At 38.1% G+C, this 57,671-nt stretch carries 57 protein-coding genes and 1 tRNA gene (2 of these 58 cut by a window edge); 23 read left to right on the top strand and 35 right to left on the bottom strand.

What is annotated here, in order from left to right; translation table 11 throughout:
• The 11 genes from alaS to gpt form a co-directional block, all read right to left on the bottom strand.
• Positions 1-382, bottom strand: partial view of an alanine--tRNA ligase gene (alaS, locus tag DK857_RS16095; RefSeq protein ID WP_109402714.1) — the 5' end (the start) only. The gene continues 2,246 nt to the left of window position 1, outside the view; 382 of the gene's 2,628 nt are visible here — the first part of the coding sequence; it begins with the start codon at positions 380-382; its stop codon lies beyond the left edge, outside the window.
• Positions 383-1,284: 902 nt separating this feature from the next.
• On the bottom strand, positions 1,285-2,355 hold the full coding sequence (gene recA, locus DK857_RS16090; RefSeq protein WP_109395269.1) for a recombinase RecA: 1,071 nt from the start codon (positions 2,353-2,355) through the stop codon (positions 1,285-1,287).
• 107 nt (positions 2,356-2,462) lie between these two features.
• Positions 2,463-2,969: a nicotinamide-nucleotide amidase gene (pncC, locus tag DK857_RS16085; protein WP_109402713.1), complete on the bottom strand. Its 507-nt coding sequence runs from the start codon at positions 2,967-2,969 to the stop codon at positions 2,463-2,465.
• A 35-nt stretch (positions 2,970-3,004) separates the two neighbouring features.
• Positions 3,005-4,204 (bottom strand): lysophospholipid transporter LplT, encoded by a 1,200-nt coding sequence (lplT, locus tag DK857_RS16080; RefSeq protein ID WP_109395271.1) that lies wholly within the window; start codon positions 4,202-4,204, stop codon positions 3,005-3,007.
• Entirely contained in the window at positions 4,204-6,363 is a 2,160-nt protein-coding gene (aas, locus tag DK857_RS16075; protein WP_109402712.1) for a bifunctional acyl-ACP--phospholipid O-acyltransferase/long-chain-fatty-acid--ACP ligase, read from the bottom strand. Before aas ends, lplT begins: the two co-directional genes overlap by 1 nt.
• 103 nt (positions 6,364-6,466) lie before the next feature.
• Positions 6,467-6,979: a shikimate kinase AroL gene (aroL, locus tag DK857_RS16070; RefSeq protein WP_109402711.1), complete on the bottom strand. Its 513-nt coding sequence runs from the start codon at positions 6,977-6,979 to the stop codon at positions 6,467-6,469.
• A gap of 145 nt (positions 6,980-7,124) precedes the next feature.
• A complete protein-coding gene (locus DK857_RS16065) occupies positions 7,125-8,378 on the bottom strand; it encodes a glutamate-5-semialdehyde dehydrogenase (RefSeq protein WP_109402710.1) in 1,254 nt (417 codons plus the stop codon).
• 11 nt (positions 8,379-8,389) lie between these two features.
• The gene (proB, locus tag DK857_RS16060; RefSeq protein WP_109402709.1) at positions 8,390-9,493 is read right to left on the bottom strand and encodes a glutamate 5-kinase; all 1,104 of its coding nucleotides are present in this window, start codon (positions 9,491-9,493) and stop codon (positions 8,390-8,392) included.
• Between the two features lie 115 nt (positions 9,494-9,608).
• A complete protein-coding gene (crl, locus tag DK857_RS16055) occupies positions 9,609-10,010 on the bottom strand; it encodes a sigma factor-binding protein Crl (RefSeq protein ID WP_109402708.1) in 402 nt (133 codons plus the stop codon).
• A 71-nt stretch (positions 10,011-10,081) separates the two neighbouring features.
• On the bottom strand, positions 10,082-11,332 hold the full coding sequence (frsA, locus tag DK857_RS16050) for an esterase FrsA (RefSeq protein WP_109402707.1): 1,251 nt from the start codon (positions 11,330-11,332) through the stop codon (positions 10,082-10,084).
• A 202-nt stretch (positions 11,333-11,534) separates the two neighbouring features.
• Positions 11,535-11,996: a xanthine phosphoribosyltransferase gene (gpt, locus tag DK857_RS16045; RefSeq protein ID WP_006534780.1), complete on the bottom strand. Its 462-nt coding sequence runs from the start codon at positions 11,994-11,996 to the stop codon at positions 11,535-11,537.
• Between the two features lie 353 nt (positions 11,997-12,349).
• On the opposite strand from gpt, the gene pepD reads away from it, so the two are divergent.
• Together pepD and DK857_RS16035 are read left to right on the top strand one after the other, a co-directional pair.
• Positions 12,350-13,807 carry a beta-Ala-His dipeptidase gene (gene pepD / locus DK857_RS16040; protein WP_109395277.1) on the top strand — a complete coding sequence of 486 codons (1,458 nt, stop codon included), beginning with the start codon at positions 12,350-12,352 and terminating at the stop codon, positions 13,805-13,807.
• 296 nt (positions 13,808-14,103) lie between these two features.
• Positions 14,104-16,266 (top strand): TonB-dependent siderophore receptor, encoded by a 2,163-nt coding sequence (locus DK857_RS16035; protein WP_109402718.1) that lies wholly within the window; start codon positions 14,104-14,106, stop codon positions 16,264-16,266.
• Between the two features lie 64 nt (positions 16,267-16,330).
• Here DK857_RS16035 and dinB read toward each other — a convergent pair whose 3' ends face one another.
• On the bottom strand, positions 16,331-17,386 hold the full coding sequence (gene dinB / locus DK857_RS16030) for a DNA polymerase IV (RefSeq protein ID WP_109402706.1): 1,056 nt from the start codon (positions 17,384-17,386) through the stop codon (positions 16,331-16,333).
• Between the two features lie 233 nt (positions 17,387-17,619).
• On the opposite strand from dinB, the gene DK857_RS16025 reads away from it, so the two are divergent.
• Positions 17,620-18,492: a glycerophosphodiester phosphodiesterase family protein gene (locus tag DK857_RS16025; RefSeq protein WP_109402705.1), complete on the top strand. Its 873-nt coding sequence runs from the start codon at positions 17,620-17,622 to the stop codon at positions 18,490-18,492.
• Between the two features lie 92 nt (positions 18,493-18,584).
• Complete coding sequence (locus DK857_RS16020) at positions 18,585-18,797, top strand: CsbD family protein (RefSeq protein WP_109402704.1); 213 nt, start codon at positions 18,585-18,587, stop codon at positions 18,795-18,797.
• Positions 18,798-18,927: 130 nt separating this feature from the next.
• Here the strand turns inward: DK857_RS16020 and nqrM are convergent, their stop codons facing one another.
• The 8 genes from nqrM to DK857_RS15980 form a co-directional block, all read right to left on the bottom strand.
• The gene (nqrM, locus tag DK857_RS16015; protein ID WP_036932601.1) at positions 18,928-19,155 is read right to left on the bottom strand and encodes a (Na+)-NQR maturation NqrM; all 228 of its coding nucleotides are present in this window, start codon (positions 19,153-19,155) and stop codon (positions 18,928-18,930) included.
• A 19-nt stretch (positions 19,156-19,174) separates the two neighbouring features.
• Positions 19,175-20,197: an FAD:protein FMN transferase gene (locus DK857_RS16010; protein WP_109402703.1), complete on the bottom strand. Its 1,023-nt coding sequence runs from the start codon at positions 20,195-20,197 to the stop codon at positions 19,175-19,177.
• An 80-nt stretch (positions 20,198-20,277) separates the two neighbouring features.
• Positions 20,278-21,504 (bottom strand): NADH:ubiquinone reductase (Na(+)-transporting) subunit F, encoded by a 1,227-nt coding sequence (gene nqrF / locus DK857_RS16005; RefSeq protein WP_075672385.1) that lies wholly within the window; start codon positions 21,502-21,504, stop codon positions 20,278-20,280.
• A gap of 16 nt (positions 21,505-21,520) precedes the next feature.
• Positions 21,521-22,117, bottom strand: a complete 597-nt coding sequence (nqrE, locus tag DK857_RS16000; RefSeq protein ID WP_036932604.1) for an NADH:ubiquinone reductase (Na(+)-transporting) subunit E — start codon at positions 22,115-22,117, stop codon at positions 21,521-21,523.
• A gap of 5 nt (positions 22,118-22,122) precedes the next feature.
• Entirely contained in the window at positions 22,123-22,752 is a 630-nt protein-coding gene (locus DK857_RS15995; RefSeq protein WP_036932605.1) for an NADH:ubiquinone reductase (Na(+)-transporting) subunit D, read from the bottom strand.
• A complete protein-coding gene (locus tag DK857_RS15990) occupies positions 22,745-23,530 on the bottom strand; it encodes a Na(+)-translocating NADH-quinone reductase subunit C (RefSeq protein ID WP_075672381.1) in 786 nt (261 codons plus the stop codon). The genes DK857_RS15995 and DK857_RS15990 overlap by 8 nt, the downstream gene beginning before the upstream one ends.
• Positions 23,523-24,761, bottom strand: a complete 1,239-nt coding sequence (locus tag DK857_RS15985) for an NADH:ubiquinone reductase (Na(+)-transporting) subunit B (RefSeq protein ID WP_075672379.1) — start codon at positions 24,759-24,761, stop codon at positions 23,523-23,525. The genes DK857_RS15990 and DK857_RS15985 overlap by 8 nt, the downstream gene beginning before the upstream one ends.
• A gap of 3 nt (positions 24,762-24,764) precedes the next feature.
• Positions 24,765-26,105 (bottom strand): Na(+)-translocating NADH-quinone reductase subunit A, encoded by a 1,341-nt coding sequence (locus tag DK857_RS15980; RefSeq protein ID WP_109395282.1) that lies wholly within the window; start codon positions 26,103-26,105, stop codon positions 24,765-24,767.
• Between the two features lie 415 nt (positions 26,106-26,520).
• On the opposite strand from DK857_RS15980, the gene DK857_RS15975 reads away from it, so the two are divergent.
• Entirely contained in the window at positions 26,521-27,288 is a 768-nt protein-coding gene (locus DK857_RS15975; protein WP_109395283.1) for a L,D-transpeptidase family protein, read from the top strand.
• On the opposite strand, the gene DK857_RS15970 is transcribed toward DK857_RS15975, so the two are convergent.
• Positions 27,259-28,026 (bottom strand): class II glutamine amidotransferase, encoded by a 768-nt coding sequence (locus DK857_RS15970; RefSeq protein WP_109395284.1) that lies wholly within the window; start codon positions 28,024-28,026, stop codon positions 27,259-27,261. The genes DK857_RS15975 and DK857_RS15970 overlap by 30 nt on opposite strands.
• Before the next feature lie 53 nt (positions 28,027-28,079).
• Positions 28,080-28,658 (bottom strand): D-sedoheptulose 7-phosphate isomerase, encoded by a 579-nt coding sequence (lpcA, locus tag DK857_RS15965; RefSeq protein ID WP_006534804.1) that lies wholly within the window; start codon positions 28,656-28,658, stop codon positions 28,080-28,082.
• A gap of 238 nt (positions 28,659-28,896) precedes the next feature.
• Between lpcA and fadE the strand changes: the two genes are divergently transcribed.
• Positions 28,897-31,344: an acyl-CoA dehydrogenase FadE gene (fadE, locus tag DK857_RS15960; RefSeq protein WP_109402702.1), complete on the top strand. Its 2,448-nt coding sequence runs from the start codon at positions 28,897-28,899 to the stop codon at positions 31,342-31,344.
• A gap of 109 nt (positions 31,345-31,453) precedes the next feature.
• Here the strand turns inward: fadE and lysA are convergent, their stop codons facing one another.
• Positions 31,454-32,695 (bottom strand): diaminopimelate decarboxylase, encoded by a 1,242-nt coding sequence (gene lysA / locus DK857_RS15955; protein ID WP_109402701.1) that lies wholly within the window; start codon positions 32,693-32,695, stop codon positions 31,454-31,456.
• A 112-nt stretch (positions 32,696-32,807) separates the two neighbouring features.
• Here lysA and DK857_RS15950 point away from each other — a divergent pair, with 112 nt between their 5' ends.
• Complete coding sequence (locus DK857_RS15950) at positions 32,808-33,734, top strand: LysR family transcriptional regulator (RefSeq protein WP_109395287.1); 927 nt, start codon at positions 32,808-32,810, stop codon at positions 33,732-33,734.
• On the opposite strand, the gene DK857_RS15945 is transcribed toward DK857_RS15950, so the two are convergent.
• A complete protein-coding gene (locus tag DK857_RS15945; protein ID WP_109395288.1) occupies positions 33,711-34,631 on the bottom strand; it encodes a LysR family transcriptional regulator in 921 nt (306 codons plus the stop codon). The genes DK857_RS15950 and DK857_RS15945 overlap by 24 nt on opposite strands.
• A 105-nt stretch (positions 34,632-34,736) precedes the next feature.
• On the opposite strand from DK857_RS15945, the gene DK857_RS15940 reads away from it, so the two are divergent.
• The gene (locus DK857_RS15940) at positions 34,737-35,609 is read left to right on the top strand and encodes an MBL fold metallo-hydrolase (RefSeq protein ID WP_109395289.1); all 873 of its coding nucleotides are present in this window, start codon (positions 34,737-34,739) and stop codon (positions 35,607-35,609) included.
• Entirely contained in the window at positions 35,597-36,265 is a 669-nt protein-coding gene (locus DK857_RS15935; RefSeq protein WP_109402700.1) for a DsbA family protein, read from the top strand. Before DK857_RS15940 ends, DK857_RS15935 begins: the two co-directional genes overlap by 13 nt.
• Positions 36,266-36,375: 110 nt before the next feature.
• On the opposite strand, the gene DK857_RS15930 is transcribed toward DK857_RS15935, so the two are convergent.
• On the bottom strand, positions 36,376-37,029 hold the full coding sequence (locus DK857_RS15930; RefSeq protein WP_109402699.1) for a prepilin peptidase: 654 nt from the start codon (positions 37,027-37,029) through the stop codon (positions 36,376-36,378).
• Positions 37,030-37,279: 250 nt separating this feature from the next.
• Here DK857_RS15930 and rsmE point away from each other — a divergent pair, with 250 nt between their 5' ends.
• From rsmE to ruvX, 4 genes are all read left to right on the top strand, one after another.
• Complete coding sequence (gene rsmE, locus DK857_RS15925) at positions 37,280-38,011, top strand: 16S rRNA (uracil(1498)-N(3))-methyltransferase (RefSeq protein WP_109395292.1); 732 nt, start codon at positions 37,280-37,282, stop codon at positions 38,009-38,011.
• 10 nt (positions 38,012-38,021) lie between these two features.
• Complete coding sequence (gene gshB, locus DK857_RS15920) at positions 38,022-38,978, top strand: glutathione synthase (RefSeq protein ID WP_109402698.1); 957 nt, start codon at positions 38,022-38,024, stop codon at positions 38,976-38,978.
• 143 nt (positions 38,979-39,121) lie between these two features.
• On the top strand, positions 39,122-39,685 hold the full coding sequence (locus DK857_RS15915; protein ID WP_109395293.1) for a YqgE/AlgH family protein: 564 nt from the start codon (positions 39,122-39,124) through the stop codon (positions 39,683-39,685).
• Positions 39,685-40,098 (top strand): Holliday junction resolvase RuvX, encoded by a 414-nt coding sequence (ruvX, locus tag DK857_RS15910; RefSeq protein ID WP_109402697.1) that lies wholly within the window; start codon positions 39,685-39,687, stop codon positions 40,096-40,098. The genes DK857_RS15915 and ruvX overlap by 1 nt, the downstream gene beginning before the upstream one ends.
• A 54-nt stretch (positions 40,099-40,152) precedes the next feature.
• Here the strand turns inward: ruvX and DK857_RS15905 are convergent, their stop codons facing one another.
• On the bottom strand, positions 40,153-41,157 hold the full coding sequence (locus tag DK857_RS15905; protein WP_109402696.1) for a type IV pilus twitching motility protein PilT: 1,005 nt from the start codon (positions 41,155-41,157) through the stop codon (positions 40,153-40,155).
• A gap of 21 nt (positions 41,158-41,178) precedes the next feature.
• On the opposite strand from DK857_RS15905, the gene DK857_RS15900 reads away from it, so the two are divergent.
• Genes DK857_RS15900 through hemW form a run of 5 tightly spaced genes read left to right on the top strand, consistent with a single transcriptional unit; the run spans position 41,179 to position 45,014 of the window.
• Complete coding sequence (locus DK857_RS15900) at positions 41,179-41,877, top strand: YggS family pyridoxal phosphate-dependent enzyme (protein WP_075672347.1); 699 nt, start codon at positions 41,179-41,181, stop codon at positions 41,875-41,877.
• 14 nt (positions 41,878-41,891) lie between these two features.
• On the top strand, positions 41,892-42,710 hold the full coding sequence (gene proC, locus DK857_RS15895; protein WP_109402695.1) for a pyrroline-5-carboxylate reductase: 819 nt from the start codon (positions 41,892-41,894) through the stop codon (positions 42,708-42,710).
• Positions 42,711-42,728: 18 nt separating this feature from the next.
• Complete coding sequence (locus DK857_RS15890) at positions 42,729-43,286, top strand: YggT family protein (protein WP_109395297.1); 558 nt, start codon at positions 42,729-42,731, stop codon at positions 43,284-43,286.
• A gap of 11 nt (positions 43,287-43,297) precedes the next feature.
• Complete coding sequence (locus DK857_RS15885) at positions 43,298-43,891, top strand: XTP/dITP diphosphatase (RefSeq protein ID WP_109395298.1); 594 nt, start codon at positions 43,298-43,300, stop codon at positions 43,889-43,891.
• Entirely contained in the window at positions 43,884-45,014 is a 1,131-nt protein-coding gene (gene hemW / locus DK857_RS15880; RefSeq protein ID WP_109402694.1) for a radical SAM family heme chaperone HemW, read from the top strand. The genes DK857_RS15885 and hemW overlap by 8 nt, the downstream gene beginning before the upstream one ends.
• 115 nt (positions 45,015-45,129) lie before the next feature.
• Here the strand turns inward: hemW and DK857_RS15875 are convergent, their stop codons facing one another.
• From DK857_RS15875 to trmB, 5 genes are all read right to left on the bottom strand, one after another.
• Positions 45,130-46,080: a siderophore ABC transporter substrate-binding protein gene (locus tag DK857_RS15875; RefSeq protein WP_109395300.1), complete on the bottom strand. Its 951-nt coding sequence runs from the start codon at positions 46,078-46,080 to the stop codon at positions 45,130-45,132.
• Between the two features lie 165 nt (positions 46,081-46,245).
• Positions 46,246-46,983 carry a DUF2884 family protein gene (locus tag DK857_RS15870; RefSeq protein ID WP_109395301.1) on the bottom strand — a complete coding sequence of 246 codons (738 nt, stop codon included), beginning with the start codon at positions 46,981-46,983 and terminating at the stop codon, positions 46,246-46,248.
• A gap of 22 nt (positions 46,984-47,005) precedes the next feature.
• Entirely contained in the window at positions 47,006-47,932 is a 927-nt protein-coding gene (glsB, locus tag DK857_RS15865) for a glutaminase B (RefSeq protein WP_109395302.1), read from the bottom strand.
• 74 nt (positions 47,933-48,006) lie between these two features.
• Positions 48,007-48,333, bottom strand: coding sequence for a YggL family protein (locus tag DK857_RS15860; protein ID WP_023581025.1), 327 nt, complete (start codon positions 48,331-48,333; stop codon positions 48,007-48,009).
• On the bottom strand, positions 48,333-49,052 hold the full coding sequence (gene trmB, locus DK857_RS15855) for a tRNA (guanosine(46)-N7)-methyltransferase TrmB (RefSeq protein WP_088493525.1): 720 nt from the start codon (positions 49,050-49,052) through the stop codon (positions 48,333-48,335). Before trmB ends, DK857_RS15860 begins: the two co-directional genes overlap by 1 nt.
• A 216-nt stretch (positions 49,053-49,268) precedes the next feature.
• Here trmB and mutY point away from each other — a divergent pair, with 216 nt between their 5' ends.
• The 4 genes from mutY (at position 49,269) to DK857_RS15835 (ending at position 52,072) form a co-directional block, all read left to right on the top strand.
• Complete coding sequence (mutY, locus tag DK857_RS15850) at positions 49,269-50,309, top strand: A/G-specific adenine glycosylase (protein WP_109402693.1); 1,041 nt, start codon at positions 49,269-49,271, stop codon at positions 50,307-50,309.
• A 29-nt stretch (positions 50,310-50,338) separates the two neighbouring features.
• Positions 50,339-50,611 (top strand): oxidative damage protection protein, encoded by a 273-nt coding sequence (locus tag DK857_RS15845; protein WP_098943971.1) that lies wholly within the window; start codon positions 50,339-50,341, stop codon positions 50,609-50,611.
• 63 nt (positions 50,612-50,674) lie between these two features.
• Positions 50,675-51,745, top strand: a complete 1,071-nt coding sequence (gene mltC / locus DK857_RS15840; RefSeq protein WP_109402717.1) for a membrane-bound lytic murein transglycosylase MltC — start codon at positions 50,675-50,677, stop codon at positions 51,743-51,745.
• A 251-nt stretch (positions 51,746-51,996) separates the two neighbouring features.
• Positions 51,997-52,072, top strand: a tRNA-Phe gene (locus tag DK857_RS15835).
• A 196-nt stretch (positions 52,073-52,268) separates the two neighbouring features.
• On the opposite strand, the gene DK857_RS15830 is transcribed toward DK857_RS15835, so the two are convergent.
• The 4 genes from DK857_RS15830 to DK857_RS15815 form a co-directional block, all read right to left on the bottom strand.
• Positions 52,269-53,231 carry a tyrosine-type recombinase/integrase gene (locus DK857_RS15830; RefSeq protein WP_109402716.1) on the bottom strand — a complete coding sequence of 321 codons (963 nt, stop codon included), beginning with the start codon at positions 53,229-53,231 and terminating at the stop codon, positions 52,269-52,271.
• Positions 53,232-53,362: 131 nt separating this feature from the next.
• Positions 53,363-53,824, bottom strand: coding sequence for a hypothetical protein (locus tag DK857_RS15825; RefSeq protein WP_109402692.1), 462 nt, complete (start codon positions 53,822-53,824; stop codon positions 53,363-53,365).
• A gap of 377 nt (positions 53,825-54,201) precedes the next feature.
• Positions 54,202-55,410 (bottom strand): TraI domain-containing protein, encoded by a 1,209-nt coding sequence (locus DK857_RS15820; protein ID WP_109402691.1) that lies wholly within the window; start codon positions 55,408-55,410, stop codon positions 54,202-54,204.
• 282 nt (positions 55,411-55,692) lie between these two features.
• Positions 55,693-56,607, bottom strand: coding sequence for an ArdC family protein (locus DK857_RS15815; protein WP_109402690.1), 915 nt, complete (start codon positions 56,605-56,607; stop codon positions 55,693-55,695).
• 566 nt (positions 56,608-57,173) lie between these two features.
• Between DK857_RS15815 and DK857_RS15810 the strand changes: the two genes are divergently transcribed.
• Positions 57,174-57,671, top strand: partial view of an Abi family protein gene (locus DK857_RS15810; protein ID WP_109402689.1) — the 5' portion only. It continues 537 nt past the right edge of the window; only the first 498 of its 1,035 coding nucleotides appear in the window; it begins with the start codon at positions 57,174-57,176; its stop codon lies off the right edge, out of view.

Below are 57,671 nucleotides of genomic sequence, written 5' to 3'. Positions count from 1 at the left end.
GTCTTTCTTTAGGTAAGTTGAACCACTCTTTGCTTGTTAATAATTCCCAAGCAAAATTGATCGCATCATGTTTAAAGTAGTCACCGAAACTGAAATTACCTAGCATTTCAAAGAAGGTATGGTGACGAGCGGTATAACCCACATTTTCTAAATCGTTATGTTTACCACCTGCGCGCACACAGCGTTGCGCGGTTGTCGCTCGGGAATAAGGTCTATTATCCAATCCAAGAAACACATCTTTGAATTGGTTCATCCCTGCGTTTGTAAACAGCAATGTTGGATCGTTATTTGGAACCAAAGAACTGCTAGGTACTATTTGATGTCCTTTAGTATGAAAAAAGTCGAGAAACGCCTGACGGATCTCAGCGGTGCTTTTGCTCATAATTATCCCGAAATCAAGCTGGAAAAACAGAAATTAGAAATCTAGTTAGAGGAGGTTTATTGTTACCTCTACTTAGCCAACGAATACATAAGTAGGGATAAGATAGAATTTCTTCAGTCAGAAGTAAAACCCCCGATAAACTTATTCGTGTTGACATTGTAAATCGTCTAGTTTTTTTCTGAAAGTGGGATTGTTATCTGAGAATGGGACTTTTCTCTATTTAAGAGCAATTATCTTGGGAAATGTTAACAACTGAAAGTATTTTCATTTTGTAATTATTAAAAACTATTTGTTATTACTGATTTTTTATGGGACTACTCTCTATACGTTTCTTTTCTCCAAATAATCTCTTTTTCTCATGGCAATTAGTCACAAACACGTAAACACTATTACTTAAATAAGATATTAAAGCACGATAACTTACTAAAATAAAAGCACTTGTCAGTATAAAATTCACCTTACATCTCAACAAGCCTTTAAATACAATTTAAATTAGATCCAAATATCTTGAATATATTTATCTTTATATGTCAATTATTTACTATCAGGTGCAACCAGATTATCGTAATAATTCTTATTTAGATTAATTATCTATGAAGATATATCACCAAAATTTCACTATATAAAATTTCATACAACTATAAAAAATAGATTAGTAAAAAATATCGTTATATTAAATAAAGTAGTGTTAAAGGCTGTTTTTTACAGGAAGAAAATAAAATAAGACTAATTTGAACCCTATTTTGAATAAAAAATACGACATATAGCAAAAAGGAAGCCTTTTTAGAGCTTCCTTTTTAAGTGAGTTAAATCACATTAATTGACTAGTGTTTTACAACTACGATAATCGTAATATGTTTTAATACGTATTCAATTTAGCAATTTGGGTATTGGCAAAAGAACTATTCTTCTGTTTCTTCAATATCTGCTGCATCATCGCTTTTGTTAGTAAAATCAGCTGCGCTAGTAAATTCGCCAGCATGATTTAATAACATTTCACGTAATTTGGTGTTTAACTCATCGTACATTTCAGGGTGTTCTTTTAGGTAAGTTGTTGCATTGGCTTTACCTTGACCAATTTTCTCACCATTGTAGCTGTACCATGCACCAGCTTTCTCTACCAATTTATGTTTAACACCTAAATCAATCAATTCACCAAAAGTGTTGATACCTTCGCCATACATAATTTGGAATTCAGCTTGTTTAAATGGTGCTGCAATTTTATTTTTCACCACTTTAACACGAGTTTCACTACCAACAACTTCATCACCGTTTTTAACAGAACCGATACGACGAATATCTAAACGAACAGAAGCATAGAATTTAAGTGCATTACCGCCTGTTGTGGTTTCTGGGTTGCCGAACATAACACCGATTTTCATACGAATTTGGTTGATGAAAATAAGTAATGTATTGGAATTTTTCAGGTTACCCGCTAATTTACGCATAGCTTGGCTCATCATACGAGCTGCTAGACCAACGTGCGAATCACCAATTTCGCCTTCAATTTCTGCTTTTGGTGTCAACGCGGCAACGGAGTCAACAACGATAACATCAACAGCACCAGAACGAGATAATGCATCACAAATTTCTAAGGCTTGCTCACCAGTATCAGGCTGAGAACACAGAAGGTTATCAATATCTACGCCCAGTTTTTTAGCATAAATAGGATCTAAAGCGTGCTCAGCATCGATAAATGCACAAATTTTACCTTCGCGTTGAGCTGCAGCAATAACTTGTAGTGTTAGCGTAGTTTTACCAGAAGATTCTGGGCCATAGATTTCAACAATACGACCACGTGGTAAACCACCAGCACCCAAAGCAACGTCTAATGATAAAGAACCGGTAGAGATGGTTTCAACATTCATGGAACGATCTTCACCCAGACGCATGATAGACCCTTTACCAAATTGCTTTTCAATTTGACCAAGTGCTGCGGCCAATGCTTTTTGTTTGTTTTCATCAATAGCCATGTTATCTCCCTCTGGGCAGTGAAGCATAAATATGGGTCACTACCATTAAAACGTATATGATTTTGCTTGTTGAAATTCATTATACTGTATAATCATACAGTATCAAGTTAATTATTAATAATTTCTTTAAATATTGATTTTAAAGAAAAAATAACAGATTCAGCTCTTACTTGCTCTCGTGAACCACTGAATATACAGTGTTTTGCCGTAGCTTGAATACCTGTTGGTGTTTTCATTGCAAAGCCGAACCAAACTAAACCAACAGGTTTTTCTTCACTCCCACCACCAGGGCCTGCAATACCACTAACTGATACTGCAAAATCTGCATTAGCTGTTATCAGCGCCCCTTTAGCCATTTGAAGAACAACTTCTTCACTCACCGCTCCGTATTTAAGCAAGGTTTGCTCATCAACGCCTATCATTTCATGCTTTGCTTCATTGCTATATGTTACAAAGCCACGATGATAATATTCAGAACTTCCTGCAATATCCGTGATAACTTTCGCAATCCATCCGCCAGTGCAAGATTCAGCCGTTGTTATCGTACTCTTCTTTTCAATTAACACTTTACCCACCTCAATACTTAAGCGGGTCATTTCATCGTAATTTATCATTAAGGTTCATCTAACCTCTATTCTAAATCCATTATTTAAGATTTCTTTCTGGTGCAATCCCATAACCATAAACCACCAATTGCTAAGGCAAAAATAGCACCAAAGCCAATCCCAATAGCAACGACAGATACGCCAATGCTCGTAACCAGTGAGAATAATCCAAGCATTAATAGCATTGCTGTATTTTCACCAAGATTCTGTACAGCGATAGCATTACCAGCACCCACACTGTGCTTTCCTTTGTCTTGTAATAACGCATTCAGAGGAACGACAAAGAACCCCCCAAAAACACCGATGATGATAAGGATTAGATAGGATGGAATAATTGAAGTCTGCAATGAGAAGTAAACAACACCAAGGCCAATTAAAATACCGGCAGGCATGCAACGACGTACTGTTTTCAGTGTCACAAATTTAGCAGCTAATCCAGCACCGACCACAATCCCGATAGCAACCATCGCATTTAATACAGTAGGAGTCGTATTATCAGTCATACCTAAAGCAATCGGTACCCATTGAACAAGTAAAAAGCGCAATGTGACTCCTGCGCCCCAAAACATGCTGGTTCCCACTAAAGAAAAGCGACTTTCTTTGTCAGCCCATAAAGTACGTGTAGCCTCAAGAAATTGAATGAACATTTTTTTAATGTTCCAACCACGGCCAATTTGAGCTGCTGATAATTTAGGTATACTAAAGTTAACAAATACAGCTAAGGCATACATTGCCGCACAAACACCTAATGCAAAAACAATGCTCCAGTCTGAGAGTAAACCACCAATAACTGATCCCAGTAAAATAGCGGCAATGGTAGATGCTTCCATTAAGCCATTTGCTTTAACTAAACGCTCACCATCAGTTAATTCACCCAAAATGCCATATTTAGCTGGAGAATAAACAGCGGCACCAATTCCGACTAAGGCATAACCAAGGAAAGGATCTGAGCCTACACAGATAAGAAATGCGCCTACGAATTTTAGAAGGTTGCCACTGAGCATAACCCTACCTTTAGGATTACGATCAGCAAACTGCCCTACAAAAGGTGCTAAGAGAATAAAAGCCAGCACAAAGACCATTTGTAAAACAGGCTGGCTCCACTCTGGGTAAAGTGCCGATTTAAACTGAGCAAGGATCGCGAACAATAATGCATTGTCAGCAAAAGCAGAAAGAAATTGCGATATCAATACCGCTTTCATTCCTCTACTCATTAAAGGAGGCTGGCTAATATTCTCTGACATTAGTTATTTTCCTGTTCAGCAAGTTTTTTCAATGAGACAAAATCCGTTTTCCCACTTCCTAAAACAGGAATTTCTTTGATAAAACGAATATCCTTTGGTACAGCAATTTCAGCAACACCTTCCGATTTTGCCAATGCTGACAGCGTACTACGATCTAATTGTTTATCAGTTGTGAACAGTACTAATGATTCACCTCTGCGTTTATCACTTATTGTCACAACGGCGTGCTCACCTTTAGATGCTTTACGTGCAAGTTGCTCAACCCCCTCAAGAGAAACCATTTCACCCGCAATTTTTGCAAAGCGTTTTACACGCCCTTTAATAGTACAAAAACCTTCACTATCAATAGCAACGATATCACCAGTGTCGTACCAACCTTCTTCATCAATACCTTCAGCATTCGTTGCGACAGGGACTTCCAATTTTTCAGGTGATTCTACACGTAAGTATCCCATCATTACGTTAGGGCCACGTAATTGTAGTCTACCGCCTTCAGAAATCCCCTTCATTGGAATTAAACGCCCTTCCATACCCGGTAATAAACGCCCCACCGTATGGGCTTTAGCACTCATAGGCACATTGATTGAAACAACAGGTGCGCATTCAGTTACGCCATAGCCTTCTAAAATACGAATACCGAATTTCTCTTGCCATAAAACACGAGTCGATTCAGAGAGCTTTTCAGCTCCAGCAACCACATATCTGACTCTGGCAAAATCATAAGGATGAGCAAATTTTCCGTAGTTTCCTAAAAAGGTTGATGTACCGAATAACACCGTACAGTTTTGGTCATAGACCAATTCAGGTACAACTCGGTAGTGTAATGGACTTGGATAAAGAAAAACGCGTGCACCTAAGCAAATTGGAGTCAGCAAACAAGCAGTTAAACCAAATGCATGAAATAACGGCAATGCTGACATAAATTTGTCTTTCGGTGAAAAGTCAGCAATTGCACGAATTTGATCAACGTTAGCCAATAAACTTGAATGGCTGTGAACAACACCTTTAGGCGTTCCTTCAGAGCCTGATGTAAATAAAATAACGGCAGCATCATTTGCCTCTTGCGGTAACATCGCTTTTTTAGGCGTAATGAGATGTTTGAGGATCCAGCGTTTATCTTCACTGGTGACAGTATCTTTTAGATCCTCAAGATAAATCCAATTTGCTTCAGGTGTTTGCTCAGGAATATGTAACAAATTCCCTTTTTCTAAAAATTGGCGTGATGTAAAGATAGTCTTGATTGATGCGGCTTTCATCGCATTTTGTACACCTAAACTACCCGCAGTGTAGTTAAGCATTGCCACAACACGTTGACGCATTGTTGCACCTAATAGTGTAGCTGCAGTGACGGTTGTATTTGGAAGCAGTAAGCCGATTCGCTCTTTGGGCTCTGTATAGCGCTCAATCAATCGACTGATCCCTAACGTTTTTTTTAGTAACCCTTGATAAGAATCTTCTTTTAGACTGATATCAGAAATTAGTGGACTGAATCGACCATATTGAGACATTGCCTGTAAAAATGCTTCATACAGCGTGATATTAGGTCGCGTTTGCATGATGGCTTCCATCATGATGTCACGCATGGCTTCACCTGCTAATCGGCGACGTTCAGAAGATTTTTCAGCTTTTGGCATCGGCAAATCAACAGCAGGGAGTACCTTGATGGTAATTCTAGGAAAGAATTGAGACTTTACTCGTAAGCTTTTGCGTATTCGTGAAAAATAGCTGAATTCAGCGCCTTCAATTCTAACAGGAACAACTTTAGCGCCTGATTTTGCTGCAATAAAAGCAGCACCTTCATAAATTTTCATCAAACCATTTGTTACAGTGATCCTTCCTTCTGGGAAAATCACAACAGGACGACCTTTATCCACTTCTTTAACTAATTGACGAACAGCCATTGGGTTTGCGGGATCTAAAGGTACGATATCAGCATAACGACCTAACCATTTTGTCGTTTTTGCAGAAGCAACAGAGGTATAAACAGCAAATACCGGATTAATAGGCAGGAATAAACGTAATAATATACCATCAATAAAAGAAGTATGATTTGGTGTAATTATACATTTTTCATATTGTGAAAACTGATTAACAAGTCCTTCAATTCTTATTCTAAATAAGAATTTAAATAGTGTTTTAAAAAACGCTATCAACATCATATCCATATCTCATTTTGCTATAATTAGCCTTACTATAAATAGGATGTGATGAAAATAAAATAGATGTTCCCTGTTTTATCCTTTATATCAGACGACTTCTTAATTATTTCGTGAGTTTTGCAAGAATTGCCTCAATGATCTCATTAATAGGCAATCCAGCATCGACAATAATATCAGCACATTGCAAATATAAAGGTTCACGTTTAGCCAAAACGTCATTCATTTCTGAAACTAACGTTTTACCCGTCAAACTTGGTCTTTGTGCTTCATTCGGATCTTGAGATAAACGCTCAACTAAAGTTTCAAGAGATGCTTGTAAATAAATAATAACACCTGAAGATTTCATATAAGCACGATTTTGATCTGCCAAAATCATACCGCCACCTGTTGAGATAACTTGATTAGGCTGGCTAACTTGGATGAGCGCTTCTGATTCAGTTTGTCGAAAAAACTCCCAACCTTTATCTTGAACCATAGAAGATATAGTTTGTTGATATTTTTGAGTTATCCAATCATCTGTATCAATGAGTCTATAATTTAACGCGAGGGAAAGTGCTTTACCTACTGTTGTTTTTCCTGCACCTCTAGGTCCGATAAGGTAAATTGTACTATCCATAAAATGCACTATCTCCATAGTGTGTTCCCTTTTAGGGGTGTAATTAAAAATTTACATACTGTAAAGTATAAAATATCATACCTGATGTAACAAAAAAATAAAGCCACACTTTAGAAAAGTATGGCTTATTTATTCATATTAACAATTAGCTACGAATTGTATTATCGCCGTAGCCAATCCATTTATAGGTTGTTAGGGCATCTAATCCCATCGGGCCTCTAGCATGTAATTTCTGTGTACTAACAGCAACTTCGGCACCTAAACCGAATTGTCCGCCATCAGTAAAACGCGTACTTGCATTAACATACACAGCAGCTGAATCAACTTGACGAACAAAGCGATCAGCATTAGCGATAGATTGCGTTAAAATAGCATCAGAATGTGCCGTTCCATAACGGCGAATATGGCTAATTGCCTCAGTTAAACCACTCACTACTTCCACGTTTAAATCAAGTGATAACCATTCATCGCAATAATCAGCCTCTTTCACATCAACAACAGTAGCTCCGCCTTTTTTCAGCCCTGCCAATGCCTTTTCACTTGAATGCAAAGTCACTTTTTGAGCCGCCATTGCATCACTTAACTGCGGTAAAAATAGCGCTGCGATATTCTCATGTACTAAAAGCGTTTCTAAAGAGTTACACGCACTTGGACGTTGTACTTTTGCATTTACGATAACCGTTAATGCTTTTTCTAAATCTGCGCTTTCATCCACAAAAGTATGGCAAACACCGATACCACCAGTAATAACTGGAATGGTTGATTGTTCACGGCAAAGTTTATGCAAACCAGCTCCGCCTCGTGGAATAAGCATATCAATGTACTCATCCATTTTTAGCATTTTAGCGACTAACTCACGATCAGGCTTATCAATTGCCTGAATAGCACCAGCTGGGATACCACATTTTTCTAATGCTTGTTGAATTACCGCAACAACCGCTTGGTTAGTATGATGGGTTTCTTTTCCACCACGAAGAATAGCCGCATTACCTGTTTTCAAACATAAAGAAGCGACATCAATCGTGACATTGGGACGAGCTTCATAAATAACACCCACAACACCCAGCGGCACACGGCGACGCTCTAAACGTAAACCACTATCTAGCATACGACCATCGATAACTTGACCCACTGGATCTTCTAAGCGACACACTTGTCGTACATCATCGGCAATTGCTTTTAAACGTGCAGAATTAAGTAATAAACGATCAAGCATAGCGGCATTGATATTGGCTTCACGAGCCGCTTGCATATCTTTTTCATTTGCTGCAAGAATTGAAGCTTCTTGTTGTTCTAATAAATCAGCCATAACTAATAATGCCTGATTTTTTTGCTCTGTTGATAGTTGAGCTAAATGCCAAGATGCCTCTCTTGCAGATTTACCCATTTGTTCTAACATCAGAAGGCTCCTTAGCTAACAATCATATCATCACGATGCACAGCAACACTGCCATACTCGTAACCTAAAATTTGACTAATTTCTTGTGAATGGTGTCCTGCTATTAAACGCAATGCATCACTATTATAGTGTGCAACACCATGAGCGAGATCTTTACCTTGTAAACTTTGAATGCGGATAACACATCCACGAGAGAAATCGCCTTTAATTTCTTTGATACCTTTTGGTAAAAGGGAACTACCTTTTTCTTTAATTGCGTTTTCAGCCCCTTCATCAACCACTATCACACCAGCAATTGGCGCACCAAAGATCCACCGCTTACGCGCTTCTAATGGGCTTTGTAAGCCATGAAATAATGTTCCAACAGGCTCATCATTAATTACTCTGGCAATAACTTCAGGTTGTACGCCTGCGGCGATAACAACATCAATGCCTGCTCGTCCTGCAACGGTTGCAGCTTGCAATTTTGTTGCCATACCGCCCGTACCTAACCCTGATACGCTATCACCCGCCATTTGACGTAACTCATCGTTGATATCAAAAACTTCAGGGATCAGTTTAGCATCTGGATTACTACGGGGATCAGCCGTGTAAAGCCCTTCAATATCCGTTAGTAATAACAGTTTATCAGCACCACCTAAAATAGCGGCTAATGCTGACAAGTTATCGTTATCACCCACTTTAATTTCCGCGGTGGCAACAGCATCATTTTCATTGATAACGGGAATAATATGGTTATCTAACAGCGCATGTAATGTATCACGCGCATTCAGGAAACGTTCTCTATCTTCAATATCGGCACGCGTTAATAGCATTTGACCAATATGAATACCATAGATAGCAAATAACTGTTTCCATACTTGAATTAAGGCACTTTGCCCCACAGCGGCAAGCAACTGTTTTGACGCAATAGTTGCGGGCAAATCAGGATAATTTAAATACTCACGTCCTGCTGCAATTGCACCAGAAGTGACAATAATAATCCGGTGCCCTTTTTCGTGTTGTTTAGCACATTGGCGAACCAGCTCAACAATATGAGACTGATCCAGACGTCGTGAACCACCAGTAAGTACACTTGTCCCTAATTTAACAACCAGCGTTTGGCTGCTACTCATAACATTTACCATTCTTGTTGATTATTTAAAAAGATAATACACAGTTTTATCAGGAGAGAAGCGTTATGCCAACTGACATAACGCAAAATCTATGAAAAGTTGCCCTAACACAAAATTAGGGCTGAATGGGAAGAGAAAATTTGTTCATTTTTTCATCTGGGATGAGTGTCATTTCTAATTCACTCACCGCAAGTTGAAGAAATTCATGAAAACGAATAAGTGTTTCATTGATTGACTCAACAACATCATTCTTACTTATGTTCTGATGAAGCCAATCACCATTTTTATCGAATAGCCCAATTTGATAATGATAAATAAGCTGTTCATTATTACGTTCTAATTCCATCCACCAGCCCCAAAACTCTCGTTTTTCCGGCGCGACTTTTTTATTTACACACACAGCTAAACAGTCAAAAAAGAACTGGCTCTCTTGGCATTGTTGCTCTCGGATATAAGGACCGATTTGAGCAAAACGCTTTAATAACTTACCTTGGGTAGGGTTCAAAGATGAAGTCATAAATTCAGTCTCCTTAGAAACTCTACTGTTATATAATCTAATATAATTAGCAAGTTATTGTTCAAAATTAATTATATTAATTTATCATAGATCCAATCTGCACTTTTTTGTAACGCGAGCTCTAAACCTTCATAAAGCGGTTTATCATTAATAGCAAGAATGTCACCATCCATAGAGGAGCGTGCAATTAATTGCGAATCCTCTTTAGGGCTCATTTCATCCCCTTTCCAATAAACCCCCATCATGGGAACAGGCATGCGTCGACCAATCAAACCTTGGTTTTTCAGGGAATAACTGCTCAACGATAATCGAAGATTATTCTCGTCAATATTCCATAACCCTAAGCGACTTGCTAATACATCAAGATACATCACAGGAATTTTTTTCTGTAACTCAGCTTGGGTAAAGAAAGTGTGGATCAACGGGCCTAAGGCAACAACACCTTTAATCAATTTTGGGTAGATATAAGCTAAACGCACGGCAATATTACCGCCAAAGCGAAAGCCCATCACACCAACACGAGTATGATCAATCCAAGGTACTTCAGAAAGTTGCTTTAGAACTTCACCTTGTAAATGGCATGTATCTTCCGTTAGTTTTTGTTTTACTGAATAACCAATTGCAGGCATATCCAGCGTTAACATTGCAATACCTTTAGGGGAAAGATAATCACGGAAGAAACTAACATAATCGCTTTGTAAGCCGTCTAATCCACCACAAAATAACACCGTAGGATAAGGGCCTCTGCAATCTTTTGGTAAATGCAGAAAACCTGTTGTCGTCCCTTTTCCTTCTAATTTAAATGTCAGTTTCTTGACTTCAAAAGAAGAAAATTTCGTCGCATTCTCAAAGGCTTTCATCGACAAAATAACGGCTTGCTCCGCTAAAAAATCACCATTAATAAAGGGATATGCGGCAATACTATAAAGATGTGCGGCTTTTAACCAACAATCTGCTGCGACATCACCGGACTCTTCACGTAATGCTTTTTGTTGCCAGATCATCGCTTGATGCGACCACTCAAATGACCAACCACCTTTACGATACCCGATAACGGTATCAATAAATTTATCATCACTACGAGGGGCATCCTGCACAGCAATTCGACTTAACACCTCTTCTATCTCAATAGGAGAAATTCCACGCCAAATCCAAAGTAAACGTTGAATAGTTCGATACCAATTTTGCTGGCTCGCACCATTAAGCACGGTATAGGTATTAATATTCGATTTTGGATGGGTGTACTGAATTAGCGTTGAGGTTTCAGCGTGTTTTGCTCGTGGTTTAAATAAAGTTTCAGAAAGATTCGTATTGTTTGCCATATCACTCTTCAAATCAGTGGATATCGTATAAAAGGGGCTAAAAAGTCTGGCTTTATCATAGCATGAAATTAACTGGAACAATGTGTATCACGACAAGCAATCGCACGAAGACATCATTAAGAGGAAGAGAAAAAAGCTTAAAAACAAAAATCCCCGCCTAAGCGAGGATCTCAATTAAAACAGCAAAGCGAATGCTATCAACTTATTTTTGATCGCAAACTGGTGGAATAAAGGCAACCCCCATATCCCAAGGTTGTTCAATCCATGTATTTTGCGGAATATCAACCACAAAATCATCCACTAAAGGACGCCCTTCTGGTTTTGCAAAGATAGTGACGAAATGGGCTTTTGGATACATTTCACGAATAACTTTAGCAGTACCACCAGTATCAACTAAATCATCAACAACGATAAAGCCTTCACCATCACCTTCTGCTTTTTTTAAGATTTTGAGGTCACGCTGATGATCGTGGTCATAGCTAGAAATGCAGACTGTATCCACATGACGGATACCTAATTCACGAGCAAGTAATGCAGCAGGGACTAATCCCCCACGGCTGACAGCAATAATGCCTGTCCACTGTTCGACTGGTAATAAACGTTGCGCCAATTGACGGGCATGTATTTGCAACATATCCCACGTTACAACATATTTTTCGCTCATAATATTGTGATCCTAGCTACTTGAATTTCGAGAGAAGCTTTTTTGCGGAAAAAAAGGTTGCGCGAGATTATAGTGATTTGAGCGCCTAAAAACCAGAGAAAACGTGAAAACAGGTGAGATTATCCTTATTTTTTTCTGTAATGTCTTTTTATGATTAAAAAACAAACTATATAAAAAAATGAATACAAATAGAGATCTAATTTCTTAGATAGAGATGTGAATAGGATGACGCATTCATCAGAAGAAAGTGATATTCTCAACTACATTGGCGTATAACGCTCAGAATAATAAAGCTAGCCCTTAAAAAAGCGGTAGGCTATCAATAACACAGATGCTGTTAGAGGAGATCCATCGTGTCTGAACTATCTACTCTATCCCCACAACCACTATGGGATATTTTTGCAAAAATTTGTTCGATTCCACATCCATCACATCATGAAGAAGCCTTAGCTTCCCATATTCTTTCTTGGGCAAGTGAAAAAGGTCTTTTTGCACAGCGCGATGCAGTTGGCAATATTTTAATTCGTAAACCAGCAACTAAAGGCATGGAAGATCGTAAAGCCGTTGTTTTACAAGCACACTTAGATATGGTGCCACAAAAAAACAACGACACCGTTCACGACTTCACTAAAGATCCGATTCAACCTTACATTGACGGTGAGTGGATCAAAGCTAAAGGCACTACATTAGGTGCTGATAATGGTGTAGGTATGGCATCTGCATTAGCTGTTTTAGCTGACGATACTGTTAAACACGGCCCATTAGAAGTCCTGTTAACCATGACTGAAGAAACAGGCATGGACGGAGCATTTGGTTTACAACCAGGTTGGTTACAAGCTGATATTCTTATCAACACAGACTCTGAAGAAGAAGGTGAAATCTACATGGGCTGTGCGGGTGGTATTGATGTTAAAACCACAGTAAGCCTTTCTTACGATGCAATTCCAGCAGGCCACGTTGTTAAACAACTGGTTCTGAAAGGATTAAATGGCGGTCACTCAGGTGGTGATATCCATTTAGGTTTAGGTAACGCAAATAAATTATTAGCGCGTTTCTTAGCAGGTCATGCCGAAGAATTATCACTGAAATTAATTGATTTTCACGGTGGTACACTGCGTAATGCTATTCCTCGTGAAGCAAACATTGTTTTTGCAATTCCAGCGGATAAAGCAAGCCAGCTAGACGAAGTAAAAGCGAAATTTGAAGCTCTATTAAAAACAGAATTAGCTATTGCTGAAAAAAATCTGAAAATTGAATTAATTGATACAACAACAGATAAAAAAGTTTTCACAGCAGATTGCCAAGAACGCTTAATCAACCTACTTAATGCTATGCCAAATGGTGTTATTCGTATGAGTGACGATGTTGAAGGTGTTGTTGAAACTTCATTAAACGTAGGTGTTGTTAGCATTGTTGACGATAAAGTAGAGATCCTGTGCTTAATTCGTTCTCTGATTGATAGCGGTAAAACTTATGTTGTTAGTATGCTGACAGCATTGGCAAAACTAGCTAAAGCGGATATCGAAACCAAAGGCGGTTACCCTGGTTGGAAACCAGATGCGGACTCTCCTGTTATGCATTTAGTGCGTGACACTTACCAACAACTGTTTGATAAAGTGCCAAACATCATGGTTATCCACGCTGGTCTTGAGTGTGGTCTGTTCAAAAAACCTTACCCAGATATGGATATGGTTTCTATTGGACCAACAATCCGTGGTGCTCACTCACCAGATGAACGTGTTCACGTTAAAAGCGTCGGTCAATACTGGCAATTATTAACTGCGATTTTAAAAGCGATCCCAGCTAAATAATTTCGCTTTAATGTTAATAATGGAACCCGCTTAATTGGCGGGTTTTTTGTGCCTATAACTATCACCAAGAAATAAATTATCCCCTCAATTTACACGCTATTTCCCTTAAAGATCATAATTTATTCCTTATGTAGCCAATTACATAATCACTTATTCCATTATGGAATAAAAAATAAATCTTAATAAATTAAACATATAGAATGCTAATCATTATCATTAGCATTAATATTTTCAGAGTGATATTTTCATGGCTTCCATATTTAAAGTTAAAAAATAAAAAACTAAAGGGTTCTATTGTGTCTAATAAAAATTACGTTGCTAGCGTCTTTCTCGCCTTACCTCTAAGTTTTCTCTCTGTTCAAATTCATGCTGCCGTCAATCAAAATATACCTGAAAAGATAATTGTTACGGCATCTCCATCGCAAGATCCTCAAGCGCCTGTTTCCGGTTTTGTAGCAACAAAAACGCTATCAACAAATAAAACACCAAGTGAAATTGAAAAAACACCACAATCCATTAGTGTGATCACGCGTGATCAAATGGATGCTCAAGATGTCAGTTCAGTTTCTCAAGCATTACGTTATACGCCCGGAGTTTTCACAGAATATCGTGGAAGTTCTAATCGTAATGATGAGGTTTTTATTCGTGGATACAGTTATGCCCCTCGTTTTCTTGACGGCCTAAGTTATGGAATGGGAGCTTCATCATCAACTGGTGCAATTGATCCCTGGTTATTAGAGCGTGTTGAAGTGGTCAGAGGGCCTGCATCCGTTCTTTATGGCCAAGTCAATCCGGGTGGCCTTGTGGCAATGACAAGCAAAAGACCAACTGCATCCCCTATTCGCCATATTCAAGTACGAGCAGGCAATGATAAATTAGCAGAAACTGCTTTTGATTTTTCAGGTGCATTAAGTGATGACAATCGTGTGCTTTATCGCCTAAACGGTGTTGCAAAAACACAACACACGCAAATAAAAAACTATAAAGAAGAACGTGTTGCACTTGCTCCAGCTATTACTTTCTTACCTAATGAACAAACTCGCTTAACGCTACTAAGCTTTATTCAGCAAGATCCTGAAGCTGGATATCGTAATTTTTTACCTGCTTATGGTACGGTTAAAAGCACTCCGGCGGGTACTATTCCCTTTGATTTTGATGTTAACAATCCCGATTACCATAAATCATGGCGTCAACAATATGGTATAGGCTATGAATTTGAACATGAATTTAGTGATTCACTAAAAATTGTACAAAATGCTCGATATAGCCATATTAATCAAAAATATAAATATCTTGTATTTGGCTCTTTAAGAAAAGATAACCCTTATATTCTTGAACGCCGAGCGCAACAAGAGCAGCGTGAAACAGATACTTTAGGAATAGATACTCGTTTGCAAGCCGACTTTACCACTGCAAAACTTAATCATACTGTGATTGCTGGTATTGATTATCAATGGAGCAAAGATCAAGATAATTTGCTTCGAGCAATGGGACCAGAGTACGATCTTGATTGGCGTGATCCTAACTACCACTATCCAATCGATATGAGTTTACAAAAACCTGCGACCGATCAGCTACAAAAGCGTGACCAAATTGGGTTATATCTACAAGATCAGATCGAATGGAAAAATTGGATCTTACTTGCAGGATTACGCCAAGATTGGGCTCAAGTTCGTACTCATGATTTCTTAGCTAAAAGCTATGATCAGCAAGATGATCATAAATTAACGGGTCGTGCAGGGCTTTTATATGCTTTTGATAATGGTATTTCGCCATATATTAGTTATAGCACTTCGTTTGAACCTAATTTACAAACTCGCCGAGCACCAGGAAGTGCCCCTTTTGAGCCTAGCGAAGGTCGTCAATTAGAGGCTGGAATAAAATACCTGACACCAAATGAGCAAACATTGGCAACACTCTCTATTTATCAATTACAACAACGTAATGTTACCAACTACAATGCTGAAAAAGCATATTTTGAACCAGTAGGTGAAATTAGAAGCCGTGGTGTTGAAGCACAAATTAATAGCCAATTAACTGAAAATATTTCATTTATCAGCAGTTATGCTTATACCGATACTGAAGTAAGAAAAACCATTATTGCAGGAACACAAGGAAAAGAACTCCCTAGAGTTCCTAAGCATATGGCATCACTTTGGGGTCAATATGATGAAACCTCTGGGCTATTTAATGGCGCTAAAGCGGGTGTTGGTGTCAGATATGTAGGTGTGTCTCAAGGCGATACCAAAAATACAGTTAGTGTACCTGCAGTGACTCTTTACGATGCAATGATTGGTTATTCATTAGGTGAGCTATCACCTTCTTTAAAAGGTGCTGAAATTCAGCTTAATATGAATAATATTGCGAATAAACATTATGTTGCATCTTGTGCTGGTGATACTGCATGTTTTTATGGCATTGGCAGAACGATGACGGCAACGATGAATTATCGCTGGTAATACTATATAGATTAACTGAATTAACCATAGTCTATCTGTTGTTCGACTATGGTTTTTTTAATTTTTATAGCGCTAAAAGAAGTTGTCGTTCTATTTGTGGATCTTGCAATGTGACATGAAATCCGATCAAGCGCACACCTCTGCCATTTCGACGCTCATGCCATGCTTGATAGGCAATATTGATTAAATCAGCTTTTTCTAAAATAGGATGAGTATGCTCTTGTGTCGTTAATTGAAAATCATCAAATTTTAATTTAACGCCTTGCCTTGCTATCCTTAGGTCAGGTTTAACTTTTGTTAATCGCCTTTCTAATTCGCTATACAATCCATCAAGTAATGCCAAGCAATCATCCCAAGAATTAATATCTGAGGCAAAAGTGCGTTCAACTCCGACTGATTTCCTGAGTCTATCTGGGTTAATTTCACGTTCATCGATACCATGACTGCGTTCCCATAAATTTTGACCAAATTTTCCAAACACTTTTACTAAAGAAATGATATCGGTGCGACGAATATCGGCACAAGTTTCTAACCCCATTTCTTGCAAACGAGCAAATGTCACCTTACCTACGCCGGGTATTTTATTAAGTGGTAATTTTAAAATAAAATCATCGACTTGCTCTGGTGTAATAACAAATTGCCCATTTGGTTTATTCATATCAGAGGCAATTTTTGCAAGAAATTTAATCGGTGCAATACCTGCGGATGCCGTGAGATTTAACTCATCAAAAATTTGTTGGCGGATTTCTTGAGCCATCAACGTTGCAGAGCCATGACAATGCTTACTGTCAGATACATCAAGATAAGCTTCATCGAGTGAAAGAGGTTCAATAAGATGAGTATAACGAGAAAAGATCTGGCGTATTTTTGCTGATGTTTCTTTATAGAAAGCCATCCTACCGGGTAGCACTTTTAAGTGAGGACATAACTTCAACGCTGTTGCCGTTGACATAGCACTACGGACACCAAAACGACGGGCGGGATAATTCGCCGTGCAGATCACACCTCGACTAGAAGCATGGCCTCCAACCGCAATTGGGATCTCTTTTAGTGCTGGATTATCTCGCATTTCAATCGCAGCATAAAAACAATCCATATCAACATGAATAATTTTACGCATACAATCACCTCACTTTATGTACTGTTTAAATATACAGTAAATAAATATTAACTACAATTTTTATTCGCTCTTATCTCCCTCTATTGAGGTGTATTTCTCATAAAAATCTGAATTAGTCTGTTTATTTATAGAATTGTCACAAAGTGATGATAGATTGTTTTTGCTCGTTGATTAATTACATTAATTTTAAATATTGTTTTGTAACTATATATAAAACAAGGAAATAATTTTTCATGATTAAATTATTTATCGCTGTTTCTCTCTTTTTTTATTCTGTAACCCTTATGGCATCTCCTAAAATTATCGCACATCGTGGTGGCACAGCTGATGCTCCTGAAAATACTGAAATTGCTATAAAAACAGCGCTCTCTAATCAAGCTGATGCAATTTGGATCACTATTCAATTATCAAAAGATAATATTCCTGTCCTTTATCGCCCTAGTGATTTAAAAAGCTTAACGAATGGGCAAGGCAGTGTTTCTGAATTTACTGCACAGCAACTGAAGCAATGGGATGCCGGCTATAAATTTGGCGAAGCCCAGCAATTTCCTTATCGAAATAAAGGTGTCACCATTCCGACATTAGATGAAATCTTAACTCAATTCCCCACAACACAGTTTTATCTTGATTTAAAATCACCAGATGCTGATCCTGCAACTCAAGGTGAAGCATTAGTAACTGTACTTCGTAATCATAACGCACTGGATAGAACTCGCGTTTATTCTACAAACGCGGCATTTCTTGATGCTTTGCCGACTAATGTGCAACGTTTTGAAAGCCGTGATATCACTCGTGATATTCTAGCCAATATCACTATGAGCCATGTTTGCCTGTTACCTGAAAATTTAGAGATTACTCGTTGGTATGGGCTAGAGCTTCACCGAAAAGTCGAAGTTGTTGAGAAGTACACATTAGGTGAAGCGCGTTCCGCTTCAGTTCTGAGTTGGGATAAAGATGCAATGTCTTGTTTTCGTGCTGGTGGCAATGCTCATATTGTTCTTTTTGGGATCAACACAGAGAAAGACTATATTCAGGCTACTGAATTAGGTGCTGATGCAGTTATGGTCGATTCACCCGCAAATATGAAAGCATTTAGAAAAGAGTAAATAAGTCGATTTAGGCATTCATTTTTATCTTCACTTCATTCTCTTCTACACTTAATCATGTTATCTGATGGAAATAAGTAAGGAGGAATAAAATGTTAAACAATAAAATTTCGGGTGATTGGAATTTATTCAAAGGAAAAGTAAAAGAAAAATGGGGAAAAATCACCCATGATGAACTTGATGTTATCGAAGGCACTCGAGAGCAATTGATTGGTAAACTTCAAGAGCATTATGACTATTCCTACGAAGAAGCCCAAAAAGAAGTTTTAGAGTGGGAGGGACAAAACCCTTATCCATGGAAGTAATCCTTTGACAAAAAGTTTTGCTTTTTATGATCTTACTTTAGTTCTATTAAATTTTTTTAGAATGAAATAAAAAAGAGTGATGGCAACTAAAATCCATCACTCTTTTTTTATTGAAGAATATTTCTTATTGTTAAAGAATTCGATTCTTTTTTAGTAGCTCTTCTCGTGCGGACTCTTTCGCCATACGTTTTTTACGTGCATCACATGGCTCAGGGCAATCGCACTCTTTTTCTATCCCCATAGCTCCTAAACCACCACAACTACCTTGAAGGCTCTTACGCTTTACAATATATCCTAACGCCATTCCAAAGAAGGCAATTAAGAATAAGATGAAGGCAAAAAGAAATATTTTTAACATAACCTTCTCTCCTTAAATTCTATTTTTTCAAGAATGGGGCGAACGCTTTACTATAACGCTCTTCAAACCCATTTTCAGTTTTCACTATCATAAAGACAGGAATATTTAGCTCGTTTGCTACTGCTAACCCTTTTTCAGGCCCTAAAACATTCAATCCTGTTGAAAGACCATCAGCACTCATGCAAGTTGGCACAATAACAGTGATAGAAACAAGGTTATGTTTAATAGGGTGACCAGTGGTTGGGTCAATAGTATGAGAAAAACGGACACCATTTTCTTCAAAATAGTTACGATAATCACCAGACGTGGCAATTGAATTATCACCCGGTTCAATAATTAACTGAACACTCTGTTTTGTGCCGTCATTTGCCGGTTTTTCAATCGCTATACGCCAAAGCTTATCATTGCCATTCACGCCTTGGGTTCTTACTTCACCACCAATATCAACCATATAGTTAGTGATATTCTGTGAAATTAAATATTCAGCTACAGCATCAACACCATAGCCTTTGGCAATTGAAGAAAGATCGACATAAAGCTCAGGGATCTTCTTAATTAACGTATTACCTTCAACAGCTAGGTAATCAATACCAATCCACTTTTTACGTTTTTCTAATTCATCTTCAGAAGGTTGATGCGTAAATCGGCCTTCTGGGCCAAATCCCCATAAATTAACTAACGGCCCCACTGTCACATCTAAAGCACCATCAGTCATTTTATTAATGCGAATAGCTTCACTTACCACTTTGGCTGTCGCAGGTGAAACAGGAAATGGGGTATTAATTTCACGGCTTTGATTGAAACGACTGAGTTCAGAATGAGGGCGGTATGTTGACATTTGATCGTTCACTTCTTCAAGAATACGATCAATTTCTGTTTGTAAGACGTTTTGTGGAGGTGAATTACTATCAGGAACATATTTAATCGAGTAATAAGTTCCCATGGTTTCGCCTTCTAATACCTGCTGTTTTTCACCGCATGCAGATAATAGGACTAATGCAGACAGCATCACTATCCAATTTATCATCTTTCTTTTTAACATAACTCTCTCTTCTGATCATGAGCGCCCACATAAGTGGGCGCTTGTCATTTCATTCATTTATGCTTTATCGGAAGTTAGGATCAACCTCCAAAGTCATCCAGCATAATGTTTTCATCTTCAACGCCTAAATCTTTGAGCATTTTAATAACTGCTGCATTCATCACTGGCGGTCCACACATATAGAATTCACAATCTTCTGGTGCAGGATGATTTTTGAGGTAATTCTCAAACAACACGTTGTGAATAAATCCAGTATAGCCAGTCCAATTATCTTCAGGCAATGCATCTGAAAGTGCGACATTCCATGTGAAGTTTTCGTTTTCTTTTGCAAGCATATCGAAATCTTCAGTGTAGAACATTTCACGAACAGAACGTGCACCATACCAAAAGCTGATTTTACGTTTAGAATGTAAGCGTTTTAATTGGTCAAAGATATGTGAACGCATTGGCGCCATACCCGCACCACCACCAATAAAGATCATCTCAGCATCAGTTTCTTTGGCGAAGAATTCACCAAATGGGCCTGAAATTGTCACTTTATCACCTGGTTTTAGTGACCAAATATACGATGACATAATACCTGGTGGCACATCAGGATTTCGTGGCGGAGGTGTTGCAATACGTACGTTTAACATGATGATGCCATGCTCTTCAGGATAGTTCGCCATTGAATAAGCACGTACAGTGGTTTCTTTAACCTCAGAAACATAACGGAACAAATTAAATTTATCCCAATCTTCACGATACTCCTCAGGTACATCAAAATCTTCATAACGTACCGTATGAGGAGGACATTCAATTTGAATAAATCCACCAGCACGGAAAGGTACAACTTCACCTTCAGGAATTTTTAACACTAATTCTTTAATGAAAGTTGCTTTGTTATCGTTTGAGATAACTTCACATTCCCATTTCTTAACACCGAAAATTTCTTCAGGTAATTCTAATTTCAGATTATTTTTTACGTTTACCTGACAGGCTAAACGACAACCTTCTTTAGCTTCACGCTTGTTAATATGTGAAAGTTCTGTTGGTAAAATATCACCGCCACCTTCAAGCACTTTAACGCGGCACTGGCCACAAGAGCCACCACCACCGCAAGCAGATGAAATAAAAATACCTTCGTTTGATAATACGTTAAGTAATTTATCACCCGCTGGTGCATCAAAACTTTTTTCTGGGTCTCCATTGACCTCAACTGAAATATCCCCTGTATTGACCAGTTTTGATTTTGCGAACAAAATCAATGCTGTTAACACCAATACAATCAGGGTAAACATCACGACACCTAGAATAATTATATCCATGAGTTCTTCTCACCCTTTATAGCTGAACACCAGAGAAGGACATGAAACCTAATGCCATCAACCCTGTGGTGACAAAAGTAACGCCTAATCCTTTCATACCTGCCGGTACATCCGCGTACTTCATTTTCTCACGGATAGAAGCCAGTAATACGATGGCTAACATCCAACCAACTCCAGAGCCAAAACCATAAACAATAGACTCACTAAAGTTATAGTCACGTTGTGCCATAAATGACACACCACCGAAGATGGCGCAGTTAACGGTAATAAGAGGCAAGAAGATCCCTAATGCATTATAAAGTGCAGGGAAATAACGGTCTAAAATCATCTCAAGGATTTGTACCAGTGCTGCGATCACACCAATGAAAGTGATAAAGTTTAAGAAACTTAAATCAACTCCTTCCATCAATGCATTATCACGTAACACATAGTTGTAAACTAAGTTATTCAACGGTACAGAAAGACCAAGAACAACGGTAACAGCGATACCTAATCCAAAAGCTGTTTTTACGTTTTTAGAAACGGCGAGAAATGTACACATCCCTAAGAAGAATGCGAGCGCCATATTCTCAATAAAAACAGCACGAACAAACAGGCTTATATAATGTTCCATGGCGATTAGTCCTCTTCAACCTGAGCAGGTTTTAATGTACGTAATCCCCAAATTAGCAAGCCAATAATAAAGAATGCGCTTGGTGCTAACAGGAATAAACCATTTGGCTGATACCAGCCACCATTTTGGATAGATTCCATGACGGTAATACCAAATAATTTACCAGATCCGAAAAGCTCACGTAAAAATCCGACAAGGATCAAGATAACGCCATACCCTAAACCATTACCAATACCATCCATAAAGCTTTCAATAGGCGGTGATTTCATCGCATACGCTTCAGCACGTCCCATTACAATACAGTTAGTAATGATAAGACCGACGAAAACAGAAAGTTGTTTAGAGATTTCATATGCATAAGCTTGCAGTATTTGGTCAACAACGATAACTAATGAAGCAATAATCGCCATTTGAACAATAATACGAACACTACTTGGTATGTAATTGCGAATGAGTGAAATAAAAAAGTTTGAGAACGCAGTAACCAGCGTTACAGCAATTGTCATCACTAATGCAGTTTCAAGTTTTGTTGTCACCGCCAATGCAGAACACACACCTAATACCTGTAAGGCAATTGGGTTGTTATCTAACAATGGTCCAAGTAAAACTCGTTTAATTTCTTTTGTATCAGCCATTGATTTCTCCTTCACGAACTTTTTTCAGGAATGGGCCGAAACCTTTTTCACCTAACCAGAAATCGAACATATGCTGGATACCATTCGAAGTCAGTGTCGCACCTGAAAGTCCATCAATACCATAAGGGCTGCCAGATGCACCACCACGTACTATTTTTATGGCTGGCACACCTTGCTCATTGATTAAGTGCTTACCTTTCCATTGTGCTTTCCATTGTGGATTATCGACTTCACCACCGAGTCCCGGCGTTTCACCATGAGAATAATAGGTAATACCTTTTGAAGTGACTCCATCAATATCTACGGCGACAAAAGCATACATTACAGACCATAAACCAGAGCCATAAACAGGTAATACAACTTCCGTCGTTTTACCTTGTTCATCGAGTACAAAATAAACCTCTGCTGTGTTAGCACGACGGCGAATTTTAGCAATATCTTCCTCTGGGGATAAAGCGATTGACGTCTCATCACTGCGTAACTCTGTGTTTAAATCAAAATTGCCTTTACTATCAGTCAGTTCACCTGTCTGAAAATTAACAATTTTTGCTTTAATACGCGTGTCATACACTTTCAATACATCTGTCGCACTCATTTTAGGTACGAGTAGCCCCGCAACATCAAGAATATTACGTTGTTTATCAAGAAGTTTTTGTTCTTCTTGTTTAGACTTCAGCCCAACAGCCGCTCCTGCTACTACCACAGAACACACAAGACATAGAATAAATACAACGAGGAACGTTCTTGCGACGCTATCTTTGTTTTTCTCTTTAGCCACGAGCTTTTCTCCGCTTAATATTCGCCTGAACAACCACATAATCGAACAGTGGTGCAAATAAGTTTGCGAATAAGATTGCCAGCATCATACCTTCAGGGTAAGCCGGATTGACGACACGAATAAGCACAGCCATTACGCCAATCAAAATACCGTAAGCCCATTTACCTTTATCAGTAAACGATGCGGATACTGGATCTGTTGCCATAAACATCATACCGAAAGCAAAACCACCTAATACTAAGTGCCAGTGCCAAGGCATTGAGAAGAGAGGATTGGTATCTGAGCCGATGAAATTAAACAGGTATGACATTGCAATCATGCCTACCATTACCCCAGCAACAATACGCCATGAAGCAATACGAGCAAAAAGAATGACTGCACCACCGATTAAAATCATCAGTGTTGATACTTCACCGATCGACCCTGGAATATATCCAAGGAAAGCATCCATCCAAGAGATAGGCTGTTGAGTGACGGTATTTACTAATGCACTTTCACCCGATACAGACCATTGTGATAATGGTGTCGCACCAGAGAAGCCGTCAGCTGCAGTCCAAACCAAATCACCTGAAATTTGAGCAGGATAAGCAAAGAACAGAAATGCACGACCAGCTAATGCTGGGTTTAAGAAGTTACGCCCTGTCCCACCAAAGATTTCTTTCGCGATAACAACACCAAACGTAATACCTAATGCAGCCTGCCAAAGTGGTAATGTAGGCGGTACTATTAAGGCAAATAAGATTGATGTAACAAAGAATCCTTCGTTAATTTCATGGCCACGAATAAAGGCAAAAAGAACTTCCCAAAATCCGCCAACCGCAAAAACAACTAGATAAATAGGTAGGAAGTAAGTTGCACCAAGTAGCATCTTACTTGCCCAACCCGCATCTGTTGTTAATGATGCGCCGAGGTATTCAGCAAGGCGATAGTGCCAATCTGAAGCAATGATTTGCTGTAATTCAGCACCACTATATAACTGATTAAGTGCAGGGATCGCTTGATGACCAACGTTATACATTCCCCAAAACATTGCTGGGAAAACGGATAACCAAACTAAAATCATCATGCGTTTTAGGTCAATGGTGTCACGAACATGACCACCATTACGAGTGACAGTACCTGGCGTATAAAATACCGTGGTCACTGCCTCATAAAGTACGTACCATTTTGCTAATTTGCCACCGGGCTCAAAATGGTGCTCTACTTTTTCAAATAAATTTTTCAAACCCATGAGTTACCCTTCCTGCTCAATTTTGGTCAATACTTGGCGCAGTGCTGGGCCATACTCATATTTGCTTGGGCAAACATAAGTACATAATCCCAAATCTTCTTCATCCAATTCCAAACAACCTAATGCTTGAGAACTGTCAGTATCACCTACAACTAAATCACGTAATAAATGCGTTGCCATAATGTCTAACGGCATCACACGCTCATAGTTACCAATTGGTACCATTGAACGTTCGCCACCATTCATTGTGGTTGTAAATGCAAAGCGTTTATTTTTTAAGAAGTGACCGATAGTGGTACGAGTGATCGAAAATTTATCGCTACCCGGCATACCCCAACCAAATAACTCTTTATCACGGCCTTCACGTAATACAGAAACTTGGTTATGGAAACGACCTAAATAGTGATGAGCCTCATCAGATTTCCATCCCCATAATACAGAGCCAGAAATAATGCGGTTTTCACCGTCAACTAATTGATCTTTAGTTAACTCATAGAGATCAGCCCCTAAACAAGTACGCACTAAACGAGGTGCTTTTACTTGAGGGCCTGCTAATGCAACAACACGCTCTGTATATAAAGAACCTGTTGTAAACAAATAACCAATAGCAATGACATCTTGATAATTTAAATGCCAAACCACTTTCTTAGCACTAACAGGTTCTAAGAAATGGATATGTGTACCAACTAATCCTGCTGGGTGTGGACCTGCAAATTGGTTATAGCTAATCTGTCCGTCATTTAATTTTGTCGGTGATTTTTCACCATGACAAACATAGACTTTACCTTCGGTTAAACGAGTTAAAACAACAAGACCATCATTAAATGCCTTCTCATTTTGCTCAATAATAACTATAGGATCTGCTGCAAGTGGATTTGTATCCATTGCAGAGACAAAAATGGCAACAGGTGTTGTGCCTAAATGTGGAGTCCGGCTATAAGGACGAGTCCTTAGCGCAGTCCACATTCCCGAATTAACAAGGTTAGTTTCAACTTGTTCGCGGGTCAGGTCTGAGAGCGTTGAGCTATCATAACGGTTAAAGGTAATTTCTTCGTCACCATCAATTTCGATAACGATAGATTGGAACACACGACGTTCGCCGCGGTTAATTGCAACGACTTTACCACAAGCTGGGCTGGTGAAAACAACACCGGCATTCTTTTTATCTTCAAAAAGAATTTGCCCTTTCTTTACATGCTCACCTTCCGAAACCATCATAGAAGGACGCATACCGACATATTCTTCACCTAGCAATGCTATGCGTCGAATCGCGGGTCCGTCTTCTATCACTTGGGCAGGCGCTCCTGCAATTGGGAGGTCGAGTCCTTTTTTAATTTTAATCATAAGATTTGCACAAGTTTATCAGTTAAACCCTAAGCTACAAATTCACCCCGAAAATGTAGCGACTCTGTAATAAAAACATCTTAAGGTGTTTTTGAACCCTAAGTTATTTATCTCCGATAATTGTTACTATTTTCTCTTATTCTGCCGAACTGAATTTTATCATCTCAGCCTAAACCTGTCTGACTATTCGAGTGATTTAGCTCAAGCAAATGGGAATATTATTTTGACTGAAACGTTAATAACTCGTATAAACCGAATTAAAATATCATTTTTTTCGACTAGCGATTAAATTTCATACGGAATATTTTGTAAAAGAAAAGAAACTATATCAGATTTTAATTTACAAATTTATTGCTTCATAGCAATCTACGATCTACTTTATCAACAAATTTTAAGCTATTTTTCTGATAAAACTATGACCAATCACGCAAAACAACTAATCAGTTTTTTAACATTAATGTTAATTTCTTTATTAGTTAACGCTGAAAATAGTTCAAATTTCCTAATGAAACCTGTTAAAAAAAGTACAGGACAACCTATCTATATTCAAATTTTCAAAGAAGAAAGCTTACTTGAACTTTATACGGAAAAATTAGATGGGCAATTAGAAAAAGTACGTACTTACCCTATTTGTAGCTATTCTGGAGGTCTTGGACCTAAAAAGTTTCAAGGTGATTTAAAAAGCCCTGAAGGTTTTTATCAGATCAATTTCTCGCAATTAAATCCGAACAGTCGATTTTACCGAGCTATTAACCTAGGATTTCCTAATCAATATGATAAATCAAAAGGGTATACAGGCGACTTTTTAATGATCCATGGGGCATGCAAATCGGTGGGTTGCTATGCAATGACAGATTCGGTAATGGACGAAATTTATCAGTATGCTGAATTGGCGCTACAAGGAGGTCAATCTACGATTAATATTCATATTTTTCCATTTAAGATGACCGCTGAAAATATGAAAAAACACCAGTATTCAAAAGATATGGATTTCTGGCAACAGCTTATGCCTGCCTACCAATATGTTGAAGAACGCAAAAAAATCCCATCTGTTACTGTTCAGGATGGGCGTTATTACGTTAATAGCACTTTGACTTCATCTAATAGTGTAAATTCTGTCCTTAACTTATCGAAAAATAGTGACAGCAAATGGTTACAGAATACGCACACCACGATCAAATAAGACAAACTCGCCAGCAGGAATACGTTGCCAAGATTCATTTCCAGTCAATGGTAATGTTGAAATAACAGAAACCACATCATTTGATTGGGTATGTTGCTGGAAATCAATTTCTACATCTTGATCAAGCAATTTGGCTTTGCCGAAAGGCGCCTTACGCGTGATCCAGTGTAAGTTTGTTGAGCAATATGCCATGACAAATCGACCATCTGACAACAGCATATTAAATACCCCTTTTTGCTTTAATTGAGAGGCTAAAATAGCGATAAAACGAAATACAGCAGGCCAATTCACAGGGGTTCGTTTATAACGATTTTCAAGTTGATTTAAGATCCAGCAAAACGCTTTCTCACTATCCGTCTGCCCTATCGCCCGAAAACGCCCTGTTTCAAGAGATTGATAGCCTTTTAGTTGACCATTATGCGCATAAGTCCAGTTTTTTCCCCATAACTCACGGGTAAAAGGATGGGTGTTTTCTAAAGAGACATTACCTCTATTCGCTTGACGAATATGAGCAATTACAGCCTCTGATTTAATTGGGTACTCTTGAACAAAGCGAGCGACTGGCGATATTGCGCTGGCTTGAGGATCTTTAAATGTACGACATCCCAATCCTTCGTAGAAAGTAATTCCCCAACCATCTTTATGAGGCCCTGTCTTACCACCTCTTGGAATTAGCCCACTTAGACTGAAATTAATATCTGTCGGTACATTTGCACTCATGCCTAACAACTCACACATCGCTCACTCCTTCTTGCCGATGTTTATCGCTAACTTATAGCAATATCAACCAATTATTTTTCCATTTCTTTTTCAATTAATTGGATCAGAATATGGATAACTTTGATATGGATTTCTTGAATACGATCAGCGTAACCGAAATGAGGTACACGAATTTCAATATCTGCTGTACCATCCATTTTTCCGCCATCTTTACCCGTTAGCGTAATGACTTTCATGCCTTTCTCACGCGCAGCACTAATTGCTTTGATGATATTGCCTGAATTGCCTGAGGTTGAAATACCCAGCAGAACATCACCTTCTTTACCTACAGCTTCAACATAACGAGAGAAGATGTATTCATAGCCAAAATCATTACTCACGCATGAGATATGACTTACATCTGAAATAGCAATGGCAGGATAACCTGGGCGATTTTCACGATAGCGTCCGGTTAACTCTTCTGCAAAATGCATTGCATCACAATGAGAGCCACCATTACCGCAAGATAATACTTTACCACCTGCTTTAAAAGAATCAGCTAATAACACGGCAGCTTTTTGGATAGCTTCAATATTTGCATCATCTTGAAGAAAGCGAGAGAGTGTATCTGCTGCTTCTGTTAATTCACCACGGATAAGATCTTGGTACATAGGATTTTTACTCCAGAAAGGGTAATCGAAATTTTCTGTTTCTCAGTGTAACGGATTAAATGTCATGAAAGAAGATACCTATTATCGACAAATGCTAACTTCTCTCATTTACGAATAATTTGTGAGCTATATTGTAATTAGAATGTAAATATATTGATAAAAGTTAGTGACTGGATTAGATCTAAATAACAAACAACAGGTCTGACCTCTGATCTCTTGCTAAATACAGGAGTTTATTATGACACTACTCAGTATCGTACTTTTTATTATTCTTATTGGCGTGCTTAGCTATCGCAAATTCGGTATTGCGGTAAGTAGCCTTGCACTTATTGCTTATACATTAGTAATGGGTATCGCCAATATTTGGAGTTACTGGTTACTTCTCCCCATTGCATTGGTTTTATTACCCTTTACTATTCCTTCTATTCGTAGAGCCTATATCTCAGTACCTGCACTTAAAGCATTTCAAAAAGTCATGCCCTCTATGTCTAAAACAGAACAAGAAGCCATTGATGCAGGTACAACATGGTGGGAAGGCGAGCTTTTCCGTGGTGCTCCCGATTGGAAACAACTTCATAATTACCCTAAGCCACAGTTAACAGCTGAAGAGCAAGCTTTCCTTGATGGACCTGTCGAAGAAGTTTGCCGTATGACAAATGACTTTGAGATCACTCATGAATTAGCTGATCTACCTCCTGAAATCTGGCAATACCTTAAAGACAATCGCTTCTTTGCGATGATTATTAAAAAAGAGTACGGCGGGTTAGAGTTTTCAGCCTACGCTCAATCACGCGTATTGCAAAAACTGTCGGGAGTATCTGGTATTTTAGCCATCACCGTGGGTGTACCTAACTCTTTAGGCCCCGGCGAACTACTGCAACACTATGGTACTGATGAACAGAAAAAGCGCTATTTACCTGGTTTAGCCAAAGGAGATGAAATTCCTTGTTTCGCATTAACAAGCCCAGAAGCGGGCTCCGATGCAGGTGCTATTCCTGACAGTGGCGTAGTCTGTATGGGCGAATGGCAAGGCGAGCAAGTACTTGGTCTTCGTTTAACATGGAATAAACGCTATATCACTCTTGCCCCTATCGCAACCGTATTAGGATTAGCATTTAAATTACGCGATCCTGACCATCTATTAAGTGATGACGAAAACCCGGGCATTACCTGTGCGTTAATTCCAACTGATGTCAAAGGTGTTGAAATCGGTCATCGTCATTTCCCACTGAACGTGCCATTTATGAATGGACCGACTCGTGGTAAAGATGTTTTTGTTCCTATCGATTACATCATTGGCGGACCAAAAATGGCAGGACAAGGCTGGAGAATGCTGGTGGAATGTCTCTCTGTTGGTCGAGGGATCACTCTACCTTCAAACTCTACCGGCGGTTTAAAAAGTGTGGCTATGGCAACAGGCGCTTATTCTCGTGTCCGTCGTCAGTTCAAAATTCCAATTGGTAAAATGGAAGGTATTGAAGAGCCATTAGCTCGTCTGGCTGGTAACGCCTATCTTTTAGATTCTGCGGCAACCTTAATTACTACGGGTATTATGCTAGGTGAAAAACCTGCCGTATTATCCGCTATCGTAAAATATCATTGTACTCATCGAGCACAGCGGGGCGTTATTGATGCAATGGATATCGTTGGTGGTAAAGGGATCAGTCTTGGGCCATCAAACTTTGTCGCACGTTCTTACCAAGGTTCTCCAATTGCCATCACGGTTGAAGGTGCCAATATTTTAACTCGTAGCATGATCATTTATGGTCAAGGTGCTATCCGTTGCCATCCTTATGTATTAGATGAAATTGCAGCAGCACGAGATAACAACCTACACGATTTTGACCGTGCTTTATTTGGTCATATCGGTCACGTAGCAAGTAATACCTTACGCAGTCTGTGGTTGGGTATCACAAATGGTCGATTAAGTAATTCGCCAACTAATGATGAAACTCGTCGTTATTATCAACAAATTAACCGCTTGAGTGCCAATATGGCGCTGTTGTCTGATGTTTCAATGGGTGTTTTAGGCGGAAGCTTAAAACGTCGTGAGCGTATTTCAGCACGCTTAGGTGACATATTAAGTCACATCTTCCTCGCTTCTGCTGCGCTTAAGCGTTATGAAGATGAAGGTCGCCATACCGCAGATTTACCTCTCGTACATTGGAGCGTAAAAGAGTGTTTATACCAAGCTGAAAATGCAATTGATGAACTACTACGCAATTTCCCAAGCCGTGTTGTTGCAGGTACTATGCGAGCAATTATTTTCCCGCTGGGTAAAGCTCAAAAATTACCATCAGATAAATTAGATAGCAAAGTGGCACAACTTATCCAACAACCTTCTGAAACCCGTGATCGCATTGGTAGAGGTCAATACTTAACACCGAGCGAGCATAATCCACATGGTTTAATGGAAGAAGCACTACTGGATATTTTAGCGGCTGAACCTATTTTCGACCGTATTTGTCGCCTCTATGAGAAGAAGTTTAACTTTACTCAATTAGATAAATTAGCGGACAAAGCACTGGCTGATAAACGAGTAACTCAAGAAGAAGCCGATATCTTACGTAAAGCAGAACAGAGTCGCTTACGGAGTATCAATGTTGATGAGTTTGACTTTGATGCATTGGCGGTGCCTGCAAAAAAGCCGAAAGCTGACAAAGTCAAAACAGACAAAGCAGCCTAACAATCGAGATAAAAGGAAATATTTCCCTTTATAAAACAAAAACACCTCATCACTTTTAGTGATGAGGTGTTTTTTATTAAGAGCGAATTATTAAAATCCCAAAAATTAATTAAAGATCTAACTCCAATGCTAATAACTCTTCTATTGTTTGGCGACGACGAATTAATTGAGAAACACCGCCTGTTATCAACACTTCAGGAATAAGTGGTCGGCTATTATAATTCGATGACATTGACGCACCATACGCCCCTGTATCATGGATCACTAAATAATCGCCTACCTGTGCTTGGGGCAATAAACGAGGAACAACAGTGCCTCCCTCTTGCTGAGTAAAAACATCACCCGATTCACACAGCGGGCCTGCCACAATCGTCTCTTGTAATTCAGTCATTGGTTTTATTTGACCATGTCTATCTAAAACTGAAATATAATGATAACTGCCATACATTGCAGGACGCATTAAATCACTAAATCCAGCATCCACCAGCACATAGTGACGGCTTCCCATTGATTTAACAGCTCTCACTTGTGAAATCAATACACCAGATTCAGCCACTAAAAAACGTCCTGGCTCAATCTCTAACTCAACAGAATGCCCTAAGTGTTGTGCAATACGCTGGCGTGCTTTATCCCATAAAGAAAAATAGTGATCCAAATCGACTATTGCATCACCTTCTTGATAAGGCGTTGATAATCCACCTCCTGCTGAAATAGCTTGAATATCAACTTGAGAGGTAAGCACTTGCTCTACCATTGCATCGCAGACACTAGCAAGATGTTGATAGTCAACACCCGAGCCAATATGCATATGAAAACCAACTAGAGTTAGATTGTATTGCTGGATCACAGCTAACGCTTCTGGCACATCGTCATACCAAATACCATGCTTACTGTTTTCACCACCTGTATTGGTTTTTTGGCTATGTCCATGACCAAATCCGGGGTTAATTCTTATCCAAACAGCATGACCTTGATTGCGCTCACCCAATTGACGAAGCATATCAATAGAGCCTGCATTAACAGGAATATCTAACTCAACAACACGTTCAATTGTTCTTTCATCAAGTAAATCAGCCGTAAAGACAATCTCACTTTTTTCTCTACCACCTTGATAACCGGCAACTAAAGCGCGCTCAATTTCCCCCAACGAAACAGAGTCAACTTTAACACCCTGTGCTTTCATTAAACGTAAAATATGAATATTGGAACATGCTTTTTGAGCAAACCGAACTACATCAAAAGATTTAAGCTGAGCAATACGCTGAGAAATAGTATCGCCTTGATAAATCCATAATGGCGTTCCATAAGTTTGTGCTAATTGGTATTGAGCCATAGTTATTGATGTTGTCATGTTATCTACTCATAAAAGTCACAGGTGAATAGAATCATTATTTATGAACTTATAAGGGAATAAAAATATCAAATAAGCTACACTCTATTCATCTATGATATAGGAATATAAGATGAAAGCTCCTTTTAATTGGCGACACATTGAAATTTTTCATGCGGTGATGACTACGCAGAACCTTACTGAAGCCGCAGAGCTACTGAAGACGTCACAACCCACTGTCAGCAGAGAATTATCTCGTCTTGAACATCTATTAGCATTTAAATTATTTGATAGAATAAAAGGCCGTTTACAGCCCACAACCGAAGGATTGCGCTTTTTTGAGGAAGTACAACGTTCTTATTATGGTTTAGATAGAATAATTAACGCAGCTGAAAATATTCGCCATTTTAACCAAGCAGAATTGAACATCACCTGCCTGCCCGCATTTGCTCAATCATTATTACCTTCAATTTGCCGACAATTTCTAGATAAATATCCTGATGTCAATTTAACTATTGTTCCTCAAGAATCCCCTTTATTAGAAGAGTGGTTATCCGCACAACATTACGATTTAGGATTGGTAGAACACACACAAACACCAGCTGGAACTCAACAAGAAACCGTGCTTACACTCAATGAAGTCGCAGTTTTACCCAAATCACATCCATTGTGTAAAAAAACATTATTACACCCTGTTGATTTTCAAAATGAACGTTTTATTAGCCTGTCAGCCAATGATAGTTACCGACAATTAATTGATACTGTATTTATTAAAAATGGAACTGCACGACAATTAGTTATGGAAACACAAAGTGCCGCCTCTATTTGTGCAATGGTGAGTGAAAATATCGGTATTTCAATTGTTAACCCTATTACCGCACTTGATTACTTAGATAAATCTATTTGCCTTCGTCCTTTAAGCTTTACTATCCCTTTTACCATCAGCTTAATTACCCCATCACATCGTCCTTCATCACAACTTGTTGCCTATTTTATTGATGTAATGAAAGAGACATTATCAGATTACCCTAAACGACTAACCCAAGCTTTTACCCGATAAAGCAAGCCAATAAGGTGATGATGAAAACCACTCTACTAAGAAATCCAGCAATACTCTAACGGCAGCAGGCATATTTTGTCGGCTCGCTAGAACCGCATAAATTCCCATCGGCTGAGCTTGATAGTCAGACAAAACTTGTTCTAGCTCACCACTTTCAATATAAGGTTTGGCTGAATAATAAGGTTGTAGCGATATACCAGCTCCTTTTAGCGTAGCTTGCAATAAAACAACCGATTCATTTGCGCTTAAATTCCCCCCAACAGGTACTGAATAACGTTCATCACCTAAATTAAATTCCCACAAACTACGACCAAAAAATCGGTAAGTTAAACATTGATGCTGAGTAAGTTCATCTGGGTTTTGAGGTATACCTTTTTTTGCTAAGTAATCTTTATGGGCACACACCACAGAAAGACATGTCGCAAGCGAGCGTGCGATTAAGTTAGGCTCAAGGTTATTCGTAATACGCAACGCGATATCAATACGTTCTTCCACCAAATTCACGGTTTGATTAGTGATTTGTAAATCAACCGCAATTAAAGGATAACGCTGCATAAACTCACATATTGCCACTGACAAAATACTATTTGCTAATGATTGTGAACTGGTAATACGAACAAGCCCACTGATTTGATGACGTTCTTTCGGAATATTAGCGGGTATACGTTCAGCCATTTCTAATAACTGTAAACTCTGTTCGTATACCATTTCACCTACTGATGTTAGGCTTTGTTTGCGTGTCGTTCTATGCAATAAACGCACTCCTGCCCACTCTTCCATCTCATTTAAATAGCGCGTCACCATGGCTCTAGACATACCTAGATAATCAGCAGCTTTTATCATACTTCCCTGCTTCACAATGGTTACAAACACTTCTGATGCTTTTATTTTATCCATTTTATTTGCTCGATTTACGCAACAATTAATTGCCTAAAATAGGGTTTTTCTCTTGTTTTATGCAACATATTATAGTCAGCAACAACCTTATGGAGAAAACAAAAGATGAAAAAATTACTTCCTTTAACACTTGCAACTACCGCATTCTTCGCAACATCAGCGTTAGCAACTGATTTAACATTAGATATTTATAACCCAGGAGAGGCGAGCGTTTTCCCTGTTTCTTCCGAAATTATTTATGGCGATAAAGATGCCGTTTTAATTGATGCACAATTTCAAAAAAATGATGCACAAGCGCTAGTTGATAAAATAAAAGCCTCTGGAAAAAACCTGACTTATATCTATATCAGCCATTCTGATCCTGACTTTTATTTTGGGTTAGATGTCATTACTGATGCATTTCCAAATGCTAAAGTAATTGCAACGGCACCCACAATTAAAGCCATTAATGAAACTCAAGCAGGAAAGCTTGCCTACTGGGGGCCTGTACTTAAAGAAAATGCCCCTCAGAAAATCATCATTCCTGAAGTACTAAAAGGTGATAGTTTTTCTCTAGAAGGTGAAACCATTTCAGTCAAAGGCTTAGATGGGCAATCTCAAGATAGAACATATATTTATGTTCCAAAACTTAATGCAGTAATGGGTGGTGTTTTAGTCTCTGAAAATATTCATGTTTGGTTGGCAGATACTCAAACCGTGGAAGAGCGCCAACATTGGGTTAATGCATTACAGCAAATAAAATCATTATCCCCAAAAACCGTTATTCCTGGTCACTATTTACCAAAAGCAACGTATGATCTACAAGCCGTTGACTTTACAATGAATTACCTAATTGAAGCTGAGAAAAATCTTGAAAAAACGAAAAATTCAGATGAATTTATTGCAGCGATGGAAAAAAATCATCAGAATTTAGCAGATAAATCAAGCCTAGAACTTAGTGCAAAAGTACTAAAAGGAGAGATGCAGTGGCCTCAGTAGCAAGCAATACAGGTAATACCCAAGGTACTAAAATATTGCACTATGTTTATGATCCTCTTTGTGGTTGGTGCTACGGCATTGCACCCCTGATTGAAGCAGTAAGCAATGCGTTTCCACATTCCATTAAGTTACATGGTGGTGGATTGTTTACACCAGCAAGAGCAGTCACAGGTGGTCAATCATGGAAAGAGCATGTTACACCCATTGATGAACGTATTAGTCAATTATCGGGCCAAGTTTTTAGTCACGCATATCATGACACTCTTGGTAACACTGAAATGGTTTTAAATTCACTTCTACCTATTTCAGCCGTTCTTGTTGCGGAAAAAATGGGAGAGCGAGATGTTTATTTATTAAAAGCATTACAAGAGGCCTATTACCTTGACGGCTTAAATATCAGTGACAGAGACACTCTGCTATTTATTGTGAAAAAACTTGGCTTTGATGTTGAGCTGTTTGCATCTTTACTGTCTGAAATTAGCGAAACACAAATTCAGCAACATTTAAGCCAGACACAACAATTAATGTCTCAAGTTAATGGTCGCGGTTTTCCAACTTTATTTATTGAAGATAACCAAGGTTACCACCTGATATCGGTTGAAAAATATTTAGGTGATACAAAACGTTGGCAGCAATTTATAAAAGAAAACCTATAATCTTCTTTTCAGTGTGCAGATTAATTTCCGCACACTGCCTTCTTTATTTCGATTCTTATTATTTTCTTTTTATACATATCTAAAAAATGATTTAGTTTCTTTAAAATCAATTAATTGAAATAATTGTAAGATGAAAAGTTGAAACCTAATACCATTAATGTTGAAAATGAAAGGCAAGAGCCAAATGCTACTTTTTTGATATGATCTTTTGTTGTGATTAATACTGCACAATACACACTTAATCCTAGAAAAGAACCAAGCAAAAGAATATACGGTAATTTCTCAACCCCACACCATGCCCCAATAGCACCAAATAATTTCACATCACCAAAACCTAAAACACATTTTTGGCAGATAAAATATCCCCATAAATAGATGCCATAAAAAAGCCCAACACCACCTAAAAAACCATAAAAAGCATGATTGAAAGGTACTAATCCATATACTGAGTAATTACATAATAACCCTAAAAATATTAGCCAATAAGTCAACGTATTAGGCAGAAGAAAATAATCAGCATCAAAGAAAGAGAGCATCAACAAATAAAAACTTAATACCGAAAGTATTATCAATAAAGAAAATGAATTAATTGAAAAAAACCAATATAAACAAATGATAATGTAACTCAGTGTAAGTTGTTTACATCGAGTTTTAGGTAACAAAAATAATAATGAAAAAGGCAGACAAAACTTAATAAAAACAAGAAAATCACTCAAAAAAGAAAACAAAGGTGTTTTTATAAAACAACAACGGCTTAATGGCATAAATATCTACTCCCTGATACATCGTTATCCTTGTTAAACGACTGTATAAGAAGATCCATTTAATACCGAGAATTTTCTTTATAATGACAATGAAAACATGAAATTTTGCGACAAAACACGCAATAAGATCCACGCTATAATAGCAACAAAAGCAAAGTGATAACTTGCATGCCATAATGTCATGCGTATGATGCATATCACATATTTTATTTATCACGGTTAACCATCTATTACGTAAGGGTTTCACGTTATGCGTATTCCTCGCATTTATCATCCAGAACCACTCACAGCAGGTACTCAAACAGCATTAGATGAAGAAGCATCTAATCATGTTGGGCGTGTATTAAGAATGTCTACTGGGCAAAAACTAGCACTGTTTGATGGTTCAAATCAGGTATTTGATGCTGAAATCATAGAAAGCACAAAAAAGTCAGTCACTGTGCAAATCAATGAAGGCATTGTTGATGATAAAGAATCCCCTCTCGACCTCCATTTAGGACAAGTGCTTTCACGAGGTGAGAAAATGGAGTTTACTATTCAAAAATCAGTTGAGTTAGGTGTTAATACGATCACTCCACTGATCTCAGAACGCTGTGGTGTTAAACTTGACCCTAGTCGTTTAGAGAAAAAACATCAGCAATGGCAAAAAATTATTATCTCGGCATGTGAGCAATGTGGCAGAAATAGCATTCCACAATTAATGCCTGTGATGCCATTAGAAGAATGGTGTGCTCAAGATGATGGTAGTTTAAAACTCAATTTACATCCTAGGGCTAACCAAAGTATTAATACCTTACCCTTACCTGTTAAAAAAGTGCGCTTATTGATTGGCCCTGAAGGTGGACTTTCCCCTGAAGAAATCGCCATGACAGCAGAGCACCATTTTACTGATATTTTATTAGGTCCTCGTGTATTAAGAACTGAAACAACAGCGCTCACCGCAATCACCGCTTTGCAGGTTCGGTTCGGCGATCTGGGATAAAGGAGAAGTAATGATTAAATTAGGTATTGTGATGGATCCAATTTCATCCATCAAAATCAAAAAAGACACCAGCTTTGCCATGTTATTAGAAGCACAACGTCGTGGCTGGGAAATTCATTATATGGAGATGAACGACCTTTACCTACATCAAGGTGAAGCACGCGCTCACACTCGTTTACTCAGTGTAGAAGAAAACCCAGAAAAATGGTTTGAGTTTGGCAAAGAGCAAGATATTGCTTTAGGTGAACTCGATACCATCTTAATGCGTAAAGATCCGCCTTTTGATACCGAATTTATCTACGCAACCTATATTTTAGAACGCGCTGAAGATATGGGAACGCTGATAGTTAATAAGCCACAAAGCTTACGTGACTGTAATGAAAAACTCTTTACTGCATGGTTTCCAACATTAACACCAGACACCTTAGTGACTCGTGAAGCTAAGCATTTACGCGCTTTTCATGAAAAACACGGTGATGTCATTTTCAAACCACTAGATGGTATGGGTGGCGCATCAATCTTCCGCCTGAAAAAAGACGATCCAAACGTAGGTGTTATTATTGAAACATTGACAGAACATGGTCACCGTTTCTGTATGGCTCAAAATTTCCTACCTGAAATTGTCAATGGTGATAAGCGCATTCTGGTTGTCGATGGCGAACCTGTTCCTTATTGCTTAGCGCGTATTCCTGCAAAAGGTGAAACGCGAGGCAACTTAGCTGCCGGTGGCCGTGGCGAAGCTCGTCCATTAACAGAAAGTGATTGGGCTATTGCGCGTCAAGTTGCACCTATCCTTAAACAAAAAGGCCTTATTTTTGTTGGATTAGATGTTATTGGCGATCGCTTGACTGAAATTAACGTCACAAGTCCAACATGTGCGCGTGAAATTGAAGCAGCTTATCCTGATATTTCTATTACAGGTATGCTAATGGATGCAATTGAAGTCCGCTTAAACAAGAAAAACTAACTTTTAGACACTGAGATTAAAGGGTTTAAAAGTATGAACCTAGCCCCCACATATTAATCAATAAGCGGTATACATTAAGAAATACGATGTATAAAAGGGCTAGGTTTTTTTAATAAAAATGATCAGGGAACAGTACGACTATTATGAATTTACTTAACCATTTTCTTATTGCTATGCCTTCATTAAGCGATCCGTTATTTGAACGCTCGGTCGTCTATGTTTGCGAACATAATGAAAACGGTGCGATGGGTTTAATTATTAATAAACCTATCGAAGATATCTCTGTGGAAGGTGTATTAGATCAACTAGAAATTTTTTCAACTGATAGAGATGGAGCAATTAGCTTACAAAAACCCGTGATGTCAGGAGGCCCTGTTGCAGAAGAGCATGGTTTTATCTTGCACACTCCGGTTTCAGGTTTTAGTTCTAGTATCAAAATTAGTGATAGCACGATGATCACAACTTCCAAAGATGTATTAGAAACCTTAGGTACAGCAAGACAACCAGAAAAAACATTAGTCTCTTTGGGTTATTCTAGTTGGGAACAAGGCCAATTAGAGAAAGAAATTTTAGAAAATAGCTGGCTAACAGTTGAAGCTTCTCCTCAAATTATTTTTGATACCCCTATTGCTGAACGTTGGCATAAAGCCGCTGAATTAATTGGGATTAATATCCACACCATTTCACCGATAGCGGGTCACGCATAATGTCAAACAGAACGGTAATGGGCTTTGATTTTGGCACAAAAAGCATTGGTGCCGCTATCGGTCAAGAAATTACAGGAACAGCAAGACCTTTAGCCTCATTTAAAGCAAAAGATGGTATTCCTGATTGGGCTCAAATCGAAAAAATCATAAAAGAGTGGCAACCTGATCTCGTGGTTGTCGGTTTACCTCTTAATATGGATGGCACCGAACAGTTAATCACAACTCAAGCTAAAAAATTTGCTAATCGCCTTCATGGCCGATTTGGTGTACAAATTGCGTTGCATGATGAACGCCTTAGCACCGTAGAAGCTCGCGCTCATCTTTTTGAACGTGGTGGTTATCGTTCCTTAGATAAAGGCAGTGTAGATGCAGCGTCTGCCGTTATTATTCTTGAAAGCTGGTTTGAACAATAATTCTAAAAAATAGGTTCCAACTAGTAATAGTCGACTATTTTTACTTATAAGTTATTACTCAGCTTGAATTAAACCTTCATGTTGGCGTTGTTGCCGACTTAACATGAAGGTTTGCATACCGTATTCACTACCTGTCTGCATTAATGTTGTCACTTGGTGGTATTTTCCTTCTCTAATAAGATGAGAAATACCCTGCGTGACCTGCATTATTTCAAATAACGCCACACGCCCACCTTCGGTTGAAGATACTAACTCTTGTGAGATTATCGCCCTTAAACTGCACGCTAATTGTGATGAAATCCATTGTCGCTCATTGCCTGTAAACACATTAGTTACGCGCTCAAGCGTTTGTGCTGCCCCTTGAGTATGCAATGTTGCCAGCACCAAATGTCCGGTTTCTGCTGCTGTTAATGCCAATTGAATACTTTGTGCATCTCTTAATTCGCCTAACATAATGACATCTGGATCTTGGCGTAGAGCGCTCTTTATCGCATTTGCAGTATGCTGAACATCTCGCCCTATTTCCCTTTGCTGCACAATGCTTTGCTTATTGCTATGTATAAACTCAATAGGATCTTCTAATGTCAAAATATGCTGACGTTGATATTGGTTTAAATGATTGATCATTGCTGCTAATGTCGATGATTTCCCACTTCCTGTTGCCCCCGTTACCAAAATAAGCCCATGAGAATAGCGGTCTAAAAGTGTTGAAACCGACTTGGGTACTCGAAGTTTATCTAAAGAAGGAATTTGTGTTTCAATTATTCTTAATACAGCTGAAACACCCTTTTGTTGACGAAATAAATTGACACGAAGTCGCTGCCCACAAGATAGCGTAAGTGCTGTATCAACCTGCCCTTCATTCTCAAAAGTTTGCTTTTGGGTGTTGCTCAAAAAAGGCAAGAACCATGCTAATAGACTATCGGAAGTGATAGGTTTACATTGATTTTGTTGATAAAGTATTCCATTGATCCGCAATCGTGGTACATCACCACAACAAAGGTGCAGATCCGAGGCGTTATGCTTTACACTATATGCAATTAAATTTTCCATTTTCATCTTATTATCTCCTGAGTTGCCATGAATACTATTAAACAGAATCTCGTCAATGTCAGGTCTCACATTGACACAGCAGCGCAGAAATGCGGCCGTTCTTCAGAAGAAATAACATTACTTGCAGTGAGTAAAACAAAACCTGCGAGTGATATCGAAAAAGCAATAGCGTGTGGACAAACTGAGTTTGGCGAAAACTATGTCCAAGAAGGCGTTGATAAAATCCATTATTTTGCTGATAACCACACCCTAGTTTGGCACTTTATCGGTCCTTTACAGTCAAATAAAACACGCCTTGTTGCTGAGAATTTCGATTGGTGCCATACCATTGATAGATTAAAAATCGCTCAAAGATTAAGTGATCAACGTCCTGACTCATTGCCACCATTAAATGTCCTTATTCAAATCAACATTAGCGATGAAAACAGTAAATCAGGTATTAATCTGACTGAACTTGATGGACTAGCGGCACAAATTTCTATTCTTTCAGGCATTAAATTACGTGGATTAATGGCGATCCCTGCACCTGAAAGTAATTATGACAAACAAGTTGAAGTGCTAGAAAAAATGCATCTCGCATTTAAGCAATTGCAATCTCAATATCCCCATATAGATACGTTATCTATGGGAATGACGAGTGATATGGAAGCTGCTATTGCTTGTGGTTCAACACTTGTTCGTATTGGAACGGCAATTTTTGGCGCAAGAGATTACGCGACTAAGTAAAAATAGAGGTTTATATGGAACATCGTAACATCGCATTTATTGGCGCTGGAAATATGGCTCAAGCCATTATTGCAGGATTGGTTCAAGGTGGATATCCAGCAAATAAAATCACCGTCAGCTCGCCTTCTGCTATTCGTCGTGAACCACTAGAAAAAGAGTTCGGTATTCATAGTACTAATGACAATATTGATGCGGTTCAGAAAGCGGATGTTATTGTGCTGGCAGTAAAGCCACAAATGATGAAGGAAGTTTGTAAGCCCTTACAAAATATCGATATGAGTAAAAAGTTAGTCCTCACTATCGCTGCTGGTATTCCTGCAACACGTTATAATGACTATTTCGCTACTCAATTACAGCTCGTTCGCATTATGCCAAATACCCCAGCTCTTGTAGGTAAAGGTTTAAGTGGTATGTTCGCGCACAATTCGCTTTCATCTCAAGATAAACAGTTTGCTGATGAATTAATGAAAAGTGTTGGAACAACCGTTTGGGTAGAGCAAGAATCTGCCATCAATGATATTATCGCCGTTGCTGGTAGTGCACCTGCTTATTTCTTCTTGTTTATGGAATCAATGCAACAAGAAGCTGAACGTTTAGGTTTTTCACCTGAAGTAGCAAGAGCTATTGTGCAACAAGCAGCAAGTGGTTCTACCGCCTTAGCAGAGAAACAATACATGTTACCTTTCTCAACTTTACGTGAACAAGTAACATCAAAAGGTGGAACGACAGCGGCTGCACTTATGCAGTTTTATGAAGGTAAATTACCTGAAAACGTCGCTTCTGCCATGCAAGCTGCGATTAAACGTGCGCAAGAAATGGAAAAACAATTTTAATTTCATCAGGGCCAACTAATGAATTTTTTAAATTTCGTCATTCTGACTCTTCTTCAACTCTACACATCCGTACTACTATTACGTGTTTGGATGCAATGTGTCAGAGCTGATTTTTATAATCCTTTTTCACAATTTATCGTCAAAATCACACAGCCAATTGTTCGCCCATTAAGAAGTGTTATTCCTTCTATTGGTCCTATTGATACAGCCTCAGTTTTATTAGCCTATATATTAATTCTACTTGGTATTATCATTCCATCTTACTTATCAGGAACATCAATTCCTTTCTCTTTAATGTTCCCATTTGCTTTTATTGAACTGCTTACAGCAGCAGGTAAGATGATTTTCTGGTTGATCATTATCCGCGCAATTCTTAGCTGGGTAAGCCAAGGTCGTAATCCAATTGATCATCTTTTATTTCAATTAACAGAACCTTTAATGGCACCAATTCGTCGTGTTATTCCGGCGATGGGTGGTTTAGATTTCTCAGCAATGATTGTTATTCTTGTGCTTTACGCCCTGAATTATCTGCGTGTAGACGTTTTACAATGGTTACTTAGCGCAACACTTTACTAAGGATAACACTCATGCAAAAAGTAGTACTCGCAACAGGAAATCCAGGAAAAGTCAAAGAGCTAGCCTCTTTGCTTTCCGATTTTGGTTTAAATATTGTTGCTCAAACAGAGCTTGGTGTTGATTCTGTTGAAGAAACGGGCCTAACCTTTGTTGAAAATGCGCTGATTAAAGCGCGTCATGCAGCAAAAGTAACTGGTCTACCCGCAATTGCCGATGACTCAGGTATTTCGGTTGATGCTTTAGGTGGCGCTCCAGGAATTTACTCAGCACGCTATGCGGGTGTTGATGCGAGTGATCAGCATAATCTGGATAAATTGCTTGATGCAATGAAAGATGTTCCTGCTGAAAAACGCCAAGCACAATTTAACTGTGTATTAGTTTATATGCGCCATGAGAACGATCCAACTCCATTAATTTTTCACGGTATTTGGCACGGTGTATTAAGCACAGAAATGCATGGTGAAGGTGGATTTGGCTACGATCCTATTTTCTTTGTTCCTGAATTAAATTGTACTGCGGCACAATTAACTAAAGAGCAAAAAAATCAGTATTCGCATCGTGGTAAAGCACTTAAATTAATGTTGGATGCCCTTAAGAATGCTTAAGTTGCCTCCATTAAGTTTGTATATTCATATTCCTTGGTGTGTACAAAAATGCCCTTATTGTGATTTCAACTCACACACACTAAAAGGCGAAGTTCCACATCAGGAATATGTGCAACATTTACTCAATGACTTAGATGCCGATCTTATTCACGTGGGTTCCCGTGAAATCCAAACCATATTTATTGGTGGCGGTACACCTAGCTTATTAAGCGCTGAGTCAATGGCTGATTTACTCTATGGCGTTAAAGAGCGCATTGCTGTTAGTCCTAATGCAGAAATTACTATGGAAGCTAACCCGGGAACCGTGGAAGCTGAACGCTTTGCTGGATTCCAACGCGCAGGTGTAAATCGTATTTCTATTGGCGTGCAAAGTTTTGGCAACGATAAGCTTATTCGCTTAGGGCGCATTCATGATGCTGATGAAGCTAAAAATGCCGCTCGTTTAGCCAAAGAATTAGGCCTACGTAGCTTTAATTTAGATTTAATGCATGGATTACCAGACCAATCATTATCTCAAGCACTTTCGGATTTACAGCAAGCAATAGAGTTATCCCCACCACACTTGTCTTGGTATCAATTAACCATTGAACCCAATACACAATTTGGCTCTCGTCCACCGAAATTACCTGATGACGATATGCTGTGGGATATTTTCTCAGAAGGTGACAAATTACTAACAGCAGCAGGTTATCAACAATACGAAACATCAGCATATTGTAAGCCGGGCTTTCAATGTGAGCATAACTTAAATTATTGGCGTTTCGGGGATTATTTAGGCATCGGTTGTGGTGCTCATGGAAAAATAAGCTTTGAAGATGGTCGTATAATGCGAACCGTAAAAACCAAGCATCCTAAAGGTTTTATGGAAGGTCGTTATCTCCACCAGCAAAATTTTGTTGATAATGATGACCGTCCATTTGAATTTTTTATGAACCGTTTTCGTCTATTAGAAGCATTCCCAAGACAAGATTTCAGTGATTACACTGGGCTTTCTGAAGAAGTTATTCGCCATCAAATAGATGAAGCTTTGACTTTAGGTTATATCAGTGAATCAGACACTCACTGGCAAATTACACCTCATGGCAAGCTGTTCCTCAATTCATTGCTTGAGTTATTTCTTTAATATTGCTGATTTCAAATAGCTAGCTTAAAAAAATGCCCATACTGATTATTCACAGTTGGGCATTTTTCTTTATTGAAAACCTTAAAACACCATAAAAATCTTAAGGTTAAATTAATTAAAGTGCATTTTCTACCGCTTCAATTTGTTTAGTTAAGCTGTCTAAACCACCGCCAGAAAGATACCAAAGATCAGCTTGTAGATAAACAATACCGCCATTTTTATAAGCTGAAGTTGATTTTATAGCATCATCTTCAAACGCTGTTTTTTCTAATTTACCCGCACCAATGGCCTCACTGCGATCAATAATAAAAATAACATCTGGGTTAGCTTGAACAATCATTTCTGATGTAACTACACGACGCTTGCCTTTCTCTTCTTCAGCAACAGGCGGTAATTCAGCTCTTTTTGCTTTAACAACATCATAAACAACACTTTGATTATTAGGCATTAAATTGCCAGCGTTATGTAATAATACTAAAACTTTTTTGTCAGATCCTGCTGCTTTTTTCTGGGCTTGCTCAATAACAGTATTTAATTTAGCAATTTGCTCTTGAGTCACTTGCTGTTTATCAAATAATTCACCTAATAATTTGATATTTGACTCAACTGAATTGAGATAATTTGCACTGTTAGCACCTAAATTAACGGTTGGTGCAATTTTCGCTAAAGCATCATATGAGGCACCTTGGCGACCTGTAATAATAATTAAATCAGGTTTAATTTCGGCTAATTTTTCTAAGTCAGGCGCTTTCATGCCACCAACATTAGCAACGTTAGTTGCAATACTTCCTTTAATATAGGCTGGCGCATTACCTAACGGTAACCCAACCACTTTATCGGCTAAACCTAACTGAACTAAAGAATCATAGAGACCAAAATCAAATAGAACCACTTTTGAAGGGTTCTTAGTGACCGACGTTTCACCCAACTGGTGTTTAATCACCATCTTGTCATTATGCTGGCTAATAACTTGGTTAGGTTGGTATTCGATTGGCGTTTTGCTTAACGCAGAGAAACTGGTTACAGAAAGGATAGATGCGATAACTAAAGGAAGGATCTTCTTCATTAATTTTGCCCTGTTTAAGTGAAATACTCAAACAGGGCATTCTAAACAGCTCATCTCATAAGTCAATTGAATAAGAATGATTTTCATTATTGTTTTCAATTGTTGTGAGCTAGTAATATATACTCTAAATAATTCAAGATATCGCTTGAAGCATGACGAGTATTATTATTTTTTTAGAGAATTAACAAGCTCTACCCGTTGACTCTCCATCTGGGTTATTTTGCTGCAAGCTTGCTGACCAAATTGAGTAAATGCAGCTTCTTGCTGTTTCCACTCCTGATCTATAATTTTTTGAAAACCATCTAAGTTTCCTAATAATCCGCCTAAGGCTTTTTTACTGTCACCACCCGCAGCTGCTAATAACTGTTTTTTCCCCAACTCATTAATGCTGTCTTGCAACATACCACCTAAACTACTTTCTACGATTTCACGGCCTTTAACTTCAACTTCTTTAATGGCTTGAGAATGGAATGTAATGTTATTCGGCTCTATGCTGACCACTCTATCCATTTGCTGATTAAGATCTTTCTCTAATCTACTTAATCTATTAAGGATATTGCTATCTTTACCAAAAGCTTCAATCACCACTTTATCAAGCACTTTACGAGAATCTTGCAGTTTTACCCCTGTTTCAGTTCTTAGCCAAGGTACGTCTCGTCTTACGGTGGCTTGATATTTTTTTGCTAGTTCTTGTTGCTGTGGTGTCAATGAGGCACTTTTTTCATTTTGAAATAATGTACCGTCAGGATAAATCACCATTAAACCATGTGAACCCGCGACTTCAACAAATTCAGAGGTTATGCGTAAATCATCTTTTGGCATTACAGCGCAATCAAAACTTGGTGATGCATTTGCTGTACCTGCAACAAAAAACAGTGTGGCAGCAATATTTCTTAAATTCATAACAACTCTCCTGAAAACACACCTAAAAAATTGAACGTCCTACTTTGTTTGCTAATAATTCAAGTGCTGCACAACCTGCTAATGAGTTACCTGATTTATCCAGCTCTGGTGACCAGACTGCAACCGTAAAAGCATCGGGAACAACAGCAATAATGCCACCACCTACGCCTGATTTTCCGGGAATACCGATACGAAACGCAAATTCACCGGCACCATCATACATTCCACAAGTTAACATTAACGCATTTATTTGGCGGGTTTGTCTTGGCGTAATAATCTGATTTTTATTACCCACACATGTACCTTGATTAGCCAAATAACTAAAACATCGCACTAACTCGGTGCAACTCATCTCTATTGAACAATAGTGAAAATAGGTTTCCAGTACCGTAATAACATCGTTCTCAAAATTACCAAAAGATTTCATCAGGTAAGCGATAGAGGCATTTCGACTAAGATGCTCCATCTCTGATTTTGCGACCACTGAGTTATAACAAATATCAGGAGTATCAGTGAGAAAACGGATCACTTCTAACATTCTTTGCTTAGGCGCACTTAAGCGAGACTGCAACATATCAGCGATAACAATGGCACCTGCATTAATAAAGGGATTACGTGGTATTCCTTTTTCCATTTCTAACTGTATCAAGGAATTAAAAGGCAGCCCTGATGGCTCTTTTCCTACACGTTGCCAAATTTCATTTTCTTCATAACGCGTTAAAGCAAGCGTTAAGCTGAGTACTTTAGAAATAGATTGGATTGAAAAACGCTTATCTGCCATGCCTGATTGATAGAGTTCACCATCAATCGTATAAACAGCCATAGCAAGCTGTTCTGGAGGTACTTGAGCCAATGCAGGAATATAATCCGCGACTTTTCCTTGCCCTATTAATGGGCGAATTTGTTGCAAAATATCTGAAAGTAATGCGTTAGATAACGTTGTAGTCACAGTCCCTTCCCCAGACAGACAAGGGCATCCTTTTGGATGCCCTTGTTATTATTTGCTAAATGTATAACTTTCTATCAATCCCACCAAACATCAAATAGTTCAGAGGTTTGTACATCTTGCATTTTGCTTTCTTTTAGGAAGTTTTCGACTAATTGGCGATGCTCTTCTGTACATTTACCAATTTGTTGTAAGCAGATTAAGCCTTCCCAACTCAGGTAACCACTTGCATCAAATGCCAGCCCGTTTGGCTCAATAACTTTGAGGATCAGTTCATCAACAAAGCGATCTACTTCCTCAATTGGGGTATTTTCTGGGAAAGTCCATTTAACTGAGAAACCTAATTCCTGAAATTCATCGATACGCATTTTTTTGCGTAAGCGGCGACTACGTTGTTTAGCCATTATTTTACCCTCTTAAACATAAGATCCCAGACACCATGCCCTAAACGATGACCACGCTTTTCAAACTTAGTCACAGGGCGTGTTTCTGGTCGTGGTACATAATCCTGAGTTTCTGACAAATTCTGATAACCTTCAACACTTGTCATTACTTCAAGCATATGTTCTGCATATGGTTCCCAATCTGTCGCCATATGAAAAACACCGTCTAACGTTAATTTTTTTAAAATTAATTCTGCAAAAGGCACTTGAACAATACGGCGTTTATTATGACGCGCTTTGTGCCATGGATCAGGAAAGAATAACTGAACCATTTTTAAGCTATTATCTGGGATCATATGATTGAGCACTTCAATCGCATCGTGACACATGACTCTCAGATTACTTAATTGTTCTTCTTCAGCGCTTGCAAGACAAGCACCAACACCCGGCGCATGTACTTCAATACCGAAATAATTATTTTCTGGTGTATTTTTTGCCATAGTCACGAGCGATGCGCCCATGCCGAAGCCTATTTCTAAAATTACAGGCGCTTCGCGTCCAAAAACCTGACTGAAGTCGATGGGTTCCGGTTGATATTCAATGCCAAAGGCGGGCCACTGTGTTTCTAATGCTTGCTCTTGACGAGGCGTTAAACGGCCTTGTCTACGAACAAAACTACGAACGCGTCGTAAAGCACGTCCTTCTTCATTGAATTCCGGAGAAATTACATTCTTGATCATGTCTAATACTGTCAGTCGTTAGGCCAATTATTTACTTAAAATCGTTATAATGTCGCAATAGTGCAACTTAACCGACATTATCCAAAGATCACTAAGTTTAGCAAGAGTCACACATAGAAGCATCACTCTATAAGATAAATATTAAGAGTGTTTACAGTTTATTCTCTCTGTGGTGCAATCTTACCTTAATCAGAACATGAGTTAATAAAATAAAACATGATGGAAGCTCTGCAATTTTCGCAAGTCGTACTCAATTGGTATCACAAATATGGGCGTAAAACACTCCCTTGGCAGCAAGAAAAAACGCCTTATCACGTATGGTTATCAGAGGTAATGCTGCAACAAACTCAAGTTGCAACGGTTATTCCTTATTTTGAGCGTTTTATTGCACGTTTTCCTGATGTCAACGCATTAGCTAAAGCCCCTCTAGATGAAGTACTTCATCTCTGGACGGGCCTTGGTTATTACGCAAGAGCTAGAAACTTACATAAAGCGGCACAACACATTGTAGATAAACATCAAGGGCAGTTTCCTGATACCTTTGAGGACGTTTGTGCCTTACCTGGTGTTGGACGTTCAACTGCTGGTGCTATTTTATCGTTATCACTGAAAAAGCCTTATCCAATTCTTGATGGTAATGTGAAACGTGTTTTAGCACGCTGTTATGCCGTTGAAGGATGGCCGGGTAAAAAAGAAGTTGAAAATAAATTGTGGGAGATCAGCGAAAACGTCACCCCAACCGAAGGTGTCGAGTATTTTAATCAGGCAATGATGGATTTAGGTGCCATGGTTTGCACAAGAAGTAAGCCTAAATGTGAGTTATGCCCATTAAATACTGGCTGTATCGCTTATGCTCAAGATAATTGGGCGGATTATCCTGGGAAAAAACCGAAAAAAGTCATCCCAGAAAAAACAACTTATTTTCTTATTTTACAATATGATAATCTTGTTTGGTTGGATAAAAGACCACCAGCAGGAATATGGGGTGGGTTATTTGCCTTTCCTCAATTTGAAACAAAAGCGCTTTTAGAACAGTGGTTAATTGAACATGGACTTGATAATAATGAATCAGAGCAACTGATTTCATTTAGACATACTTTTAGCCACTTTCATTTAGATATTGTGCCAATTTGCGTAAAACTCTCAGCGTTTACCTCTATGATGGAGGAGCAAAAAGGACTTTGGTATAACTTACAGACACCTGCGACCGTAGGGTTAGCAGCACCTGTAGAGAATTTACTTAGACAATTAGCCTAAGCTAATACCTGCGATATTGAGGATTTATTATGAGCAGAACTATTTTTTGTACTTTCCTTAACAAAGAAGCTGATGGGCTTGATTTTCAGTTGTACCCAGGAGAAATTGGAAAGCGCATTTTCAATGAAATATCAAAAGAAGCATGGGCTCAATGGATGACAAAACAGACCATGCTTATCAATGAGAAAAAACTTAACACCATGAATCCTGATGATCGCAAACTATTAGAACAAGAAATGGTGAGATTTTTATTTGAAGGCCATGATGTTCATATTGACGGCTACACACCACCTGAAAAATAATATTCACTTTTCCAGAGCCTTTAAGGCTCTGGTATTTTATTCACCATAGCGATGCAATTGACCATGAAAAAAATCCTTCTCTTGCTGATTATCGCCCCTCTACTCATTTCATGTAGTAGTCAACCACCAAAAACATTTGAACCCGATTACGCAAAGGATACCAATGCGTTCGATATTCTTATGGGGCAATTTGCCAATAATATCGAAATGATTTGGGGTATGAAGGAAGTATTAATCGCAGGCCCTAAAGACTACGTAAAATATACCAATGCTTATAAAACACGTAGCCATATTAATTTTGAAGCTGGTACGATCACGATAGAAACTTTAGGTGATGATACACCTCAATTTCAATTGCATAAGGCGATAGTCACAACGTTATTGATGGGCGAAGATCCAGGCTCTATCGATCTCTACTCTGACGTTAATAATATTCCTCACAGTACAGAACCCTTTTTATTAGGACAAGTACTCGATAACACAGGGCAACCTATACGTTGGGAATGGCGCGCCAATAAATTTGCAGATTATCTGATTGCCAATAAATTACAAAAACGTCAATCCGGTATGAACACAATTTGGTATGTCACCCTTAATCTTGTTCCTAATCATCTTGATCAACGTGCTCATAAATATTTACCACTAGTACAACAGGCAGCCGCTAAATATGGTGTTGAGCCATCACTAATTTTGGCAATTATGCAGATTGAATCCAGTTTCAACCCATATGCGGTGAGCAGTTCTGATGCACTCGGTTTAATGCAGATTATGCCAGCAACAGCAGGTCGAGATGTCTTCCGAATGCAAGGAAAATCAGGACAACCAAGTCGTAGTTACTTATTTGATCCTGCTAATAATATCGATGCAGGTGCGGCTTATATTTCGATACTGCAAAACAGCTACCTTGGAGATATCAAAGATCCTGTTTCACGTCGCTACGCCGTTATACAGGCTTACAATGGCGGTGCTGGTAGCGTATTACGGATATTCCATAGTGATAAGAAACAAGCAGCCGCTATGATTAACAAATTAGCGCCAACACAGGTGTATACCACATTACGTAATAAGCACCCTGCCGATCAATCTCGTCGTTATCTTGAGAAGGTCAGTACAGCTCAACGTAACTATCGTTAGTTGATAATTAGTCTAAAAAATAAAGCTTCCTCAATAAGTTTGGGGAAGCTTTTTTGTTACTGAGGCTCAATAAAAGGCTTATCGTCATGTGTTTTTTTAAGGATCACAAAACACTTTCAGCTTTATTTTTATTCATTTTCCGTGGCAAATAGCGTTTTATTAATCAATAAGTTTAAAAAAACAGCAATCAAACAGTTTTGTGATAAATAACGTTGACGAGCAAGGCGATATCGGGTTTAATACGCCCCGTTGCCCGAATAGCTCAGTCGGTAGAGCAGGGGATTGAAAATCCCCGTGTCCTTGGTTCGATTCCGAGTTCGGGCACCATATTTCATTTGTTCGTCAGTGAGTTAAATCACTGAGAGGGCAAAAAAGAGTTAGAAAATATAATTTGGCACTGTCACTTTATGTTGGAACTCTTAAACTAAACAGTCTTGCTCAAACCAAGGCTGTTTTTTTATTTGTAACTTTTACTTTCTTTCCTAATCACTGTCAAATCTTGATACTCCTCCTGTTATTTTCATCACATCAATTCTGCTTCAAGTATGTCTCGCAAATTATCAACACTTTCATCAATGTATTCTAATGTTGATGTAATGCTGGCATGTCCTAATAGCCTTTTCACAACATAAAGATTACGTTCTGGTGATTGCATCATATGCGTTGCGACGGTATGTCGAAAACGGTGAGGTGATACAATAAAATTACATTCCGCTGATAAGCGCTTGAAAAATGAACGTAACGGGTATTCTCCCATCGTCTTGGGATGTTTCTTTCTTTTCATTAAATCAAACCATCCAACATTGAATACTTGATCTGTCAGTTCTACACCTACCTTTTGTGCTTCTTTCACTAAATTTTCTAGTGATGGGTATAATGCAGAAACAATTGGTACCCGATGTTCACGATGATTTTTGGCCCCCTCCTCACATAGATGGATCCACTTCTCTTCAAGATTAATATCCCCCAACCTAATATGCAGAAGTTGCCCTTGGCGAATGGCGGTGTAACGAAACACATTCATTGCCGTCATCCAAAACCACGCTGGATATAATGCATTTTTTCGTCCATCACACACGTAACCATAACTTTGCTTTTCTTCAAGTTCTAGATAGTGCGCCATTCGACGATACATATCATCCATCTGTGATTTAGTCAGAACCTTTTTCTTTTTGGCTCCCGCACGAACTACCGTACCATTAAAAGGATTCTTTTTATGGGGTAATAATCCTTGTTCTATTCCAAAATTAAACAATGCTCTCATATGAGTCACTTTATTATTCCATGTTCTACTTGAGCGTTTATTGTCACCTAAAACAAGATCTCGCCATTGCAGAACAGTTAATTGATCAATCTGAGCAGGATTTAACGAGGTAAATTCTTCAAATGTACGAAGAACCTTACGATAACTTCTCATTGTCGTAGGACGTAATAATTTATAATAAAAATACTGCTCAATAAGAAACTCAAAAGTGATGTCATCCATAACATGCTCATTTACAACAATCAGTAAAACACGACAATGGGTGCTGTTATCGCTGATACAAAACGAACAAACCATCAAATAACAACCATAAGACTTTAAATGATGACTTTTTTGTTGCTCCTGTTTAAAAGTCATACCATTACCTTATCAAGAGGTTCCACTCCATTAAGAGTACGTAACCATCTAGGTGCTCGCATTTCAGCAACAAAGTAATTAATTAAATCATTCAATAACCAAATAAGACTTTTTCCTTTCTCATTTGAGAAACCTAACTCTGCAAGAAATTGAGTCAGCGTAATGCAATGCTGGCAAAGCTCAGTACATTCAAAATCAAAACGAGGAAGGCTTGGCGGTGTTTTATTGGTAATAAAACATTTCACCAAATGAGGAGGAATAGGCTCATCTAATGTAGATTGTAAGAGTGTTAAACAGACATTAAGACGGCAACATAACGCCATTTTAATGGAGAGTTCTTCACTATTAATTAATGCATCTACAAATTTGTCACAATAATCAACGAGTGTTGTGAAATCAGTGGTTAAATCAAAATGAGTAATAAGTAATGGATGAATGGGGTTAGGGATCGTTGCCATATTTAGGCATCCTCAGTGAGTGGTATTAATTTCCACCACTGGAGAGGCTAATCTCATAGGTGGTGGAACTGAACAAGGTTAGCCTTACCGACCTCACTGACGTCGGCGCGTCTTTCGACGCCCTCATCCAGCCCCCCATTGAGATGTAGCAGAATGCAAACACAAAATGTGAGTACATTGTGTGTTGTCAGTGAAGTATTTTTCAGGAGGCTAATCCCGACACCTGATTTTGCAGGTGCGAGTGAAAGATACCGTGATTAATCAATGGGAGCAAGACTGTTTTAGTGGAATTACTATTATTATTTTCTATCGCTGATGGATATTTCGCCAAACAATTTAATAAGCAAATGTCACATAACGAATTCATTGTAAAATCTTTATACAACAACCAGTAATGAATTTTCAGCAGGCTTATTATTGCTTGTGAATATTTTATTTGCTGGAATTAAATAACCACTTAATTTTTTAAATTGCCCTTCTAATAATTCATTTTGAAAGAGCTGACAAGTAAACATATTGCCTCGATCATGACGATGATATTTCAGTCTCTCAAATGCTTTTTGAAGCTTACCTTTATCTTGTTTAGGTAATTTCATTTCAGCTAAAAACACATAGAAAATATTGGGTGTAACGATAAAAACATATCCTGCAATAATATGAATTTGTGCATTAGGTTGATTTATAGAGAGATGACCATTTACACAACCCTCAATGAGCCACTGCCAAAAGGCATCACCCATATCGATGATTTGATTATCAGTAGGGAGTAATTGCATTTCTGGTATAACGGTTAGTTCTCTTTTTTCTAGAGATATACTTTCTGATAATACATCACTTTCAGGCAATGATATCTCACTTTGAAATGGTGCAAGCGTTAAAGTAATCGCTTTAGAAACAACTTCGTCTACGATACCTGTTTGTTCTCTAAATCCTGTTAAATACATTGATAGCGCCTCAAGGGCTTTAGGATATCGGCTTAGCCAATTTATTGCATCGGGTGGAATTATTTTCCAAGCAAGCATCGCACCAAAACATCTCATTTGATTTTGTGATATTTCAGAGATAAATCGAAATCGATAAGGCTCCGTTAATGCCTCCTGCAATGGAAACCATCGTTTTCCACTTTTGAATTCAACCTCAAAATGACATAAATATTCCACACAAGAAAACAACGAGGCATAAACAATAACTGCATGCCATACAGTACCTTGCTCAGCTTGCTCTTCTGGTGAGACACCAATAGGAAGCATGTAATTTTTAGACAAATTAGAGGCACATGTTACAACTTCAAGCATGTAATCAGTCATTCCACCTAAATAGTTATAAGCTCCCTTTTCACTTAATGGGAACTGTTGCATTAAGAAAACACATTGCTCTAATGGTGTTTTATAGAGTTGAGTATAAGCTTCTTGAGATAAAAAAGATGAATTCCAAAGTGACTTTAATAATTGTTGACGATGAGATGATAAGAGAAGATCATTTAACGATCTTGGTAAAATAGTGTTTGATGAAATTTCTGAATTTATTCCTTTTTTAATTCTTTTGAATAAACCTATTCGCTGAAAACATAATTTCAGATTTAACATATAAAACTCCATTTATGATAATAAGCTTTAATAAAACAAATAACGTCATTAAATAAAAAATTCTTATATTTAATATAAAAATTAATCCATTATTAAATTCATATTAAATACTATTTTTAGCCTATTTTCTTTTAATTAAATTACGATAAATTCACAGGATAGAGCACGCGGAACAGTATGAAGCTACTTGTTTTTTGACTCTGTTAGCGAAAGATAAAAAGGCTTCCTAAAACGGAAGCCTTTTTCGATCTATTGTCATTATATTATTTAGCTAAATAATAATTATTTTTTATTCGTATTTAATATTAAATACTCAAATGCCTCCTTGGCATATCTCGCTGCTCTAAATATGGCTTTATGATCTTCTTTAAGTATTTTTAACCATGATGCAATATAATTTTCATGTTGCAAATGACCTTGAATACCTAATTCAGCACATAAAAAAGCCGATCCAATTTCTGCAATTAGTTCCTCAAAAGCATAAACTGGATTACTCATTTTCTTAGATAATGGAGTCATTATTCCTTTTCGAGCAAGTCTTGAAGTATGCCCCGTTGAATGCACCAATTCATGAAGTAATGTGCAATAGTAATCTTCCACTGAATGAAACTGCCCCATTTCTGGGATAACAATATGATCATTTTTCGGATGATAATATGCACAATCCTGATAACGATGTATCACCGGCACACCACTACTTATCACCACACTCTCAGCTCTATCAATACGTTCAACATCAAGAAGAACGGGCTTTTTAGTATAAAATGTCTCTGGCAAATTTTCACATTGTTCAATATTAAAAAGATGGAAACGTGCCATAAAACAGCGTGATGAATGAGTTAATTTATCTTCAGTCTCACTGTCAGTGCTATCTTCAGTGAAAGGTTTAAATAACGTTACTAATGTGGATTTTTCGCCTCTGCGAACGCTACCTCCTGCACATTTTGCTTGATTAAAAGTCAGCCATCGATTTGAATTAACACCTTTTTCAATCGCTCCTATCCATAACAGCATGACATTAATACCACTGTAATGTCGCCCCGTTGCTGCATTAACAGGTAGCCCTTCATTTTCAGTATCCCAAGTTTTACGCCAAGGTTCTGTTCCTTTTTCTAATGCTTCAATAATCTTATTTGTCACTATGTGATAAAGATCGTTTTGCTGTGAGGATGTACAACCTATTAATTCCTTTTTCATAGGCAATTCCTGTTAAGAAAAAGGGAATTGCCACCAAATGGGGAAGCAATTCCCATTTGGGTTGAAATAAAGAAAGTTGATTTAATTAATGTACAATCGCCCTAAGGCATTTCTTTCAGATTGCAGAAATATTGGCTGTTGTTATAAACAACGAATTAACGGGTAAACGTTATTAATTTAATGTGCGATAAACAAGTATGTTTTATTAATCATTAATATTAAGTTTATTGTAGACATTTTCATTATAAATTAGATTCAAATCTAGTAAGTCTATAAACTTCATAAAATAATCAAACAAAAATATTTTCTCTAGAAAAAAAGAATTATAATAAGTTTATTTTAAAAAAATTAATAATGAAAAAAATAGATTTTTATATGAATACAATGATAATAATAGATTATTTATATAATAATAAATATCGGTTTTTATAACGAGAAAAACCACCCTAAGGTGGTTTTTCCAAAATACTTTTTTCGCGAGAGACCTCAAAGAGGCGACTCCGCCTTAATATGAAGATTAAGCCATACATACCTAACACCTGTCAATAAATTTTTGGAGTAAATCTGTGATATATTCTGATTACATATCTAAAAGTAGATTAGATATTTATGAGAAACATTTAAAAGTACAACCCTCTCAAGTTATTGCAGCCTATCATTGGAATAAAGCCTTATCAGGCGCTATGTTACCCGCTTTTCAATGTTTAGAAGTCACATTAAGAAATGCCATAAATTCAGCTATTTTATCTCATCCTCCAAAAGGTTCTAAAGGATTATGGACTCCTAATAATAACTGGATTACAGACCTACCTAGATATATAGGAAATAGTAAAATAAAACCGATTGAACGATATAAGCGAGCTACATTAACTAAACACAGGCAAGATATTCATGGCTATTTATTAGATCAATATGGAAATAGAATATTAGCTCGAAAAGTGAAAGAAGAAAATCTAGTCCAACAAGCTAAAGAGCTTATTAGTAAAGAAGGAAAAAAACCAACCCCTGATAGAATTATTTCAGGTTTAACTTTTGGATTTTGGGTTCATTTACTAACATCAATA

Origin of the sequence: Proteus terrae, from assembly GCF_003144325.1 — a bacterium.
Classification (GTDB): domain Bacteria; phylum Pseudomonadota; class Gammaproteobacteria; order Enterobacterales; family Enterobacteriaceae; genus Proteus; species Proteus terrae.
Note: the sequence above shows the minus strand (reverse complement) of the source record. Positions and strands in the feature narration are given on the sequence as shown.

Excerpts from the sequence above, each read along its gene's own strand:
- recA (WP_109395269.1), bottom strand. The coding sequence starts at position 2,355 with ATGGCTATTGATGAAAACAAACAAAAAGCATTGGCCGCAGCACTTGGT.
- pncC (WP_109402713.1), bottom strand. The coding sequence starts at position 2,969 with ATGATAAATTACGATGAAATGACCCGCTTAAGTATTGAGGTGGGTAAA.
- lplT (WP_109395271.1), bottom strand. The coding sequence starts at position 4,204 with ATGTCAGAGAATATTAGCCAGCCTCCTTTAATGAGTAGAGGAATGAAA.
- aas (WP_109402712.1), bottom strand. The coding sequence starts at position 6,363 with ATGATGTTGATAGCGTTTTTTAAAACACTATTTAAATTCTTATTTAGA.
- aroL (WP_109402711.1), bottom strand. The coding sequence starts at position 6,979 with ATGGATAGTACAATTTACCTTATCGGACCTAGAGGTGCAGGAAAAACA.
- DK857_RS16065 (WP_109402710.1), bottom strand. The coding sequence starts at position 8,378 with ATGTTAGAACAAATGGGTAAATCTGCAAGAGAGGCATCTTGGCATTTA.
- proB (WP_109402709.1), bottom strand. The coding sequence starts at position 9,493 with ATGAGTAGCAGCCAAACGCTGGTTGTTAAATTAGGGACAAGTGTACTT.
- crl (WP_109402708.1), bottom strand. The coding sequence starts at position 10,010 with ATGACTTCATCTTTGAACCCTACCCAAGGTAAGTTATTAAAGCGTTTT.
- frsA (WP_109402707.1), bottom strand. The coding sequence starts at position 11,332 with ATGGCAAACAATACGAATCTTTCTGAAACTTTATTTAAACCACGAGCA.
- gpt (WP_006534780.1), bottom strand. The coding sequence starts at position 11,996 with ATGAGCGAAAAATATGTTGTAACGTGGGATATGTTGCAAATACATGCC.
- dinB (WP_109402706.1), bottom strand. The coding sequence starts at position 17,386 with ATGCGTAAAATTATTCATGTTGATATGGATTGTTTTTATGCTGCGATT.
- DK857_RS16025 (WP_109402705.1), top strand. The coding sequence starts at position 17,620 with ATGATTAAATTATTTATCGCTGTTTCTCTCTTTTTTTATTCTGTAACC.
- DK857_RS16020 (WP_109402704.1), top strand. The coding sequence starts at position 18,585 with ATGTTAAACAATAAAATTTCGGGTGATTGGAATTTATTCAAAGGAAAA.
- nqrM (WP_036932601.1), bottom strand. The coding sequence starts at position 19,155 with ATGTTAAAAATATTTCTTTTTGCCTTCATCTTATTCTTAATTGCCTTC.
- DK857_RS16010 (WP_109402703.1), bottom strand. The coding sequence starts at position 20,197 with ATGTTAAAAAGAAAGATGATAAATTGGATAGTGATGCTGTCTGCATTA.
- nqrF (WP_075672385.1), bottom strand. The coding sequence starts at position 21,504 with ATGGATATAATTATTCTAGGTGTCGTGATGTTTACCCTGATTGTATTG.
- nqrE (WP_036932604.1), bottom strand. The coding sequence starts at position 22,117 with ATGGAACATTATATAAGCCTGTTTGTTCGTGCTGTTTTTATTGAGAAT.
- DK857_RS15995 (WP_036932605.1), bottom strand. The coding sequence starts at position 22,752 with ATGGCTGATACAAAAGAAATTAAACGAGTTTTACTTGGACCATTGTTA.
- DK857_RS15985 (WP_075672379.1), bottom strand. The coding sequence starts at position 24,761 with ATGGGTTTGAAAAATTTATTTGAAAAAGTAGAGCACCATTTTGAGCCC.
- DK857_RS15980 (WP_109395282.1), bottom strand. The coding sequence starts at position 26,105 with ATGATTAAAATTAAAAAAGGACTCGACCTCCCAATTGCAGGAGCGCCT.
- DK857_RS15975 (WP_109395283.1), top strand. The coding sequence starts at position 26,521 with ATGACCAATCACGCAAAACAACTAATCAGTTTTTTAACATTAATGTTA.
- DK857_RS15970 (WP_109395284.1), bottom strand. The coding sequence starts at position 28,026 with ATGTGTGAGTTGTTAGGCATGAGTGCAAATGTACCGACAGATATTAAT.
- lpcA (WP_006534804.1), bottom strand. The coding sequence starts at position 28,658 with ATGTACCAAGATCTTATCCGTGGTGAATTAACAGAAGCAGCAGATACA.
- fadE (WP_109402702.1), top strand. The coding sequence starts at position 28,897 with ATGACACTACTCAGTATCGTACTTTTTATTATTCTTATTGGCGTGCTT.
- lysA (WP_109402701.1), bottom strand. The coding sequence starts at position 32,695 with ATGACAACATCAATAACTATGGCTCAATACCAATTAGCACAAACTTAT.
- DK857_RS15950 (WP_109395287.1), top strand. The coding sequence starts at position 32,808 with ATGAAAGCTCCTTTTAATTGGCGACACATTGAAATTTTTCATGCGGTG.
- DK857_RS15945 (WP_109395288.1), bottom strand. The coding sequence starts at position 34,631 with ATGGATAAAATAAAAGCATCAGAAGTGTTTGTAACCATTGTGAAGCAG.
- DK857_RS15940 (WP_109395289.1), top strand. The coding sequence starts at position 34,737 with ATGAAAAAATTACTTCCTTTAACACTTGCAACTACCGCATTCTTCGCA.
- DK857_RS15930 (WP_109402699.1), bottom strand. The coding sequence starts at position 37,029 with ATGCCATTAAGCCGTTGTTGTTTTATAAAAACACCTTTGTTTTCTTTT.
- rsmE (WP_109395292.1), top strand. The coding sequence starts at position 37,280 with ATGCGTATTCCTCGCATTTATCATCCAGAACCACTCACAGCAGGTACT.
- gshB (WP_109402698.1), top strand. The coding sequence starts at position 38,022 with ATGATTAAATTAGGTATTGTGATGGATCCAATTTCATCCATCAAAATC.
- DK857_RS15915 (WP_109395293.1), top strand. The coding sequence starts at position 39,122 with ATGAATTTACTTAACCATTTTCTTATTGCTATGCCTTCATTAAGCGAT.
- ruvX (WP_109402697.1), top strand. The coding sequence starts at position 39,685 with ATGTCAAACAGAACGGTAATGGGCTTTGATTTTGGCACAAAAAGCATT.
- DK857_RS15905 (WP_109402696.1), bottom strand. The coding sequence starts at position 41,157 with ATGAAAATGGAAAATTTAATTGCATATAGTGTAAAGCATAACGCCTCG.
- DK857_RS15900 (WP_075672347.1), top strand. The coding sequence starts at position 41,179 with ATGAATACTATTAAACAGAATCTCGTCAATGTCAGGTCTCACATTGAC.
- proC (WP_109402695.1), top strand. The coding sequence starts at position 41,892 with ATGGAACATCGTAACATCGCATTTATTGGCGCTGGAAATATGGCTCAA.
- DK857_RS15890 (WP_109395297.1), top strand. The coding sequence starts at position 42,729 with ATGAATTTTTTAAATTTCGTCATTCTGACTCTTCTTCAACTCTACACA.
- DK857_RS15885 (WP_109395298.1), top strand. The coding sequence starts at position 43,298 with ATGCAAAAAGTAGTACTCGCAACAGGAAATCCAGGAAAAGTCAAAGAG.
- hemW (WP_109402694.1), top strand. The coding sequence starts at position 43,884 with ATGCTTAAGTTGCCTCCATTAAGTTTGTATATTCATATTCCTTGGTGT.
- DK857_RS15875 (WP_109395300.1), bottom strand. The coding sequence starts at position 46,080 with ATGAAGAAGATCCTTCCTTTAGTTATCGCATCTATCCTTTCTGTAACC.
- DK857_RS15870 (WP_109395301.1), bottom strand. The coding sequence starts at position 46,983 with ATGAATTTAAGAAATATTGCTGCCACACTGTTTTTTGTTGCAGGTACA.
- DK857_RS15860 (WP_023581025.1), bottom strand. The coding sequence starts at position 48,333 with ATGGCTAAACAACGTAGTCGCCGCTTACGCAAAAAAATGCGTATCGAT.
- trmB (WP_088493525.1), bottom strand. The coding sequence starts at position 49,052 with ATGATCAAGAATGTAATTTCTCCGGAATTCAATGAAGAAGGACGTGCT.
- mutY (WP_109402693.1), top strand. The coding sequence starts at position 49,269 with ATGATGGAAGCTCTGCAATTTTCGCAAGTCGTACTCAATTGGTATCAC.
- DK857_RS15845 (WP_098943971.1), top strand. The coding sequence starts at position 50,339 with ATGAGCAGAACTATTTTTTGTACTTTCCTTAACAAAGAAGCTGATGGG.
- mltC (WP_109402717.1), top strand. The coding sequence starts at position 50,675 with ATGAAAAAAATCCTTCTCTTGCTGATTATCGCCCCTCTACTCATTTCA.
- DK857_RS15830 (WP_109402716.1), bottom strand. The coding sequence starts at position 53,231 with ATGGATGACATCACTTTTGAGTTTCTTATTGAGCAGTATTTTTATTAT.
- DK857_RS15825 (WP_109402692.1), bottom strand. The coding sequence starts at position 53,824 with ATGGCAACGATCCCTAACCCCATTCATCCATTACTTATTACTCATTTT.
- DK857_RS15820 (WP_109402691.1), bottom strand. The coding sequence starts at position 55,410 with ATGTTAAATCTGAAATTATGTTTTCAGCGAATAGGTTTATTCAAAAGA.
- DK857_RS15815 (WP_109402690.1), bottom strand. The coding sequence starts at position 56,607 with ATGAAAAAGGAATTAATAGGTTGTACATCCTCACAGCAAAACGATCTT.